Annotated in this window: 42 protein-coding genes, 1 tRNA gene and 1 riboswitch; of the genes, 14 read left to right on the plus strand and 29 right to left on the minus strand. The window is 56.3% G+C overall.

Annotated elements, in window-relative coordinates:
- Positions 1–16 precede the first annotated feature (16 nt).
- The gene (locus G437_RS0108290) at positions 17–520 is read left to right on the plus strand and encodes a DedA family protein (protein ID WP_024332097.1); all 504 of its coding nucleotides are present in this window, start codon (positions 17–19) and stop codon (positions 518–520) included.
- On the opposite strand, the gene G437_RS0108295 is transcribed toward G437_RS0108290, so the two are convergent.
- Positions 517–1,278, minus strand: a complete 762-nt coding sequence (locus G437_RS0108295; protein ID WP_051141927.1) for an isoprenyl transferase — start codon at positions 1,276–1,278, stop codon at positions 517–519. The genes G437_RS0108290 and G437_RS0108295 overlap by 4 nt on opposite strands.
- Positions 1,275–2,009, minus strand: a complete 735-nt coding sequence (gene recO, locus G437_RS0108300) for a DNA repair protein RecO (protein ID WP_024332099.1) — start codon at positions 2,007–2,009, stop codon at positions 1,275–1,277. The genes G437_RS0108295 and recO overlap by 4 nt, the downstream gene beginning before the upstream one ends.
- 161 nt (positions 2,010–2,170) lie before the next feature.
- Between recO and G437_RS0108305 the strand changes: the two genes are divergently transcribed.
- Positions 2,171–3,682, plus strand: a complete 1,512-nt coding sequence (locus G437_RS0108305) for a peptide MFS transporter (protein ID WP_024332100.1) — start codon at positions 2,171–2,173, stop codon at positions 3,680–3,682.
- A gap of 45 nt (positions 3,683–3,727) precedes the next feature.
- On the opposite strand, the gene leuA is transcribed toward G437_RS0108305, so the two are convergent.
- The 12 genes from leuA to ribD form a co-directional block, all read right to left on the minus strand.
- Positions 3,728–5,452: a 2-isopropylmalate synthase gene (gene leuA, locus G437_RS0108310; protein WP_101590668.1), complete on the minus strand. Its 1,725-nt coding sequence runs from the start codon at positions 5,450–5,452 to the stop codon at positions 3,728–3,730.
- Between the two features lie 204 nt (positions 5,453–5,656).
- On the minus strand, positions 5,657–6,607 hold the full coding sequence (gene era, locus G437_RS0108315; RefSeq protein WP_231782347.1) for a GTPase Era: 951 nt from the start codon (positions 6,605–6,607) through the stop codon (positions 5,657–5,659).
- Positions 6,608–6,633: 26 nt separating this feature from the next.
- Positions 6,634–7,902 (minus strand): hemolysin family protein, encoded by a 1,269-nt coding sequence (locus tag G437_RS0108320; protein WP_024332103.1) that lies wholly within the window; start codon positions 7,900–7,902, stop codon positions 6,634–6,636.
- A complete protein-coding gene (gene ybeY / locus G437_RS0108325; protein ID WP_024332104.1) occupies positions 7,899–8,354 on the minus strand; it encodes an rRNA maturation RNase YbeY in 456 nt (151 codons plus the stop codon). Before ybeY ends, G437_RS0108320 begins: the two co-directional genes overlap by 4 nt.
- Entirely contained in the window at positions 8,344–9,222 is an 879-nt protein-coding gene (locus G437_RS0108330) for a PhoH family protein (protein WP_024332105.1), read from the minus strand. The genes ybeY and G437_RS0108330 overlap by 11 nt, the downstream gene beginning before the upstream one ends.
- Before the next feature lie 112 nt (positions 9,223–9,334).
- Entirely contained in the window at positions 9,335–10,090 is a 756-nt protein-coding gene (locus tag G437_RS0108335) for a 16S rRNA (uracil(1498)-N(3))-methyltransferase (RefSeq protein ID WP_024332106.1), read from the minus strand.
- Positions 10,087–11,190, minus strand: coding sequence for a molecular chaperone DnaJ (gene dnaJ / locus G437_RS0108340; protein ID WP_024332107.1), 1,104 nt, complete (start codon positions 11,188–11,190; stop codon positions 10,087–10,089). Before dnaJ ends, G437_RS0108335 begins: the two co-directional genes overlap by 4 nt.
- Before the next feature lie 12 nt (positions 11,191–11,202).
- The gene (hrcA, locus tag G437_RS0108345; protein ID WP_024332108.1) at positions 11,203–12,210 is read right to left on the minus strand and encodes a heat-inducible transcriptional repressor HrcA; all 1,008 of its coding nucleotides are present in this window, start codon (positions 12,208–12,210) and stop codon (positions 11,203–11,205) included.
- 102 nt (positions 12,211–12,312) lie between these two features.
- Entirely contained in the window at positions 12,313–12,780 is a 468-nt protein-coding gene (ribH, locus tag G437_RS0108350) for a 6,7-dimethyl-8-ribityllumazine synthase (RefSeq protein ID WP_024332109.1), read from the minus strand.
- Position 12,781: 1 nt separating this feature from the next.
- Positions 12,782–14,041, minus strand: coding sequence for a bifunctional 3,4-dihydroxy-2-butanone-4-phosphate synthase/GTP cyclohydrolase II (locus G437_RS0108355; RefSeq protein WP_024332110.1), 1,260 nt, complete (start codon positions 14,039–14,041; stop codon positions 12,782–12,784).
- Complete coding sequence (locus tag G437_RS0108360; protein WP_024332111.1) at positions 14,034–14,624, minus strand: riboflavin synthase; 591 nt, start codon at positions 14,622–14,624, stop codon at positions 14,034–14,036. Before G437_RS0108360 ends, G437_RS0108355 begins: the two co-directional genes overlap by 8 nt.
- Before the next feature lie 2 nt (positions 14,625–14,626).
- The gene (ribD, locus tag G437_RS0108365) at positions 14,627–15,634 is read right to left on the minus strand and encodes a bifunctional diaminohydroxyphosphoribosylaminopyrimidine deaminase/5-amino-6-(5-phosphoribosylamino)uracil reductase RibD (RefSeq protein ID WP_024332112.1); all 1,008 of its coding nucleotides are present in this window, start codon (positions 15,632–15,634) and stop codon (positions 14,627–14,629) included.
- A 53-nt stretch (positions 15,635–15,687) separates the two neighbouring features.
- A riboswitch (FMN riboswitch) is annotated at positions 15,688–15,805 on the minus strand.
- Between the two features lie 75 nt (positions 15,806–15,880).
- Here ribD and G437_RS0108370 point away from each other — a divergent pair.
- The gene (locus tag G437_RS0108370; protein WP_081638942.1) at positions 15,881–16,756 is read left to right on the plus strand and encodes a DUF3097 domain-containing protein; all 876 of its coding nucleotides are present in this window, start codon (positions 15,881–15,883) and stop codon (positions 16,754–16,756) included.
- Here the strand turns inward: G437_RS0108370 and hemW are convergent.
- The 5 genes from hemW to G437_RS11355 all read right to left on the minus strand — a co-directional run bounded on the left by hemW (position 16,725) and on the right by G437_RS11355 (position 22,602).
- On the minus strand, positions 16,725–17,891 hold the full coding sequence (gene hemW, locus G437_RS0108375) for a radical SAM family heme chaperone HemW (RefSeq protein WP_024332114.1): 1,167 nt from the start codon (positions 17,889–17,891) through the stop codon (positions 16,725–16,727). The two genes, G437_RS0108370 and hemW, sit on opposite strands and share 32 nt — an antisense overlap.
- Positions 17,884–18,651: a tRNA (guanosine(46)-N7)-methyltransferase TrmB gene (gene trmB / locus G437_RS0108380; protein ID WP_024332115.1), complete on the minus strand. Its 768-nt coding sequence runs from the start codon at positions 18,649–18,651 to the stop codon at positions 17,884–17,886. Before trmB ends, hemW begins: the two co-directional genes overlap by 8 nt.
- Positions 18,648–20,498 carry a translation elongation factor 4 gene (lepA, locus tag G437_RS0108385; protein ID WP_024332116.1) on the minus strand — a complete coding sequence of 617 codons (1,851 nt, stop codon included), beginning with the start codon at positions 20,496–20,498 and terminating at the stop codon, positions 18,648–18,650. The genes trmB and lepA overlap by 4 nt, the downstream gene beginning before the upstream one ends.
- A 66-nt stretch (positions 20,499–20,564) precedes the next feature.
- Positions 20,565–22,394, minus strand: coding sequence for an acyltransferase family protein (locus G437_RS0108390; protein ID WP_024332117.1), 1,830 nt, complete (start codon positions 22,392–22,394; stop codon positions 20,565–20,567).
- Positions 22,378–22,602 (minus strand): hypothetical protein, encoded by a 225-nt coding sequence (locus tag G437_RS11355; RefSeq protein WP_141739497.1) that lies wholly within the window; start codon positions 22,600–22,602, stop codon positions 22,378–22,380. The genes G437_RS0108390 and G437_RS11355 overlap by 17 nt, the downstream gene beginning before the upstream one ends.
- A gap of 86 nt (positions 22,603–22,688) precedes the next feature.
- On the opposite strand from G437_RS11355, the gene rpsT reads away from it, so the two are divergent.
- From rpsT to G437_RS0108405, 3 genes are all read left to right on the plus strand, one after another.
- Positions 22,689–22,955, plus strand: coding sequence for a 30S ribosomal protein S20 (gene rpsT / locus G437_RS0108395; protein WP_024332118.1), 267 nt, complete (start codon positions 22,689–22,691; stop codon positions 22,953–22,955).
- A 102-nt stretch (positions 22,956–23,057) separates the two neighbouring features.
- A complete protein-coding gene (locus G437_RS0108400; RefSeq protein WP_024332119.1) occupies positions 23,058–23,756 on the plus strand; it encodes a DUF364 domain-containing protein in 699 nt (232 codons plus the stop codon).
- Positions 23,757–24,167, plus strand: coding sequence for a hypothetical protein (locus G437_RS0108405; protein ID WP_024332120.1), 411 nt, complete (start codon positions 23,757–23,759; stop codon positions 24,165–24,167).
- Here G437_RS0108405 and G437_RS0108410 read toward each other — a convergent pair.
- The 5 genes from G437_RS0108410 to G437_RS0108430 form a co-directional block, all read right to left on the minus strand.
- On the minus strand, positions 24,097–25,077 hold the full coding sequence (locus G437_RS0108410; protein ID WP_029769496.1) for a diaminopimelate dehydrogenase: 981 nt from the start codon (positions 25,075–25,077) through the stop codon (positions 24,097–24,099). The genes G437_RS0108405 and G437_RS0108410 overlap by 71 nt on opposite strands.
- Positions 25,078–25,156: 79 nt before the next feature.
- A complete protein-coding gene (holA, locus tag G437_RS0108415; protein WP_024332122.1) occupies positions 25,157–26,122 on the minus strand; it encodes a DNA polymerase III subunit delta in 966 nt (321 codons plus the stop codon).
- Between the two features lie 3 nt (positions 26,123–26,125).
- Positions 26,126–27,556, minus strand: coding sequence for a ComEC/Rec2 family competence protein (locus G437_RS10995; protein ID WP_024332123.1), 1,431 nt, complete (start codon positions 27,554–27,556; stop codon positions 26,126–26,128).
- On the minus strand, positions 27,553–28,221 hold the full coding sequence (locus G437_RS10635; protein ID WP_024332124.1) for a ComEA family DNA-binding protein: 669 nt from the start codon (positions 28,219–28,221) through the stop codon (positions 27,553–27,555). The genes G437_RS10995 and G437_RS10635 overlap by 4 nt, the downstream gene beginning before the upstream one ends.
- Before the next feature lie 68 nt (positions 28,222–28,289).
- On the minus strand, positions 28,290–29,240 hold the full coding sequence (locus G437_RS0108430) for an aldose 1-epimerase (protein WP_024332125.1): 951 nt from the start codon (positions 29,238–29,240) through the stop codon (positions 28,290–28,292).
- A gap of 122 nt (positions 29,241–29,362) precedes the next feature.
- Here G437_RS0108430 and G437_RS0108435 point away from each other — a divergent pair, with 122 nt between their 5' ends.
- From G437_RS0108435 to G437_RS0108455, 5 genes are read left to right on the plus strand one after another with little or no spacing between them, the layout of a single operon-like run.
- Complete coding sequence (locus tag G437_RS0108435; protein WP_024332126.1) at positions 29,363–30,457, plus strand: DUF7847 domain-containing protein; 1,095 nt, start codon at positions 29,363–29,365, stop codon at positions 30,455–30,457.
- Entirely contained in the window at positions 30,454–31,119 is a 666-nt protein-coding gene (locus G437_RS0108440; protein ID WP_024332127.1) for a DUF4129 domain-containing protein, read from the plus strand. Before G437_RS0108435 ends, G437_RS0108440 begins: the two co-directional genes overlap by 4 nt.
- Complete coding sequence (locus G437_RS0108445; RefSeq protein ID WP_024332128.1) at positions 31,116–32,294, plus strand: DUF4350 domain-containing protein; 1,179 nt, start codon at positions 31,116–31,118, stop codon at positions 32,292–32,294. Before G437_RS0108440 ends, G437_RS0108445 begins: the two co-directional genes overlap by 4 nt.
- Positions 32,295–32,307: 13 nt before the next feature.
- The gene (locus G437_RS0108450; protein WP_081638945.1) at positions 32,308–33,237 is read left to right on the plus strand and encodes an AAA family ATPase; all 930 of its coding nucleotides are present in this window, start codon (positions 32,308–32,310) and stop codon (positions 33,235–33,237) included.
- Positions 33,234–34,526, plus strand: coding sequence for a DUF58 domain-containing protein (locus G437_RS0108455; protein WP_024332130.1), 1,293 nt, complete (start codon positions 33,234–33,236; stop codon positions 34,524–34,526). Before G437_RS0108450 ends, G437_RS0108455 begins: the two co-directional genes overlap by 4 nt.
- Positions 34,527–34,532: 6 nt before the next feature.
- Here the strand turns inward: G437_RS0108455 and G437_RS0108460 are convergent, their stop codons facing one another.
- Positions 34,533–35,945 carry a L,D-transpeptidase gene (locus G437_RS0108460; protein WP_024332131.1) on the minus strand — a complete coding sequence of 471 codons (1,413 nt, stop codon included), beginning with the start codon at positions 35,943–35,945 and terminating at the stop codon, positions 34,533–34,535.
- Between the two features lie 4 nt (positions 35,946–35,949).
- Positions 35,950–36,945: a stage II sporulation protein M gene (locus G437_RS0108465; protein ID WP_024332132.1), complete on the minus strand. Its 996-nt coding sequence runs from the start codon at positions 36,943–36,945 to the stop codon at positions 35,950–35,952.
- A gap of 22 nt (positions 36,946–36,967) precedes the next feature.
- Between G437_RS0108465 and G437_RS0108470 the strand changes: the two genes are divergently transcribed.
- Positions 36,968–37,765: an RDD family protein gene (locus G437_RS0108470; protein ID WP_029769500.1), complete on the plus strand. Its 798-nt coding sequence runs from the start codon at positions 36,968–36,970 to the stop codon at positions 37,763–37,765.
- Positions 37,766–37,818: 53 nt separating this feature from the next.
- On the opposite strand, the gene G437_RS0108475 is transcribed toward G437_RS0108470, so the two are convergent.
- Entirely contained in the window at positions 37,819–40,707 is a 2,889-nt protein-coding gene (locus tag G437_RS0108475) for a leucine--tRNA ligase (protein WP_024332134.1), read from the minus strand.
- A 125-nt stretch (positions 40,708–40,832) separates the two neighbouring features.
- Between G437_RS0108475 and G437_RS0108480 the strand changes: the two genes are divergently transcribed.
- On the plus strand, positions 40,833–41,270 hold the full coding sequence (locus G437_RS0108480; protein ID WP_024332135.1) for an HIT family protein: 438 nt from the start codon (positions 40,833–40,835) through the stop codon (positions 41,268–41,270).
- Here the strand turns inward: G437_RS0108480 and G437_RS0108485 are convergent.
- On the minus strand, positions 41,267–41,929 hold the full coding sequence (locus G437_RS0108485) for a metal-dependent transcriptional regulator (protein ID WP_024332136.1): 663 nt from the start codon (positions 41,927–41,929) through the stop codon (positions 41,267–41,269). The genes G437_RS0108480 and G437_RS0108485 overlap by 4 nt on opposite strands.
- On the minus strand, positions 41,929–42,507 hold the full coding sequence (locus G437_RS0108490) for a vitamin K epoxide reductase family protein (protein ID WP_024332137.1): 579 nt from the start codon (positions 42,505–42,507) through the stop codon (positions 41,929–41,931). Before G437_RS0108490 ends, G437_RS0108485 begins: the two co-directional genes overlap by 1 nt.
- 149 nt (positions 42,508–42,656) lie before the next feature.
- On the opposite strand from G437_RS0108490, the gene G437_RS0108495 reads away from it, so the two are divergent.
- A tRNA-Lys gene (locus G437_RS0108495) sits at positions 42,657–42,729 on the plus strand.
- The last annotated feature ends 22 nt before the right edge of the window (positions 42,730–42,751 follow it).

Here is a 42,751-nt window from a genome sequence, read left to right on the forward strand (position 1 = left end):
ACTATAGTCTTGCAGCATGAATGGTGTTCCGAGCTTTCTGCAAGATTTCCCCTGGGTGGTCTTTTTCGCCTTCCTCGTTATGGTGGTCTGTCTGCGTTCGCAGGCCACCTATTGGGTGGGCCGCGGCTCCGCGGTAGCGATCCGAAAAGGAGCACAAAACTCTACTAGCAAGTTCGGATCAGCCCTCGCGAAGAAGATGGACTCGGATTCCTTCGCTAGGGCCGTGAGATTTGTCAACAAGTGGGGTCTGTTTGCAGTACCCCTGTCCTTTTTGACCATCGGCTTTCAAACTATGGTGCACCTGGCAGCTGGCTCCCTGTCGATGAACTGGACTCGTTACACTCTAGCTGCTATCCCCGGCTATTTAGCTTGGGCAGGCATCTATTCAACCGTGGGCATGGCGGCCTTCTACACGGCTGTGGCAGCACTGGCTGGCAACCCCTTGGCTGTTGCTGCCGGGCTGGGGATTTGCGGCCTCGTCGCTGCCGGGCTGTACTGGAAAAATCACCGCCCCGCCTAGGCTTTATCTACCGCCCCACCGAAGCGACGCTCGCGCCTTCCAAAGGCCAGACACTCATCCCACAGGTCTTCGCGCCTAAACTCGGGCCAGGGCTTTTTCGGGAAGGCCATCTCGGCATACGCGCATTGCCAAAGCAAAAAATTCGATACCCTGTGTTCGCCCGAGGTGCGGATGAGTAGGTCAACGTCAGGTACATCCGGCAAATAAAGGTGCTTGGAGACAGTAGACTCGTTTATTGCACGCGCCTTCAGCTCGCCTCTTTCTACCCGAGCCGCCACCCGCGCCATAGCGTCGGCAATCTCGGCTCTGCCCCCGTAATTGACACACATAATCAGATCCATCTTGGTGTTGCCTGCAGTGAGACGCTCTGCTTCTTGCAGTTCAGAAATAACGGACTTCCACAGCCTGGGCCTGCGCCCTGACCAGCGCACCCGCACTCCCCACTCGTTCAGTTGATCGCGCCGGCTACGCAGCACCTTGCGCGAGTACCCCATCAAAAACTTCACCTCAGCCGGAGAACGCCGCCAATTCTCAGTAGAGAAAGCGTACACGGACAGGTAGCGCACCTTTGCCTCAAGGGCTCCAGCAACGGTGTCTAGCAGGGCTATTTCGCCCTGTCTATGCCCTTCCGTGCGTGGGAGGTGGCGGGCGTTCGCCCACCTGCCATTGCCGTCCATAATGAGGGCTACGTGTTTGGGAGCGCGCAGACCTTCGGGAACACGGTGTGCGCCTTCGCCAGGGCCTGGAATTTCAATCATTGTCCTCGCTCCAATATCGCTAATGATTTCAGGCGCCGCTCTAAGTGCCACTGCGCGTAAGCGGCCACCAACCCGCCAATTTTATCCCGCTTTGCCCCACTCGACGCCTCTGCTGTTTTCCAGTTACCTGTAAGTAGCGCCGCAGCGAGCGTTATTTCGCCCTCGGACAGTGATACCGAAGCCGGGGGGCGACACTGCCCACATACAGCTCCCCCCGCGGTGATCGAGAATGCCTCGGCGGGTCCGGCCTTCCCACAAATCGCACAATCCCAGCACGAAGGCGCCCATCCCGACAGAGCTAGAGCCCTGAGAAGATATGAGTTCATGATGAGCTCACGCGGATGATGCCTGTAGGCGAGGGCGTGCAAGGCACCCCTCAGTAGCTGGTAGTGCCCCGGCGAGGGAGTTCCTTCAACCGTCATTTTTTCGGCCGCCTCTACCATTACTGTACCGGCAGTGTAGAGGTCGTAGTCTGCTGCGATTTGCCTACCGTATTCGGCTATGGGGACCACCTGAGTAAAGGTGTCCAGATTGCGCCCCTTATAAGCTTGGAAATCAATGATTGAAAAAGGTTCCAAGCGAGCCCCAAGTTTTGACTTAACTCTTCTAACGCCTTTACCTACTGCCCGCACCTGCCCACTCCCCTTCGTGAGCACTGTGATTATGCGATCGGCCTCCCCAAGCTTGTGTGTGCGCAGGACAACGGCATAATCGCGGTACAGTTTTACCAACAATCCCCCTGTGAATTAGATCACCCATAATGCAAAATCTGTGTCTCAGTTTGCATAAAAGACAGTATTAGGCGAACAATGCTATTTGTGTCATACCCATCATAAAGACACGTCGCGTCAACTGGCGACGCGACCCACCTAATCCTGGAAGGAAAGACCGCATGAGCGAGCACCTAGATGCCGTCAGCCGGTCCGAACAACCCAACAAGGTAAAAACGTTTTTTGGGCACCCGTTTGGGCTAACGACAATCTTCTTTACCGAGATGTGGGAGCGCTTTAGTTACTATTCCATGCGCGCGATCCTGCTCTACTTCTTGGTAGATACAGTTGCAAACAATGGCCTAGGGCTCGAGGAATCACTTGGTGAATCTCTAGTCCAGGTCTACTCGGCCTCTATCTTTTTGATTGCTGTACTTGGCGGCTGGGTTTCAGACCGCCTGTGGGGGCCGCGCCGCTCCACACTCTACGGCGCCATAATTATCGCACTCGGCCACGCCTGCCTGTCGTTGCCAATGCAAACCTCAGCCTACCTGGGCATTGTTTTGGTTGCGATCGGCTCGGGCGTACTCAAACCAAATACTGCGACCATGGTCGGCCAACTGTACGACAATACCGATCCAAAGCGCGATGCCGGATACTCCCTGTTCTACATGTCCGTGAATATCGGTTCTTTTGTGGCGCCTTTCGCGGTTTCGCTAGTGCGTTCCTTCGGCGGCTACCACGCAGGTTTCTCTCTGGCTGCGATCGGCATGGTTCTAGCTCTGGTCTGCTTCGTAGTAGGGCGACGCTATCTGCCCGCTGAAGCTGACACCGTCCCCACCCCTGTACGCGAGGAGGAGCGAAGCCGAATACTCGCCTACTGTGCCGCGGGCATCGTTGCAGTTGCAGCATTGTTCCTAGTTGTTCACCTGGTTACTGGCAAGTCGTTCCTCGTCAATGTCATCGACACATTGACCATAATTTCCTTGATAGCTCCCATCGTGTACTTCATAGTAATGTTCAGGTCTAAGCAAGTAAGTGCCGACGAACGTGCTCGGTTACGTGCATTCATTCCCCTGTTCATTGCGGCCATGATGTTCTTCATGATCTTCGAGCAGGCTTCTTCTTCGATGGCTTCGTTCCAGAAGAACAACACCGATCTAAACGCGGGCCTATTCAACATGTCGCCAGAATTGTTTGCCGCGGTAAACCCCATTTTCATTGTGTTGCTTACCCCATTCTTCGCCCATTTCTGGGCCACCCGAGGGCGAAAGATCTCTACGGCTGCCAAATTCACTGTCGGTCTGGCGCTGGCCGGGCTGTCCTTCATCTGGCTGGGTGCCTTTGCCTACCACTACCTAGGTGTCAAGGCTCCCTGGTGGGTAATCACAATTTGCTACATCATTCAGACTCTAGGCGAGCTCTGCCTGTCTCCGGTGGGGCTGGCGGCCACTACGCTACTAGCTCCTAAGGCCTTCCGCTCACAGGCTTTGTCGCTATGGTTTTTGGCATCTGCAGCAGGCCAGTCCATTGGCGCTCAAGTGTTGAAGGCGACCGGCGATCTGCCGGATCACCAAATGTTCCTGGTAGTGGGCGGCATCGCAGTAATCCTTGCGATTGTTCTAGCTACCTTGGCCCCGTGGATTTCGAAGCGGATTCACGCTGGCCAACAGGCCGCTCCGATCGAAGACTAAAAATAGAAAACTAAATGGGGTGGCCCATCGGGCCACCCCATTTAGTTAACGCAAAGACCGATTTACCGCCGAGATTATAGCCTTGTAGGAGGCCTTAGTAATAGACGGATCAATCCCCACTCCCCACAGCACCTGGCCGTCCACCTCGGCCTCGACAAACGCGGCTGCCACCGCATCGTGTCCGGCCGACATTGCGTGCTCAAAGTAGTCCAATACTCGCACCGCAATGCCCTCCCCACTAAAACCGCGACAGAAAGCGTCAATGGGCCCATTTCCGCGTGAAACGATCTTTCGCGCACTGCCGTGGTCGGTATATTCGCAAGTTACCTCTACTACCTCGTCTTCGCCCTCGGTAAAAGTCACCGAAGAAGCCGCTCTTAGACCGAAGCGGCCCCAGGGTGCGGTTTCTTCTCCGACCGCTGCACGAGAGGGAAGATATTCGTCCACGAAAATATTCCACATTGCGGTGGGATCAATTTCCCCACCGTAGGTATCAGTGTGCCGCTGGATGATACGCGAAAACTCGATCTGCAGGCGGCGTGGCATCTCGATGTTGAACTTACTCGACATGACGTAGGCGACCCCGCCCTTGCCAGACTGAGAATTCACTCGAACCACGGCCTCGTACGAGCGACCTACATCATGCGGGTCGATCGGCAGGTACGGGATCTGCCAAGGAACCTCGTCCTCGCTACCAACCTCGCTCACCAGTTTTTTGCGCCTGGCAAAGCCCTTCTTGATCGCATCCTGATGCGAACCTGAGAATGAGGTGTAGACCAGATCGCCCATGTACGGGGCCCGCTCGGGAACCCGCATTCGGGTACAGTGCTCGACGGTGCGCCGCAGGCCATCAATGTCAGACAGATCCAGCATTGGATCCACTCCCTGGCTAAACAAGTTCAGGGCGAGCGTCACCAGATCTACATTCCCAGTGCGTTCTCCCTGCCCGCCCAGGCACCCCTCGATGCGGTCCGCCCCAGCCATGAGCGCCAGCTCTGCAGCTGCCACAGCACACCCGCGATCGTTGTGAGTATGCACCGAAAGCGAGAGATATTGCCTATTGGTCAAGTTGGTAGACATGTATTCGACGCGGTCGGCGAAAATATTTGGCGTTGTCCGCTCGACCGTCGCAGGCAGATTCACCACCATTTCACGCCCTGGCCCAACCTGCCATACTTTTGCTACCGCATCACAGATCTCCACCGCAAAATCGATCTCGGCGTCTACGAAGATTTCCGGAGAATACTCGAATCCGAAGATTGTATCGTCGCTAAGGCATTTCTCGGCCTGAGAAATAACCTGCTGGGTTCCAGTCACCGCCAAATCGACCGTAGCCTTCTTGGAATTGCCAAACACAACGTCGCGGAAAAGCGGAGAAATAGCGTTGTACAGATGAACTGTGGCCCGAGGAAGGCCCTCTATGGCTGAAAAAGTGCGTTCAATCAAATCAGACCTAGACTGTGTCAGAACGGAGAGGCACACGTCCTCTGGCACTGCATCGTCGGCAACCAAAGAACGCACAAAATCGTAATCTGTTTGCGAAGCAGCCGGAAACCCAATCTCAATTTCCTTCACGCCGATGTCAATTAGAAGATCGAACATCCTCCGTTTTTGACTAGGCGACATTGGTTCAATAAGCGCCTGGTTGCCGTCGCGCAAATCTGTGGAGAGCCACCGCGGAGCGCGCGTAATAGTCTTATTCGGCCAAGTCCGTCCGGGAAGAGAAATAGGGTTAGTTACGGTTGCGGGCAGGTACTTTTCTACCGGCATGTTAGAGGGTTGTTGTTTTGGGCCAAATCCACTTGTTCGCACTGTTCTTCCTTGTCGCCTAGTCGGTAGCCGGTACGGCAAACGCCACGACGAGGAACCGGCATATCAGGACTCGCCGCGGCAACTAAGCAGTAGGAATATACCCATGAATTTAAAGCTAGCACCTAGCTATCTATAGAAAAAGTAAAGTCCGCTCTGCGAACACTACAGCCCCAAGCGGCCAAGCATCTTGGGGTCAGACTGCCAATCTTTCGCCGTGCGCACATGCAAATCTAGGTACACGCGCCTGCCCAGATACTCTTCGATATTGCGCCTAGCGTTGGATCCAATCCACTTCAGCCGCGACCCGCCCTTGCCAATGATGATCGCCTTCTGCGAATCGCGTTCCACGTACATGTTCACATGGATGTCGAGCAGCGGAGGCCGCTTCTGCCCCTTCACTTTTTCGCGCTCGATTATTTCCTCGACCTGAACCGCCAGAGAGTGGGGCAGTTCCTCGCGCATGCCCTCCAGAGCCGCTTCGCGGATAAACTCCGCGATCATGGTATTTTCTGACTCGTCAGACTTGGCATCTAGGGGATACAGCGGCATCGAGCGGGGCAAATACTTCATTGCAGCCGAGATCAAATCGTCAACCTGCCGATCTTTCGCTGCTGAAGTAGGCACAATTTCGGCCCACTCGCCCAACTCGGAGACCGCTTGAATCTGCGGCAGCAGGCGTTCGGGCCCGACTAGATCGGACTTGGTGATAACAGCAATGATCGGCACCCGAACCGATTTCAACTCGCGCGCAATAAAGCGGTCGCCAGGACCTATCTTTTGATCAGCGGGAATACAGAAGAAGACGAGGTCGACCTGCGTCAGCGCCTCACGCACCTGGTCGTTGAGCCGCTTGCCCAGCAAAGTCCGAGGGCGATGGTATCCCGGAGTGTCGAGGAGTACTAGTTGCCCCTCTTTACAAGTGTGCACTCCCCTAATCGTGTGCCTAGTAGTTTCTGGGCGCATAGAGGTGATAGCAATCTTCTTTCCCACAATTGCATTAGTGAGCGTCGACTTGCCAACATTGGGCCTGCCCACAATAGTGGCGAAACCCGCCACAAAATCCTGGGGAGTTTCAGGCAGCGCAAGGTCAGCCCCTGCATTAGGACCTGCCATTAGCTCCTCGTCACTTGGAAACTCGCTCACTTGTCCTCGTTTCTTTCGCGCGCAATCACGGTAGTAATGGTGCGGCGCCGCCCGGTAGCTTCGCCAGCAGTCAAGTCTAGCCCCTGGATGGAGGCACTGGCACCAGCCAAAGGAACTTTCCCTAGTGCCTTTGCCAACAAACCTGCCGCAGTGTCCACGTCCTCGTCTTCAATTTCGAGGTCGAAAAGGCCGCCCAAGTCGTCTAGTGGGAAATTGGCGGGCACTTCCCAAACCCCGGCGTCGACGCGGTGAGGTTCCGCCTTAGAGTGGTCATGCTCATCTGTTACGTCACCGACTACCTCTTCAATCAGATCTTCTAAGGTAACCAGCCCCGAAATGCCCCCATATTCATCCACCAGCATCGCCATGTGGTCGCCCGAAGCTTGCATCTGGCGCAGCAAATCGTCTAAGAGGACGGTCTCGGGAACAAAAAGAATCGGTCGCATCATCGTGTGGATCGGCGCTGACAGCGAGTCTGAATTTCTATGTACTCGCCCCAAAATATCTTTCAACACCAGTACCCCGCGCACATCGTCAGTGTCCTCGCCCGTAACGGGGAGCCTGGAAAATCCCGACTTCACAAACAGGGATATTGCCTTCGTGGCAGGAAGATCCTTGTCTACAGTGATCATTTCTGTGCGAGGAACCATTATCTCGCGAACCAAAGTAGTGCCGAGTTCAAAGACCGAACGCAACAGCTCACGATCTTCGTCTTCAATTTCTAGGTTTTCGTCCTCGCCCAAATCGTCGACCATTTCGCGCAAATCTTCTGCCATAAGCTGGCGGGCCTCGGCCTCGGTCTGCCCCGCCTCGGGGCGCACCCACAAATACGCTTTAGTCAACGGCGCAAGTAAATACGTGGTAGCCCACACCGGGCGAGCCGCCAGCAGCGCCACTGTCTCGGGGTTACGCGAACCAATCGAATCGCCAAACAAGCCTGAAATAAGCCAGGCAGCCCCAGCCGAGATAATCACCGACGTTAGTATGCGAACCCAGGTTGGCCACCAGTCAAAGTTCACCGCCAAAACGATAATCACGGTGGCGAGAGTAGAAAACACTATGCGCACTCCCCTGGTAGCGGTGAGTGCCAAAGTCTTGTGTTCGACAATCTTAGCCAGAAGCGGAGCGCGCTTCCGGCCTTCCTGGACCAAGTCCTCTACGCGGGCTTTAGACAGACGAGAAAAAGCGGTTTCGGCCGCAGAGAAGAACCCGGTGAAAAATAGGCAAACTAGCGCGAGAAGGCCGAGCCACAGTAAGTCTTTCAATCTTTCTCCGCTAGGAAAGTAAGTAGCAGTTTGCGCTGCAGCGCAAACATGACCTTCTTTTCCTCTTCTTCCGCATGGTCGTAGCCCAACAGATGCAAGATGCCGTGGACGGTAAGCAAGAGCATCTCTTCGGTGGACGAGTGCCCCGCTCGGCTAGCCTGCTCGGCAGCCACCTGCGGACAGAGCACAATATCGCCTAAAATACCCGCCTCGGTAGGATCTTCGGCGCTTCCAGGGCGCAATTCGTCCATCGGGAAACTCATCACGTCTGTTGGGCCGGGCAAATCTAACCAGCGCACGTGTAGTTCTTCCATAGGCTCTGGGTCTATAAACATGATCGACAGCTCCGCGCTGGCAGAGACGTGCATTTTCTTCAGCACAAATGCAGCCAAAGCCGCGAATTCGGCCTCGTCAACTTCGTAGCTAGTCTCGTTGGTAACCTCAGTACTCACGTTTTAGCCTCTCGTTAGCCCCGTCTCGGCGATCGTAGGCATCGATTATTGCCCCCACGATCGCATGCCGCACCACGTCGGCAGAGGAAAACTTGCAAAACTCTATTCCCTCGATCCCATCTAGTACATTCACGGCATCTACCAGTCCAGAAAGGTTGCCACGCGGCAGATCCACCTGGGTAGGATCACCGGTGATAACCATTGTCGAATTAAAGCCTAGGCGCGTTAGGAACATCTTCATTTGCATCTTGGTAGTGTTTTGCGCCTCGTCTAAAATAATGAACGCATCATTTAGAGTTCGCCCGCGCATATATGCAAGCGGAGCCACCTCGATAGTCCCACTTTCGCGTAGCTCAAGTAGGGTCTCGGGTTCCAACATGTCGCCCAAAGCATCGTAGACGGGGCGAAGATAGGGATCTACCTTCTCGGTTAGGGAGCCGGGCAAAAAGCCCAGGGATTCCCCAGCTTCCACAGCAGGACGGGTGACGATGATGCGCCGCACCACGCCCTCGAGCAACTGCTGCACAGCCTTTGCCATAGCAAGATATGTTTTGCCCGTGCCGGCCGGCCCCACTCCGAACACGACCGTGGCCTGGTCCATGGCACGCACGTAGTCGGCTTGGGCTTTGGTGCGAGGGCGGATGGCGTGTCCACGGGCGGAAAGAACCGCGTTAGACACTGGAGCATGGTTAGCGGGTGTAGCTGCCAGCAGAGAGACCGCCTCGGCCACTTCCTCGGGCCCAAGTGGGCTACCTGCCAAAGCCAGGGAAATAAGTTCTTCGAACAGTGCTGATACTGCCTCTACCTGTTCGCTGGGGCCTTCTATATGAATGGCCCTATCCGCCACACGGATGTCGACCTGGGGCATGCCATCTTCGATGGCCCGCAGGGAGGCATCGCCAGGTCCAAATAATGTTACTGGAGCCAGTGCTTCCGGAATAGTAATAGTGCTCAGGGTTCCTCCTCGCCTTAGAACTATCTTAACTGTTCCATGCCCCGCACGTGCCGGCAATATATGCCAATGCGGCAGGCCCCGCCGAGGAGGTACGCAAGATAGTTTTGCCGAGTCTTGCGGGTCTGGCTCCCGCCGCTAAGAGCAGGTCTACCTCATCCTGGCTAATTCCCCCCTCGGGGCCAACGAGCAGCCATACTTTTTCTGCCTCAGCAATGGGAATGTCCATAAGGGGAACGGTGGCTTCCTCGTGCAGCACGATAACCAGGGTTCCCCCCTGAACGGCATCTTCCACATGCTGAGCCAATTGTTTTGTGTTAACGAGGGCGGCCACCTCAGGAAGGTACGACCGCCTGGACTGTTTAGTGGCAGCAGCCACCTTAGCGGCCCACTTTTGCACGCCCTTTTCGGCTTTTTGGCCATTCCATCGCACAGTCGCACGATCCGAGGCCCAGGGCCTAATCGCGTACACATCGAGCTCGGTAGCTGCTTCGATGCTGGCCTCGTCGCGGCCCCCCTTCGCCAAAGCCTGAACCAGGGTAACTTTCTTCCCCGGGAAGGGCTCTGACTGCGCCCTCAATACCTCGAGTTGGAGATCGTCCTTCCCGGCGGCCAGTACTTTACAGGTGGCCCTTCGGCCGTTCCCGTCCACCAAATACACCTCTTCGCCGGCGCGAATGCGCATCACCGCACTGGCATGGTGCCCCTCGGAGCCGTCCAGGCTAACCTGGTTGCCCTCGCACAGCAGGTCGCCGTCCGGAAATAGGAAGGCAGGAAGACTCATCTGCCGAACCTATCGCGCAGCCGAGCGAACATTCCCGAGCCCTCGCCCTTAGCGATGATCTTTTCTTCACCACGCAACGAGGCAAGTTGCGAAAGTAGCTGACGCTGCTCCTCGTTTAGGTGCCTGGGTACCTCGACATTTATGTGTACGTGCAAGTTACCCCTGGAATTGCGGCGCAAATGTGTAACTCCCAGCCCTTTCATGACAATGTCCTCGCCGGGCTGGGTGCCAGGGTCCAAAGTTAGCTCCCTGTCTCCGTCCAGAGTGGAAAGAGCAAAGGTGGTACCAAGAGCGGCCGCAGTCATGGGTACCTTTACCTCGGTGTGTAAGTCGTCGCCCTGGCGTTTGAATACAGGATCGTCCTGTTCGTGGATTTCGAAATACAGATCTCCGGCTGGACCGCCACCGGGACCTACTTCGCCACGCCCGGACATGCGGATACGCGTGCCGTGCTCAACGCCGGCCGGAATATCCAACTTGACGGTTTTCTTCGTGCGAACTCGCCCCTCCCCGGCACATTCTGGGCAAGGATCGGGAATTATAGTGCCATGTCCCTGACAGGAGGCACACGGGGCAGAAGTTACCATCTGCCCCAAAAACGAGCGTACCGTACGTTGGACCGAGCCCCGCCCCCCGCAGGTCTCACACTTGCGCGGCGAAGTGCCCGGCTTGCAACAGGAGCCGTCACAATTGGGGCAGACCTCGGCAGTGTTTATCTGCACTTCCTTCGTTGCCCCAAACGTCACATCTGAAAGAGAAGCTTCCACCACGGTCAACAAATCCTGACCGCGCCGCCCTCGGGGGACAGGCCCAGTTTGAGCACCGCTCCCGGCGCCAGCACCGAAGAAGGTTTCGAAAATGTCCGAGAAGCCCCCGAAAGCGTCACCGAATCCGCCGGTGTCGCCGCCCATATCGTACTTGCGACGCCTATCCGGATCTGAGAGAGTCTCGTAAGCTACCGACACCTCTTTGAACTCTTCCTCGTGCCCAGGCCCTGCCACGTCCGGGTGAAGTTTGCGGGCAAGCTTGCGGTAAGCACGCTTGATCTGCTCGGGGGAGGCGTCGCGCGGCACACCCAGTACTTCGTAATAGTCCTTCAACCGTTATTCCTTTCAGTTGGATAGGAAATGTGTCAGGTACCGGGCTATGGCGCCAACAGAACGCATTGTCCCCGGATAGTCCATGCGGGTGGGGCCAACAACGCCCACGTGGGCGCTCAGTCCGTCGTTGTTTCCGTAAGTTCCACTAATTACAGAAGCTTCGGAGAGCCCGTCGTGGCGATTCTCGGCCCCAATCGAGACAGCCACACTACCCCCACCCATTTCGGCAAACAACCTGAGCAGGGCAACCTGTTCCTCGAGGGCGTCGAGCACCGGGCCAATCGAGTGAACAAAATCCGTGCCAGAGCGCGCCAGGTTCGCGGTACCGGCCATCACAATGCGATCTTCGGCTGTTGGCAATGCCACTGTTAGCGCATCCAACACCAGAGTTGCCAAACCGGCGACCCCAGGAGCGAGCGTGGCAAGCAGATCCTTGCCTTTTACCAGTTCTTTCGGGCCGCGGCCTGCAAAAGTCTGGTTTATCCATGTGGCAACCTCGTTGAGCCCGGCCGGATCAACTTCAGCAGGAACCTCCAGTGGATGTTGTTCGACCCGCCCAGATTCGGTGATGATAACCAGCAAAACATAGCGGCTGGCGAGTGGAACAATCTCGAGATGGCGGAGCTTATCCCCCTGCATAGACGGGTACTGCACCACCGCGACCTGGTGTGTCAGCTGCGCCAGCACGCGCACCGTGCGTTCCATGACGTCGTCAATGTCTACTGCCCCGGCGAGCATCTTTTCTATTGCCTGCCGCTCTGGAGCCGAAAGAGGTTTCAGACTAGCAATCTGATCCACAAATGCCCTGTAACCTTTGTCAGTAGGCACGCGCCCGGCTGAAGTGTGGGGTTGATAAATGTAGCCGGCCTCCTCGAGCGCTGCCATGTCGTTGCGGATAGTGGCAGAGGATACCCCCAGATTGTAGCGTTCGACGAGTGCCTTCGAACCGACGGGCTCCCGATTGTTCACGTACGCAGAAACGATGGCACCTAGGACTTGATCCCTACGAGATCGACCCATGTTTTCCATCTCCTTTAGCACCCGGTGGCCTCGACTGCTAATCCTACGCGGTCGAGGCCACCCGATACCAACTGAGAGTGGCTTTTTCACTGCGGGCGAGAGCTAAGCTTTCAGTTCTGCTAGGGTCCCGACCATGGCCAGCGCTGCCTGAGCGGCCTCAAAGCCTTTGTCCTCGCGGGATCCTTCCAGACCTGCCCGATCCAGCGCCTGCTCCTCGTTATCGCAGGTGAGCACCCCAAATCCAATCGGTTTGCCCGTCTGCAAACTAGCCTGAGTGATCCCTTGGGCAGCGCCTTCGCACACGTAGTCGAAGTGCGGAGTCCCCCCACGAATAACCACGCCGAGGGCAACTACCGCATCTGCCGTCTGGCAAGCCACTTTACACGCCAGGGGCAATTCAAAGGAGCCCGGCACTCGCACCGTTCGGAACGTTGCACCCGCTTTGGCACACGCCCTCTCGGCTCCTGCAATCAGCCCTCCCATAACCTTCTCGTGCCAGGAGGAGGCCACTATAGTAACGTGCACGCCCGCCCCCTCGACCTGCAATGTGGGAATCCCGCTACCAGCCATCTTATTTTTGTCCTTCCGTGAACTTATCCAAATTGAGTATGTGCCCCAGCTTTGCTTTTGTACGCAAGTAGTCAATATTTTCCGGCCCCACCCCAACTACCAGCGGCACCACCTCTTCAACTTGCACCTGCGCCGGATCAAGACGCACCTTTTTGGGGTTGTTAGTCAGGAGCCGCACCTTGTGCAGACCCAAATCTGCCAAAATTGCCGCGGCGGCTCCGTACTCACGCATGTCTATAGGCCAGCCCAACGAGAGATTCGCCTGCGCGGTGTCTTCGCCCTCGTCCTGTAAACGGTAGGCCCGCACTTTTTCAGACAGGCCAATTCCACGGCCCTCGTGCCCACGCAGGTACACTAATGCCCCGCCTTCTTTTCCTATGCGAACCATCGCCTCGTGCAACTGAGGGCCGCAGTCGCAGCGCTTTGACCCGAAACCGTCGCCGGTAAGGCACTCGGAATGAACTCGCACCAGTGGAATACCCTCTGCCTTCTTCACCGAGGTGAGGGCAACATGCTCGGCCCCAGTAGTCAGATCCCGGTAGGAGGTAATGGTGAAGAGCCCGTAGGCCGTGGGCAGTTTCGCAGCCGCAATTCGCTCCACGCGCGGGGCCGGTTTCAAAGGAGCCCTTCCAGCTGCTGCTCGCTTGTCACTCTTGCGCCGGAAAGCCACTAAATCAGCGATCGTAATGACCCTCAAGGAGTACTTCTGCGCTAGAATTCGCGCCTGCGGCAGACGCATCATAGTGCCGTCGTCGTTTACGAGTTCACAGATGCCAGCCACCGGCACCAGCCCCGCCAATCGAGTAAGGTCCACAGCAGCCTCCGTATGCCCAGTGCGCTCTAGCACTCCCCCGTCGCGCGCTCGTAGCGGCACAACGTGCCCAGGCCGAATCAAAGCTTTTGGGTCAGGTTCCTTTCGCGCTAATGCGCGCAGGGTTGTAGTCCGGTCTGCAGCAGAGATACCGGTGGTTACGCCAGAAGCAGCATCGCACGTGACCGTGTAAGTAGTGCGGAGCGAATCTTGGTTCTGTTCGACCATGACAGGCAGTTCGAGGGCATCAGCCCGCTCGTTGGTCATAGGGGCACACAGGTACCCCGAGGAATGGCGAATGACCCAAGCCGTGGTCGAGGGGGTAGCCGTTTGCGCAGCAAAAATAGCGTCAACTTCATTTTCTCGATCGGCATCGTCGGCTACCAGCAGGGGGCGCCCCTGACGCAACTCCTCTAGAGCCAATTCCAGTTGTGAGGCAGAATCAGTCATTGTATTCCTCCAGGCGGGCCACGTATTTCGCAATAACGTCGGTTTCCAGATTTACTACTTGTCCTTCTTGTAGCTCCGCCAAGTTCGTAAGGCGCAAGGTTGTGGGGATAAGGCAAACGGTGAAATTATTTCCTTCGACCCTAGCTACAGTCAGCGATACGCCGTTTATCCCAACTGAGCCCTTTGGTGCTATCAACCTGGCCAAGTGCGCGGGGGCGGTGAAAGTAAACTCATCCCACTTTTGCGTTCGCTCGCGTGAACTTAGCCTCCCCAAACCATCTACGTGCCCTTGCACTAGGTGTCCGCCGAGCCGGGACGACAAAGTGAGGGCGCGTTCCAAGTTGACCTGACTTCCCGGAACAATTTGCTCGAAGTTACTTGCGCGCAGTGTTTCCGGCATTACGTCGGCGCTAAATGAGTGAGTATCTATCTCCGTGGCCGTGAGACACACCCCGTCTACAGCTACCGAATCGCCCTCGGCAAGTTCGCCAGCAAACGAGGCAGATATAGAAAACCTTTTCCCCCCTTCAGCATCGGTGACCTCTAGAATTTTCCCTACTTCTTCTACTAATCCTGTAAACACTTCTAGTCCTTAGTTTTCAGGGGCATCTTTACCAGCCAGTTAGTTCCCAAGCGGGTCAGGGTGGCCTCCCCCTCGATGGCTTCACTCAAAGTTGTAATGTTCAAACCGCCGAACGCAGGCCGACCTTTGCCCAAGATCTTTGGCGCCACGTAGACATTCAGTTCATCTACCAAGTGGGCGTTGAGGGCGGCGCTTATAAGGGTGGGCCCTCCCTCTAGCAGAATTCTGGTGTACCCCCTGGTAAAAAACTCTTCGAAGAGACTTTTTAACGCGTGGGTTTTAGCATGCTCAAACCCATCCGGCAGTGTTAGCGAGGACGAGCCGATCACCACCCTATGCGGTTGGTGAGGATTTTCGATCCCCTTTGGGCGGGCCGTAAGCCTAGGCAGGTCGGCCTCGTAGGTTTTAGTGCCCACGCAAATCGCATCTACGCTAGCGCGCAGCAAATGCGCATGTTCGCGGGCCCCCTCGGAAGTAATCCACTGCGAAGATCCGTCCTGTGCCGCTACTTTTCCATCTAGCGTTTGTGCCACCTTGGCAATTACCCAGGGCCGGTGCCGCTCCTGCACTTTTCGCCACACCTTGGTTACGTCCTGAGCGGCTTTCACTAAACCTGGGTCAGCTCCGGCACTTAGCGCATCGATCGCCACGATTCCCGCGCCGCTCAGGTAGGCGGCTCCACCAGCTGCGACCGGATTCGGATCCTTCTGGGCGTAGATTACTTTCCCGATTTTGGCTGCTGCAAGGGCCTTTGAACAGGGCCCTGTTCTGCCGGTGTGATTACAAGGTTCCAGCGTCACAACAGCGCAGGCTTTTTCGACAGAATTGCCCTTGGCGTTCGCATCCGCGAGTGCTGCTATTTCAGCGTGGGGGGTTCCAGCCCCTTTGTGGTAGCCTTCCCCGAGGATTTTTTCGCCGCTATAAATTACGCAGCCAACACGCGGATTTGGCCCATAGTTGAGGCCCTTTAGTGCCAGTGCGGTTGCTCTTGCTAGCACATTGTCAAGCAATGTTCCCCCTTTCGTGCATAGGGGGCGCCTGCCGCTGCGCAGGCGCGGCGGCACGTTACATTCTCCCTTCCGGACTGTTACCGTCGGTGCTGGAATCTCACCAGCTCAACCGCTAATGCGGGTCGCGGACTATACCGCCGGTTCAGACTTTCACTGACCCCGAATGCTTCACTAGCATTGTGCCACATTAAGGCTCGTTAATGAAAAATTGAGGGGTGGCGATCCGCCTTCGCTAAAATTGCTTGCATGTTCGACAGGTACGGCAGTGACGTTTTAGCCCACGACCCTCATCGGCGTCCGTCCTCGAAGAGGGTGCCAGCTACCTTGGGCCTAGTTGTCGAGGACGTAGAATCTGGTTGGGTGGGGGCCATCGTGGCCACCGAAAAAGTTGGCGGCATGATGGTGGTCCAACTAGAAGACGCGAGGGGGCGAGTGCGCGCATTCCCGATGGGCGCTGGATACTGGATTGACGGCAATCCAGTCGAGTTAGTGCCTGTGTCTAAGCGGGTGCGGTCTGGGCCCCACTCGGCTGGAGGACGCAAACTTACCAATTCCGGTTCCTATGCTCTGGACCCGGAACCAGCAAAGGTCGCTAAGGCCTCCCGCATTTGGGTCGAGGGCAAGCACGACGCTGAGCTGGTGGAACACATTTGGGGCGACGATCTGCGCCATGAGGGCGTAGTAGTCGAGTTACTCGAGGGTATCGACAATCTAGAGGCCGTGCTTCGCAATTTTCGCCCCGGTCCTAAACGACGGGCAGGGGTGTTGGTGGATCACCTCGTAAAGGGGTCCAAAGAATCGCATATAGCGAGGCGCATAGATGCTCTTTACCCCAGTTCAGTACTAGTTTTGGGACACCCGTTTGTGGACATCTGGCAAGCCGTGAAACCCGCGCGAGTGGGATTGTCGCGCTGGCCCGACATTCCCAAGGGCACTGACATCAAAGTGGGCACGCTGGCAGCTCTGGGGTGGCCCCATGCCTCTAAGGCGGATGTTGGCCAAGGCTGGAAGCGGATCCTTCGACAAGTGCGCACCTACAAGGACTTAGAACCGGCCTTGCTGGGGCGCGTCGAAGAACTCATCGATTTCGTTACTGCTTCTTGCCCAACAATTCCAGAGTGAGCGAGTCCGCCATGAGTCGCCCCTGAAGGGTGGCAACTACTCGCCCTGCCCCGTAGGCGGCGGACTCTAGCCAGCCCCACTGGTAGGCTCGCTTTGCGCCGGAGGCATCCACCTCAGTTAGGGAAATGCCTTCTGCAAGGCGGATTCCCAGCATAATTTTTTCAAGGCGTTTGGTTTCCCCCACTACCGTCTCGTCTTCAGCAACTACGGGCTTTCCTGCACGCAGGGCGTTGGCGTAAGCCAAGGGGTGTTTTATGTTCCAAAAACGCTTCGGCCCTAGATGTGAGTGGGCGCCTGGGCCGAACCCCCACCAGTCCCAATCGCGCCAGTAGGCAAGATTGTGTTTGCAAGCATTTTGCAACAAGGTGGCCACCACGCCCTCCTCGCCCCTTCGCGGGCGAGCCCAATTAGAGATTTCATACCACCGGTAGCCTGCGCGGCTTAGCAGCTGATCGGCCAACTTGTACTTGTCCGCCTGCTCGTCCGGATCTACCGGGGATATTTTGCCGCGCCTTAGTTGCCCCGCCATTTTAGTGCCCCCCTCGATCACCAGCGAATAACAACTCAGGTGATCCGGTTGCATCTGCACGGCAGTGTGCAAAGACTCCTCCCAATCGGCGATAGTCTCGCCCGGGGTCCCGTATATGAGATCCAGGCTCACTTCGAGTCCGGCTTCCTTTGCCCACTGCACTACCTGGGGAACGATTTGGGGCCTGTGGGTGCGCTCGAGCGTAGCCAACACGTGCGGTAGCGCAGATTGCATGCCAAAACTAATGCGGGTAAAGCCGGCCTGCGCGAGCGCACTAATACTTTGCTCCGTTACAGTCTCGGGATTGGCCTCCGTGGTGATCTCGGCGCCAGGGGCGAATGGAAAACTCCGGCGCAACTTCTGCAGTATTCGCCCAAGGGTAGCCGCCGACAGCAGAGTAGGGGTACCACCGCCAAAAAATACTGTTTGTACTTCGCGAGCACCAACTTTGCTTCGCGCCCGCTCAATCTCGATCGCCACGGAAGAATCATAGGAAGCCGGATTGGCCCCCAAACCGAAATCCGCCACGTAGGTGTTGAAATCACAGTAACCGCACCGTGCCTTGCAAAAGGGCACATGAACGTATACCGAAAACGGTTTAGACACGGATCGCTACCAAATCGTGAATGCTGCGCCCGGCCTGGATACCTCGTTCCTCAAAGGTTGTCAGAGTCCGTCCTGCAAATCGGGGCGCGAATCCGCCACGCGCTCCTGCCGGATCCGCAGTATCGGGGTTCATGGCTAAAAATTCGTTCTTCAGCCCCGGAGTACTCTCGATGGTGTCACGCATACCCCAGGCATAGTCATCCCAGTCCGTAGCTAGACGCCACCGCCCACCCGGACGAAGCCACCTGACAACCTGCTTCGCGAAAGGAACCTGCACCAGCCGGCGCTTGTGATGTCGCGCCTTGCGCCACGGATCCGGAAAGAAAGTCCACACTTCGCCAACCGACGCCTCCGGTAGCAACTTGGGCCCTGCCTGAGCAACGTCAGCCTCGACAAAGCGAACATTAGTTAACCCGTCCAGCTTATTTAGAGCCTTCGCAATCCCGGGCACCCAAACCTCAAAGGCCAAAAAGTCCTTCTCGGGATGTTGCCTAGCAGCGTGCAAAATCTGGTCTCCCGTCCCAGAACCAATCTCGACAATTACTTCGCTCTTCCTAGAAAACAGTTGCTCAAAATCTAGCGGTTCATGGTCCTCAGCCACAGTCGTATAGCCTTCGCCGCGCCGGATCGGAACCACAAAATCCGCGTTCTTTTCCATTGCCTTAGCTAAGTTGCCCTGCAGAGCACGCCCGCGCCGGGTGAACGACTTAGTGCGTGCGATAAAGCGCGTTGGATTGGGAGAATTCTTAGCCGGACTCACTTCTCCTCCGCATCAGAAGTGAGGGCCGCAATGAAAGCTTCCTGAGGCACGTCCACACTGCCGATAGCCTTCATGCGTTTCTTGCCTTCCTTTTGTTTTTCAAGTAACTTCCGCTTGCGCGAAATGTCGCCGCCGTAGCACTTAGCCAACATGTCCTTACGCAAAGCCTTTATAGTTTGACGTGCAATAACCCTGGCCCCAACGGCAGCCTGCACTGGGATCTCGAACTGCTGCCTGGGAATGAGTTCCTTCAGCTTCTTAGTCATCTTCACGCCGTAGGCGTAAGCATTGTCGCGGTGAACGATCGCGCTGAAGGCGTCCACCTGCTCGCCATTCAGCAAAATGTCGACTTTCACCAAATCAGCCACTTGCTCGCCCTCGACATCGTAATCCAAAGAAGCGTAGCCCTTAGTGCGCGACTTCAGCTGATCAAAGAAATCTAGCACGATCTCGGCAAGAGGCAGCGTGTAATGGATCTCGACGCGCTCGGGAGAAAGGTAATCCATACCCTTCATAACTCCGCGCCTCCCCTGGCAAAGCTCCATTACAGGCCCCACAAATTCCGAAGGAGTCAAAATAGTAGCCTTCACAACCGGCTCGCGTACCTCTTTTAATTTCCCGTCAGGATACTCAGAGGGGTTAGTAACCTCGACATGTCTGCCGTCTTCAGTAACCACGTTGTAAACCACGGAAGGAGCAGTAGCAATAATCGAAATGCCGGCCTCGCGCTCGATGCGTTCGCGGATAATCTCGAGGTGCAAAAGCCCCAGAAACCCACATCTAAACCCAAATCCGAGGGCGGCAGAAGTTTCCGGTTCGTAGGAAAGGGCAGCATCATTCAGGCGGAGCTTATCCAAGCCCTCTCGCAAGGCGGGAAAATCGGAACCGTCGATGGGATAGATCCCAGAAAACACCATGGGTTTAGGATCCTGGTAGCCCGAGAGCGGCTGGCTCGCCCCTCTTACCGCATCGGTAACCGTATCCCCAACCCTAGACTGGCGCACATCCTTCACGCCGGTAATCAGGTAACCGACCTCGCCAACCCCCAGCCCTTCACTGGGAATGGGATCCGGACTGATCACCCCTATCTCTAAAAGCTCGTGCGTGGTGGACGAAGACATCATCTTTACTACCTGCCGCGGCCGCAAAGCACCATCTACCACACGCACGTAGGTGACGACCCCGCGGTAGATGTCGTACACGGAATCAAAAATAAGAGCTCTAGCCGGCCCTTCAGCATTGCCCCGGGGGGCGGGCACCTCGGCGACAATTTTGTCCAACAGCTCCGCTACGCCCTCGCCGGTCTTTGCGGAAACCTTGAGTACCTCCGCTGGATCACAACCGATTAGACCGGCAATCTCTTCCGCCTGCTTTGCAGGTTGGGCTGCCGGCAGATCGATCTTGTTCAACACCGGAATGATCTGCAGGTCGTGTTCCATGGCCAAATACAAGTTGGCCAATGTCTGAGCCTGAATCCCCTGGGCGGCATCGACGAGCAGAATAGCCCCCTCACAAGCCGCCAGAGACCTGGATACCTCGTAAGAGAAGTCAACGTGCCCGGGGGTGTCTATCATGTTGAGGGCGTAATCGGTGCCCTCCACGGTCCAAGGCATGCGAACAGCTTGAGATTTGATAGTGATACCGCGCTCGCGTTCGATATCCATGCGGTCAAGATATTGTGCCCGCATCTCGCGAGATTCAACCACTCCCGAAAGTTGCAGCATCCGATCTGCCAGTGTGGACTTACCGTGGTCAATGTGGGCGATAATGCAAAAGTTGCGGATTAGCGAAGGATCCGTCTTTGCCGGAGTAATAGTACTGGCCGACTTTCCCTGTTTAGCGCTCACGCTACCTCCCAAACCGTAACTTCATCTAGTTTCCCACGTTCGAATAGACAATCCTAACCGAGCAACCTATTTGCCGGAAGCCGCACCGACTTGCGTAACCCCGGGGAATGCCTTCAAAGCGCTGACCAAGGTATCAGACCAGAGCTTGGCTCCGTTTTCGTCCGGGTGAATGTAATCACCAGCCAGCCAGTCGGGATGAGCTGCGATGGCTTGGTCCCAGCGGGCAACAACGACCCTGCGCGGATGAGCCTTGGCGAAGGCCACAATATCTTTATTATTTTGCTCAATCCATTCCGAAGATTGGTATTCCGGCCCAAAGCCGGTTACCAAAACAAGGCGGCGTTCCGGTCCTATTTGTTCGAGGGCGTCACTTAGGTTTTGGGGAGTGACTACCCCGTTGGTAGCCAGCGAGAGGACCACCCATCGGCCCAGCGTGCCCTTGCTCTTATATTGTGCGAGTAAATCTTGGGCTTGATCCCAGTGTCTTGAAACTTCGGCATCCACAATGGCCCCGGGAAAGGCGTTCTGGAGCGGGCTCAACGATGCTAGGGTCACCGAGTCGCCAATAATAGTGACATTTTGCCCGACCGGCTGGTTCTCCCCTAGATCCACTGGCGCAGGCTTGGACTTGGGGGCAGTTTTGGCAGCCACTTTGCCTTTTTCTACAACCTGTTCGGCGGACGTTTTAGCAGGCTGGAGCGCTGCCACTACTATTAGTGCACCAACTACCACGGCTGCCAAGCTCCAGGCAAATATCCGCCAAGGCCTAGAACCACGGTGAAGCCACCTGCCGAGCACCACAAAAATCCCTTCCCTTCGCATGGGTACTTCTACATAGGTGTAGGAAATGGTAGCCACTAGCAAAGACAGCCCGGCAACCACAGTTGCTACAATCCACACCTGCGTAGAGGGAAAAGCATGGCGGATGATCACCAGCACTGGCCAGTGCCACAAATAGAGACTGTAGGAGCGTTCCCCCAGCCAGCGCAGAGGAGCAACCTCGAGAATGTCAGCCAGTATTTTGGAAGCCTTCGCCTGCGGAGCGCTCTCTTGCGCAAGTGCGGCAATAACTCCCGCGGAGCAAAGGCACACTACAACAGTAAGGTACGGGTAGGTCAGTGGCGTCGAATCCTCCACCACAAAGAACGAGGCCACCACGCCTGCAAGGCCTATCCAGCCTGCCGCCGAACGCAGCTTAGCTCCCCTTGGCGCGGAAGCCATCGCAGAGAGAGGAGCTGTCTGTGAAAGCGCGAGGGCGGCACCAATCATGAGCGAAAAGCCGTGCGAGTCGGAGCCCATGTAGGCCCTGGAGACATCGAAGCCAAAGTGTACGAGTAGAGCCATTTCGAGGGCGGAAACCGCTCCCAAAGCAGCGGGCAGGGCAAAACGCCAGCTCCGGCGCAGATAGACGAGGAGAGCAACTACCAGCGGCCACAGCAGATAAAACTGCTGTTCGACGGCCAGCGACCACAGATTGCGAAATAGCGGCGGGTTGCCCTGGGCGAAGTAGCTATTGCCGGCCCAAATCTCGACCCAGTTGTATGTAAAGGTTGCGGCTCCAAACAATTGCCGGCGAATTCCCGAAAGCAGGTCAGTGGACACGAGCGCCGCAATTAGCGTGGTCACCACAACCGTAGAAGCTACAGCGGGAAATAGTCTGCGAACCCGGCGCAGCCAGAAGCCCACAAAATCAATGCGGCCGTTTCGTTCTTTTTCTTTTACCAGCAGACCTGTAATCAAGAACCCCGAGAGCACAAAGAATACGTCCACCCCTAAGAAACCGCCAGGAGCGCTAGAACGAAAGAGGTGGTAAGCAAGTACAGCCACACAGGCAAGGGCGCGCAGGCCATCTAGGCCGCGCACGCGGAACCGGGAGTTCTTATTTGGCGACTGCATAGCTAACATCATAGGGGCCGCATCCCAACCCCACTACCGCGCAAACTTTCACATGCACAATTGTCGTCCGGTACACAATCGCAGGGCGCGTCGCGGAAGCACTATTCCAGGCCGCATCGTGAAAGTGGGCACACTGCTTTTTCTTGCCCCGCAACTCTGCTACAGTAAATAGCTGGATTGCCGCCTGGTCGGGTGGTGGTCCGGTCATTTGCCAACCACGGCCGCCCCACGGCCTCAGTCCGGTGATGACATACCCTCACCGACCGATGTAAGAACGTACAGAGAGCGAAATCCGTGGCAAATATCAAGTCTCAGATCAAGCGTAATCGCACCAACGAGCAGCGTCGCCTGCGCAACCGCGCCGTCAAGTCCGAACTCAAGACTTACGTGCGCCACACCCGCGAGGCCGTTGAAGCTGGCGAGCGTGAAGAAGCCGAAAAGTACCTGCAGATTGCCTGCCGCAAGCTGGATAAGGCAGTCTCCAAAGGCGTCATTCACAAGAACCAGGCAGCGAACCGCAAGTCGAAGCTGGCTCGTCGCGTGAACAAGATGTCAGCCTAAGCTGATTGTTCTTCAAGTGGGCGCAACCGGGTGGTTGCGCCCACTTTTTACGTCTTGCGACACCGCTTTTGTTTTTTGGGCGATTACCAAGACAATAGCGTTATGAATCCGTTCGCCCTCTACGATGACCTGATCAGCCAAATCCCCTTAGAAGCGGTGGTACACGAGGCTATTTGCAACAATACCGCCTACGTAGCCGCCGACACCGGCGTCGGAATCGCGGCAGCACTTGGCGCCTTTCAGCCCCCTACACTTGCGGGAATCCCCCTGCGCGAGGTAGCTCACTTGGCAAAAAGTTGGGACCTCGCGAAAGCCAGCCTTGGAGTGGCCGCACTCAACGCCTACTTCAACCAAATTCCTGCAAAATCCACTGCTTCCGTATTTGACACCGCAGCCTCGTCACTGGAGGGAAAGAAAGTTGTAATGGTGGGACACTTTCCGAACGCGGTAGAAAAGCTGCGCCAGATCTGCGCCCTCACGGTGTTGGAGCGCTCCCCGCGTCCGGGGGATTTGCCGGATTCAGCCTGCGAGTACGTAATGCCACAAGCCGAAGTAGCCCTCATCACGGCTATGACGCTGGCGAACAAGACTATGCCCCGCCTATTGCAACTTTCGAACCAGGCCCGCACCTACTTGATTGGACCTTCCCTCCCCTGCGCCCCGAAAGTATTTGCAGGTAAGGCAAACGTGCTGGCAGGATCAGCTGTAGTAGATGCAAAATGGATCCGGGAGCAGGTAAAACAAGGCAAACCGGTATCGAAGCTAAAACCTGCCCTTGCGGCTTTCGAAATGGAGCTCTAAATGTCTATCCCCGTATCCTTTGACCAACTTGCCGATCTCTTCACCCACTACCCTTGTGCCACCCTAATTACTCTGCGCGAGGGCACGTTCGTAAAGATCATGACCGTGGACCCGGTGCTGAGGGCGAATCGAATAGTGGTTCCCGACGCACGGAAGTCTGTGCTGCTGAACGCAGCTGCTGACCCCCACGTCACGCTTATTTTGCAGCCCGCTCAGCCTCACGGGTGGACACTGATCGTAGACGGGCTCGGCAAGGTGGTCTTGGACAACCTGGAAATCGAAATGGTAAGCGGGATGCTGCATCGACCCCGCTCCCACTCCGACGGCCCTAATCCGCCTCTTACAACAGCTGCGAGCGCAACTGCTGGCCCGTCTTGGCCGACAGATAGGCCGGAGGAACGTCGAAAATAGTAATAGCCCCGGTCTGCCCTTTCGCTGCCAGAGTGTGTACCGCCCGCGCTGAGGCTACCAGCACCGAGCCTGTAAATTCGGGGTTCGAGTCGAGTTTGAGTCCAAAAGTGTATACCTGATCGATTCCTTCCGAGGTGTTACCACTGCGGATCACCTGCCCTCCGTGAGGCATGCCAGAGTGCTTGCGCTCTAGCTCCTCGCGGCTGATGAAATTCACAGTTGTGTCGTAGTCGGCAAAGTAGTTGGGCATGTTCACGATGTCGTGTTCAATCTTCTTCAGGTCGGCGCCCTCTTCGGCCACAACATAGCAGACGCGCCGGTGCATCTGGCGTGCAGACAGGTCTTCGCGCGAACCATTCTGTGCGGCCTCTACTGCCTCAGATACGGGGATCGTATACTGCACGCCCGCAGCTACGCCCTCGACACGACGGATTGCATCACCGTGCCCCTGGGAAATGCCCGGGCCCCAAAAAGTCCAGGTTTTCCCCTGAGGCAAAATAGCTTCTGCCAAAAGCCGATTTAGCGAAAACAAGCCCGGATCCCATCCCGACGAGATCATGGCCAGGTGCCCACTTTTCTTTGCTGCCGCATCCACTGCCGCAAAATACTGGGGAATCTTCGCATGAGTGTCAAAAGAATCTACAGTCGAGAAGAATTGGACAGCCCGGGGCCCAACCTGTTCCATGTCAGTGGCAGAGCCGCCGCAGTTAACACAAATGTCGACCTTCTCGCTCCACTTTTCCATATCAGCTACGGAAGCCACTGGCGTACCCGCAGTTCGTACCGTCGCCGGATCGCGGCGGGTAAAGACTACTACCGGATCCAGATCTTCTGCCTTAGAGGCTGCAAGTTCAACGGCCTTACCCAAATTTCCATACCCATTAATTGCAATTCTAATTTTTTCTGCCACCTTGGCCTCCTAATTTTTTATTTGTAAAAGCTAGACCATGTGGTTGCAATACGCCAGTTAGAACCGAATGATGGACCATTTACCGCTTCCCGCGCGCCGCTGCCACGCGCAATAAGGTTCTTTCAAAGGCAAATTCGGCATCGCGGGAGGCCCCCTTAATTTCCTCTTCCCCCGCAGCCACCGCCTGAATTGCCTCCGCCAAACCTACTTGCGACCAGCCTCTGCCCTCTCGGCGCGCCCGGTCGGCCTGCCAAGGAGCCATTCCTAACTCGCGGGGATTGCGCGCCCCCGAGGAAACTTTCGCAATATTGCGCAGCTTCAATGCCAACGCCGCGATTAGGGCTACCGGCACGGCCCCAGTAGAAAAGCCGTGTCTGGCCAATCCTATCGCCTCACCCGCATTGCCGGCGATCGCCGCATCGGCAATCGCAAACCCCGAAGCCTCCACCCTGTTGCCATAAAATACCTGTACGTCCCGAAGAGTTATGTTCCCTTCTTTATCCGAAAACAGCTGCGCTAGGGTCGCACACATTTCCTGTACGTCACTGCCCAAGGCATCGACGAGTCCCTCAATAGCGGCCGCCTCTACTGACCTTCGTGCCCGCCGCGCATCGGCACGCAGCAGCTCGGCCTTGTCGCGGGCAGTTTTAATTTGGTCGCAAACAACTACCGGGTAGCCGGCCTTGCCAATTGCCTCAAGTAGCTTTTTTCCCTTTTGTCCCTTGGCGTGGCGGGCCATAATCCATACGTCGGGCTCAGGCGATTTTAGATAGGCTAGTAAGTCTTTCGCGAGCGCATCCGACAGCGCTTCTAGGGAGTGGATACGTATGAGTCGCCCTTCGCCAAACAGCGAGGGTGCAGCATGTATACCGAGTTGGCCAGCCTCGTAGGTAGCAGCCTCCACATCTATAACTCCCGCGTTCGGATCTGCCCTGTTCACCAGTTCCCTAATACGTGCCTCTGCCCTATTTGCGAGCAAATCTTCAGGGCCGCGTATGAGCATGACAGGGCTAAGCTGAACTTTGTCCCAGGTTGTTTTTGCCATGGCTTAACCATGCCACGAAGTTCCTCCTTCTTCGTACGCGAAATATCTTGTGAGTGCGAAAAGCAGGCAAATCGAACTGACTAGTAGCGCTACTGCTCCGGCTACCCCGGGCTGCCAGGGCAGAACGGCTCCTGGCAGGGCTGCCACAAAATCCCCCACGGCATCAATCCATGCCCCGGCACCGGAGGCAACCCAGAGGAAAGGACGACACCACCCCCTCGGCAGTAGCGCCCCCACCAAACCGAACAAAGTAACGAATGGGACTGCGGGCGCCGCACATAAATTAGCTATTGGTGCAAGCAAAGTGACGCCTGGCCGCAGCAGTAACAACAACGGGCCAGAAAGGCATCCTGCAGCAAGCGAGGTAGAGAAAGGCCCAGCGAGGGCGCGGGGAAGTAAGTGGGTCAGGGCAGCCTCGAGGGGAGGAGCTAAGGTAAGCACCGCAAATGTTGCGGCCACCGAGAGTGCAAAGCCAATGTCAGCTGCATAAGTTGGAGAAATTGTGAGCATTGCTAGAGAAACCACCGCAAGGGCATTCACTGCTGCCCCAGGCCTTGAAAGTGCTAATCCGACGAGCGCTATTAGCCCCATCGCCCCCGCCCTCAGCACTGATGGCGAGGCCCCAACTAAGATCACAAAACCACCTAGTGCCAATACTGATACGACTATTTTGGCGCGCTTTCGCAGAGCGTGAGCTCCAACCCCAACTGTGCCTACCACTACGGCAACGTGAGTACCTGAAACGGCGGTAAGGTGCGCCAACCCCGAATCTTTTAGGGCCTGGGCCTGCCCCTGCGAAAGGAAACGGCAGTCCCCGAGGGCCATTGCGCTTACTATGGCTGCCGCCCTGGAGTGACCCAGGCGCTCATGCAAATACCTACGTCGAGCATTGGCCCAGCGCGCGAGCAGTGTCTGCTTTCCAAATGCCCGGGGAGGGCCGCAGTGCAGCAAAATTCTGGTTGCCGGCTCCGCCCTCTTCCAGCTGCACCGCGCACGAAGTTTTTGCCCCGGGTGCCCGACAAGTTTTGGACCTAATACTACGGCCCGCTCCGAAACCTTTTTGCCGGACACCTGTGTTACATCTGCCTTTACATATCGCGCGTAGGTACCTGAGCGTACCTCAGAGACCAGTTTCACAGTAACTACCCCGCGCTCGGCCGCTGAAAAGGCCGACTGCTCGCGCTCGGCCTGCTGCAAATAGGCGCCAGCCGAAACAAAGATAGAGGCCGCAGCAACTATAATGATCGCACCGTTTGTGCGCCCGGCATTGTGCTTTTGATGTTTTCCCGCCGGTGCATAGGCAGCCCCAACGATTGTTATAAGGGCCCCCATGCAAAAGGTAATCTGCGCACCGAGCCCAATTCGCGGCGCCAGTAGCGCCAGAGCCCAGGCTGCTCCGAGCGCTGGCAGCAGCCGCAAATCAAGAGTGTTCACACGCAGACCTCGGAACCAATCTTCTTGACCAAGGAAGGACCAATTCCAGAAACATCCTGTAATTCGTCCACAGACTTGAATGGCCCCTCCTTTTCGCGATGGGCAGCTATGCGTCCCGCGAGCGCTGGCCCTATACCATTTAGCTCCTGCAGATCTTTTTCAGTAGCCGAATTCAAATCCACGCAGTCGCTTTTGGCGCCCGCGGCAGATTCAGCTGGTTTTTGCCCTACCTGAGGCACCACAATTTGTTCGCCGTCAGTTAGCGGTTTAGCCAGGTTTATAGCGGCAAGATTGGCGCTCGGCTTCGCGCCTCCCACCTGTTTGATCGCATCGTCGACGCGGGCACCTGCATGCAGGTGCACTAGGCCCGGTTTGCTTACCTCGCCCACCACGTGCACTACCACTTCAGGCTTGCTAGCTGCCGAGGGCGGAGGGGTAGCCGGGTTACCGGTAGCTGGCTGGACCGGCGCTTTCGCCTCACCCGGATTGTCAATGGCTGAGCCGATTCCGCACACTATAGCGATAGTGGCAATTACCAACCCCAAGACGAGCGCAGAGGTAGGACCGGGCAGTAGCCGCAGCCGAGTTCGCATAGGCGTCTCGGGCTGCGGCCTAACTGTATTGAACGCCGCACTGGCCAAAGTTTGCACCGGGATCTTCTTCATAGTGCCCAATGTAAGTTTTCCCGCGACAGCATTGGGCGTAAATTGATCCCGGCTGTGGATACCGCCTTTTAATCTTGCTGTGGATAACTAGGGCAGTGCACCAGTGCGGCCCTGAGGACCCTCGTCTGCCCCGGCTGGAGCAGCGGCTCGTCTGCAACCTCTGCCCTGTTGAACGCATTGGTCATAAAATGGCACGGCTCCATAGCGAATGACTTACCGGGACGATAGCGCAGAGTATCGCCGGTGAATATGTGCACGATGCCGCACCCCAGCCTGCCACCTTCTAGTAGCCCCTCCAGGGTGGTAACAGAGCCGTCGGGATGCGTTAGCCTTGTGCGCACCACCCCGTCAGGATCCGGGACGAGGTTGGTGTAGGCAAGATCTATCCCAGCCAGCCCTTCGAAGGCGATCTGCCGGTTCCCATTCCGGTCCACAAATGCTTCTTTGCCTGGAACGGGAATTAGCGCCTCATCGACCTTCACCTGAGTGCGAGCAGGAATATCGACTTTGGCTTCGCCCTCGCCCTGGTAAGCCAGGTAGGGATGCCAGCCCAAACCCACTTTAATGGCCTGTTCGGCACAGTTGGTGCAGCGCAATTCCAGCTCGAGCCGACCTCCCTCGCGAAGAGTGTAGGTAGCCTGCAACTTGGTCGGCCAAGGGTAGCCGGGAACACCCTGGTTATGGGCTTCTATCGTAATAGAATCTGCGCGCCGGCCCACTAACTCAAAATTGGCGGAGGCGTACAGCCCGTGTAGCGCCTCGCGCAACCCAGAGGGATCCGCCCCAAGGTCGTATTCTTTGCCGCCAAAGCTGTAGCGGGCATCTTCAATTCTGTTAGACCAGGGGGCCATCAGTGCCGCGCGGTAGCCGTCCAGAGACTGCAGCTCCTGTTCGTTCCGGTAGCCGTCTAACAGCTCCCGGCTCCGACCCTCGGATTCTATAACCCAGCTTGTAACAACACCCCTAAATGCGGAAATGCTAGCGCGCGCATCGGCGCATGTGATAACCCAATCGTTCATGGCACCAGAGTAATGCCCCGGGTCGAAAAAGTTAGAAAATACTAAGAATTAGTGTTCAGCAGGCCTCGAGCGGCACTTTTCAGTAGAGTGGTCGGTGAGTACGCGACAAACAGGAGACAAACGTGTCGGATTTTGTTCCCCCCGGGCAACACAAGGCCTCTCAGCCCTTGCCCCAAAGCAGTGCTAATACACACTCGCCCTCCGGGCAGCCTCCTGCCAACTACGGCAACTATGCTAGGCAGCAAGCCCCCTCGGGGCCTTTGAACTACCGCCAGTTGAGGCCGGGCATTGTTCCGTTGCGCCCGCTCACTGTAGGCGACATCCTGAGCGGGATTTTCGAGCTCATCCGCAAAAATCCCAAGACAGTTTTTGGGCTTGCCTTCACCGTTTCCATAGTGCTACTGGCAATTTCTATTCCCGTCACCTTAGTTGCTAACCACCTCTTGCCCGCAGATTTTATGAAGGGCTCGGAGTCCTCACTCACCTTTGGGTATTTCGATTCGCTAAGTAGCTGGATCCCCTCCACCATTGGCTCCTATCTACTTATCCCACTAATGGTCTTCGTTGTCATAAAAGCGATTGAGGGCAAAAAGGTGTCCATGTCGGAGACATGGAATGCTGTAAAAGGGTCAATCTGGCGGTATATTGGCGCCTCCCTCCTGCAGGGATTGGTAGTGATTGCAGTATTTGGACTATTGGTTGGAGTAGTGTTGCTCATTGGTTACGCATCAGGCGGTTTTAACTCATCTTCCGCTGCGGTGCTTATAGGGGCAGCAATCATTCCTTTCCTACTGCTGGTGGTTGTGGTATATCTGCTGGTGTTCCGCTTCAGCTTCTACGGACAGGCAATCGTAGTCGAGGGCGCAGGCGTAATTGGATCTTTCAAACGCAGCTGGAACCTTCTGAAAGGCCAATATTGGAGGGCGCTGGGCATCTCGCTGCTCGGCCAGCTAGTGATTTCAGTGATCACCACCGCAATCCTCAGCCCGGTAGCACTGATTGCCGGCATTATTGGTGCGGCCACCGGCAGTACTGGTGACTTTGGCGCTATGCAGACAGCAATGTTTGTAACGCAGATCGTAGCCACACTTATTGCGGGTGTCATCACCTTGCCTCTAAGCACTGCGCTCTCCTCGATCTTGTACACCGACGTGCGCTTCCGCAAAGAAGGCTTGGACGTGGCACTTATTCAACAGGCTGCAAAGTCCGCTCGATGATCTTTACGTATCTGCCGCTAGTTGAGCCCTCCCCCGACGAGGCGCGGGACGCACTTGCCCGCGAACTGGAAAAACCAGTTTATTTCGACCTGCGCGCCACGCTGCAAAAGCTGCTGAACCAGATTTTAGGCAAACTACAAATTGACTCGCTAGGCGACTTTTCGCTGGGTAGCGTGCTTACGATCTTGGTCATTGTTGTTCTCGCACTCATAGGGTTTTTTCTACTGCGTCGGATACTCCGCAATCGCAAACAAACCGCGACCGAATCTACCGCCCTTGTAGATCCCACCATTCCCGCTGCAAGCTATGCGGAGCGTGCCGAACAGGCTCTGCAAACTGATCCCGCCTCCTCAGTGCAGGAAGCTTTCCGCGCTATTGCGCAAAAATGCGTAGAACGTAAGCTCATCGAGGTCGAGGCAGGGCAAACTGCGGGCGAAGTATCAAGGGCTCTAGCGGCCATCTTTCCCTCCCTAGCGCAGCGCATCCAGAAGGTAACCAACTCCTTCGACATTGCCACCTACGGGCAGGCCAATCTTATTACCGCCACCCACGCAGTCGAGGCCTTAGACCTCTACCGCAACCTTGCGAGCGCCCAAGCTGAAGGTAACGCTAGCGCCGGTAGCTCTATGCCGGTGCCGGCTTCCATCAGGGGGGTTAAATGAGCGTGGCAACTCCGGTAGGGCACAGCCCCAAAACTATTTGGCGTTCTGCCACCGCCTGGGTAGCCGCCTCCTTAGTTTTACTTGCGCTCGGCGTTGTGGCACTGTGGCCGAGTTCACCTTCTATTGCTCTAGATCCGCAAACGCCCAATGCCTCAGGGGCCCAGGCACTCGCCCAAGTACTGAAGCAAAAGGGGGTAACGCTTACAGTTGCTCGCTCTGATTCGGACATGAAGAAGCAACTGAAAACCGACGCTGCCGCCACGGTTGTGGTAACGGATACTGGAGCCGGAATAGGCCGAGCAGTGCCCAAGTTACTGCAGCGTGCAAACGTAAAAAGAGTCGTTTTGTTAGCCCCTGCGGAGAAAGTACTAAAACAGCTCAACACTGGGCTAGTTCCGGCCGGAGATACAGTTGCCCTCGCTGATCCTCCCGCCCACTGCCGTGGCATTTTCGGAAAAGCCAAGCAACTTTCTATCTTTGGGGAAGGCTATAAACCCGAAAAGGAAACTGAACAGGGTACCTTCCGGTGTCTAAGCTCACCAGATGCAGCTCAGGTATTTTTACTCCCAAAAACTTCAAAGCACCCCCAGCTTCTGGTACTTGGAAACGCGAAGTCCTTTTCCAATTCCGCGATCCTCGAAGAGGACAACGCTGCGGCTGCCCTAGCAGCTACCTCCCCCACTAACAGGGTCGTCTGGTATTCGCCCACCCAAAACGGCGACGCTCCCATCTCCGGTGCCGACCAGCTCAAGCCGGTAAATTTGCTACCGAAATGGTTTGCGCCCGCCCTCGCGCTGCTGGCATGGGCGTTCCTGCTATTTGCTTTTTATAAGGGACGCCGTTTTGGCAGGCTTGCTACAGAGGAGTTACCGGTCATCGTGAAGGCCTGCGAAACCACCCAGGCCTTGGGCCGCATGTATGCCTCGAGCAAAGACTACAGGCAGATGATTGCCACGCTCCAAACGGAGCTGCGTCCTCGTCTTTCTACCGCACTCTTCTTGCCTTCCTTGGCTTCGAAAGAAGAACTGCTCACAGCGCTCACTCGAAAGACCAGACGGCAAAAATCTGACCTGGCCTATCTGCTCTATGGCTCCCCTAACTCTGAATCCGAAATGGTATCAATGGCGCGTGGCCTCACCGCCCTCGAACAGGAGGTAATCCGTGAACGAAACTAACGCCCGCGAGGCAATGATCCGCGTGCGCTCCGAGGTCGGCAAAGCCGTTGTCGGTCAAGAAGGAGCCATCACAGGCCTGCTTATTGGCCTACTTACCCGGGGACACGTCCTCTTAGAAGGGGTGCCGGGAACGGGCAAGACCCTACTCATTCGCTCTCTTGCCAAAGCGCTGTCAGTAGACTTCTCTAGAATCCAGTTCACTCCGGACATGATGCCTGGGGACGTTACCGGGTCACTTATTTATGATCAGGAAAAGAAGGATTTTACGTTCCGCCCTGGCCCCGTGTTCACCAACCTGCTCCTAGCCGACGAAATTAACCGCACCCCGGCAAAAACCCAGTCGGCGCTGCTAGAAGCAATGGCAGAACGACAAGTTTCCGTTGGCGGGCAGCCGCGCAAACTCGAAACTCCTTTTATGGTTGCGGCCACGCAGAACCCGATCGAATACGAAGGAACCTATCCGCTACCAGAGGCACAGTTGGACCGTTTTCTACTCAAAGTCCAGATGCCTGCCCCAGAGCGAGAACAAGAAATTGAAATAGTGCGTCGGCATGCCGAGGGTTTCAATCCCGCTGATCTAGACGGCGCCGGCCTGCAACAGGTGGCTTCTGCAGCCGACATCGAAGAGGGCGCAAGGCAGGTAGCACAGGTGCAAGTCAGCCCCGAAGTAACCGCCTACATTGTGGATATTGCCCGCGCAACCAGGCAGGCGCCGTCACTGTCGCTAGGCATGTCACCTCGCGCCGCCACTGCCCTGCTTGCTTCTTCAAAAGCCTGGGCCTGGCTTTCTGGACGCGATTTTGTTACTCCTGACGACGTGAAGGCGCTGGTGCAACCAACCATCGCCCACCGCTTGGCATTGCGCGCTGAGGCCGAACTGGAAGGGGTATCGGTAGACGCAGTCCTTGCCAGCGCACTCGATTCGGTGCCGGTTCCACGATGAGTATTTCCTGGCGCGGCCCACTGCTACTTGTCCTAGGCCTCTTGCCCCTATTTTTCTTCCCCTCCTACTGGCTCGTTTACGCACTGCTTGCCATTGTGGTGGTAGCGATTGGGGCAGACTTACTCGTCGCTGCCTCACCTCGAAAATTGCAGTTTGAGCGCGTAGAGTCGGATCCGCTCCGGGTGGGAGAAACTGGCGAGGTAGGTCTCAAACTAACGCTCCCCGCCGGGCGGAAGATGCGAGGGCAAGTGCGCGACGCGTGGCCCCCCAGCGTTGGAGCTGAAGACAATCGGCATTCCTTCGTGCTGACTGCTGGCAGGCAGGTCAAGGTGCAAACGTCCGTTACTCCCAAAAAGCGGGGGCTAACCCACCCAGATCTGGTGACGGTTCGCTCTTGGGGCCCTGCCCACCTAGCGTGTAGGCAGGTGTCGTTTAGGCTGGAAGGCTCCCTACAAGTTTTACCCGAATTTCCCTCGCGCAAACATTTGCCCGCGAAATTAGCCCAGTTGCAAGCCGTAGAAGGGCGCGCCAAGTCCAGGCAGCGCGGTCAAGGCACGGAGTTCGACTCACTGCGCGAATGGGTAGATGGTGACGACGTCCGCTCTATCGACTGGAGGGCGAGCGCCCGCTCTTCTGACATTGTTGTGCGGACTTGGCGTCCAGAACGCGACAGGCGCATATTGGTGGTCATCGATACTTCGAGGCTCGCTGCGGGACGAGTAGACGACATTCCCCGCCTTGATTCTCAGCTAGACGCTGCACTATTGCTGGGGGCGGTAGCTGGAAGGGCCGGCGACCACATTGGGTTTTTAGCTGGGGCTCAGGCCGTTGAAGCCTCGGTCACACAGACCACCCGAACGAATGTGTTGGCTGATTTCTCCAAGGCCATGATGAACCTAGAGGCCGACCTAGTAGAAGCGGATTGGTCTAAGCTTGCCGCCGCTACTATTGCGAACTCCCCACAGCTCTCACTTTTGGTCTTGCTCACGCCGCTCGAGCCAGTAGCTGCAGCTGAAACGCTGCTTCCCACACTTGCACATTTGGCTAAACGTTACCGGATAGTGATCGGCTCCGTGTCCGACCCCGAGGTCGAGCGCATGCGCCTGGCCAACTCCGATGCGCCGCAGGTATACGCTGCTGCTGCAGCCGCTAAGAGCAAGCTCAGGCGCCAAAAACTGAAGCGAGCTATAGCTCAATTTGGAGTGCAGGTTATTGACGCTCCCCCCGAGGACGTACCTACCCAGCTAGTGGACCACTATCTGGCTCTCAAATCCAAAGGATTGCTGTAGAGCGAGTTATTTATGTACGTGTACTACCGTGCCGACCTCGCCAAAGTCGAACAGCTCTTTGGCTTGGCTCGGAGGTAGCTGCACACACCCGTGGGAGCCTCCGAAACCAACTCCGGGCCCGAACTGCTTCTGCCAGTAGGCGCCATGTATTGCGTAGGAGTAGTGCCAGTACATTATCCATGGCACATTCGGGGCCCGGTAAGCTAGGGATCCGTCGTCGTTGTAGCCGACCATGGTTTGTATTGGACGTTTGAGGTACACCTTGTAGGTGCCTTCGGGCGTGGGATATTTGGGGCTGCCAGGGACCATCAGGTAGGGGCCAGCCATCTTGTTAGCTCCTGAATACGCCGAGATAGTGTAGTCGGTCAGGTTGATGTCGAACCATTTTTCTTCTTTCGCTGCCTGGTAAGGCAGCTTTTCGGCGCCTGGGGCAATAACCTTTTCTTCCCACTTTGCTGGCAGCGTTGCCATTTCGAGGGAATCAGAAAAATCTGTCCCCTGCGGGAGCGCTTTTGCTATCGCTTTTGCTAGCGCATCTAGATTCTGTACTTTGGTCCCGTCTACTTTCTGTTGCCTAACCTGAGTTACCTGACCAGCTTCGGTAACGTTCCGGATGCCATTTTGGGGAGCTTTAGCCACTTCTTTTTCTTTTTCGGCGAGCCACTTGGATATTTTTTTGGGGTCAGCACTAGCCTTTTTTGGGGCTTTCTCCGTTGGCGAGGCTACCCAAGAAAGCTTGTCGGCAGCAGTGGGTTCGATAGTTTTTCCCTGGGTGGTTAGAGTGATTTTTACCGGGGCAAATTTGTTTGCCGAAGCCACGTACTCTTGCAGGCTGGCTGCAGAATTCAGCGGTTGAATCTGGCCTGGCTGGGTGTTTACGCGCAAACTGCTACCAGCATTCAGAGCATTTTTCAGACCTTTTTCGAGGGCGCTCGGGGCTACTCCCCGGCCAGGTTTTCCGCCCGTTGCCCGAAGTTTTTGCCCCTCAACAACAAGCTTTGGTTCCACGGGGGCCACATAATCTTTGGTGAGGCTCGCAGCAGCAGAATCTAACGCAGCTTTGTCAAAAGTAACTGCTACGGGTATTACTTTCCCTGTAAACGGCACGGTTATGAAATCGCTCCAGGACCGTCCAGCAATCATTTTACTAGCTGTTTCAACCGCATCTACTTTCGCACCCAATTCCTTCTGGGTGAAGTGCTTTTGGCTCACCGCCTGCCCGTGGGCAGTTATTCCAATGTCTTTTGTGGCGTTTCGAACCAGCGGCCGGATTTGTTTGGTATTTTTCCCTGCCACTGGCTGCCCAGCTATTGTTTGCCCCGGCAGTCCCTTGTCGTGAAAGTAGAAGACATACCCTGCGCCGGCTACAGCTACCAGCAAAAGAAATACTGGCAGCAAAATTTTTACTCGTCTACCCATGTAACTACCTAACCCGGATTTCGCGATCTTCTTGCCAGGCCCTAGCTATGTCTCCGTCCTGACCGTGGTTGTAGGCATATCGGCCTATCCCAAAGACGTAGACGAAAAAAAGTACTTCTGCAACAATCCCGATGCCGACCCTTACTGAAGTCGGCAGGGCCGAGGGAGTGACGAAACCCTCCAAGGCCCCACAGATGGAAAGTACTACAACAAGTCCCATGGCTATGCCCACCACGGTTCGCCCCGCCTGCGCCAATGCCTCTGATCTAGTGCGAGGGCCGGGGCTTATCCACGACCAGCACAGGTACAGCCCGACTCCCCCTGCCACGAAGATACAGGTAAGTTCCAAAGTGCCGTGGGGCAGCAAGAGCCCAAAAAACTTTGCACCTGCCCCATGGTTAATCATGATGGCCCCGCTGACAGCCACATTTGCGACGTTTTGAAAGAGCATGTACAAAACCGGCGCCCCTAGCACTCCCATGGCTATGCAGAGGGCCGCAACCCACGAATTATTTACCCACACCTGGAACGAAAAGTGCGATGCAGCATACGTGCGATAGTAGTTTTCAAAATCCTGTTCTACCAGCTGTTTGACCATTTCTGGAGTGCCTACTGCGGCCTCGAGCTTTGGATCGGCCACTATTCGTGCGCCGATGAACACTGCCAATACGAGCGAAGCGGCCATGGTAGATAGCCACCAGTAGCGCAGCCTGTAAAGAGCAGCCGGCAGGGTCTGAGTAAAAAAATGTCCCACAAGTTTTAACGATGGGGTTCTGCTGGCACCCATCTTCCTGCGCGTCTTCGCGAGCAACATAGACAAAGAAGCCACCAGGGTAGGATCTGGCTCATTCGAACGCAACTGCGATAAGTGCGTACTCACGCGTTGGTAGAGCTCCACTGCTCTGTCTGCTTCGTCGGCATCTAGGTGGGACTTCTTTAAAAGCCCCTCCAATTCCCGCCAGCTGCGTTGGTGCACGTTCGCGTAAGCATCAATGTCCATGCCCCTACCCTATCTAACCTGTATGCTCGAAGGCGTGGCGAATAACCAAACTGACGAACTTGTTGTAGGCGAGGGCGTGGCTCTGCTGATTCCGCCGGCATCCGCGCTCGTACGAATCATGTGCGGAATAGTGGACGTAATCGTCTATGTTCTTGCCTCCGTTGCAATATTTTTACTATTTCCTACCTTTGGCAGCTCCTTCGACGCGGCACAGGTAAAGTCCATCCTAATTCTGTTAGTAGCCTGCACCACCGTCATCTTTCCAGCTACCGTAGAATCGCTAACTCACGGCAAATCACTCGGCAAGCTCATTGGCGGCATGCGCGTGGTTCGCATAGACTCCGGCCCCATAGTGTGGCGGCAATCTCTGACCCGAGCACTGATCGGCGTGGTGGAAATCTGGGGCTTTGGCGTACTCTCAGTTGTATTCGTCCTGTTTAACAAGCGATCGCGACGCCTTGGCGACATAGCTGCTGGAACCTACGTGATCAATGAACGGCGACCGCTCCGCATTCCCTCGCCCCCGGCGATGCCTGCACACCTCGAAGCTTGGGCGCGCAGCACCGACCTGGGGGGAATCAGCCCCGCCTTAGCAATATCGATGCGCCAGTTCCTCGCCCGCAAAAACCTACTTACTTCCGAGGGCGGATCCGCACTAGCTGGCCAGCTTATGCGACAAGTTCACCAGGCGGTACTACCCCGGCCCCCACAGGCCCCGCCCGAGCAAATTATCTCGGCTCTGCTCGCAGAACGCACTCGCCGTGAAACCGAAAGGCTCAACGCCGAAGAGACAATGCGTGAGCGCGTGCTAGCGGACTAATAAAACAATTGGGTGGGAGCCGGAAAGCTCCCACCCAACAAATTTTGCTTCGCCTACTTTGGCAACACCACATTCACCAACTTAGGGGCTTTTACAATTACCCGCCTAGGCTCAGCACCCGCCAAAGCCTCCTTTACGGCGTCGGTAGCAAGAGCAGCTTCCTGCAGATCTTCAGCCGAAATAGACGGCGATACCGACAGGCGCTCGCGGACCTTGCCCTGGATCTGCACGATGCAGGTCACCTCGTCCTCTTCAAGCAGAGACTCGTCGGTGACAACTGGGAACGGCACGCGAGCAATGGAGCCCTCGTGCCCCAGCATCTGCCACAGTTCTTCGGCAATGTGGGGCGCCACAGGTGAAAGCATAAGCACCAAAGGTTCGATGGCCTTGCGCGATACGCGTTTCTGCCCTGTCAGGTGGTTATTTAACACGATCATCTTGGCGATGGCAGTGTTGATGCGCATGTTGTCGTATTCAACAGTCACGTCAGCGATAGTGCGCGCCAGCAACTTGGCGGTAGGCCGATCCAGCTCCTCGTCGGTAACGGTGAGCTCACCAGTCTCTTCATCTAGCACATTGCGCCACAGCCTCTGCAAGAACCGCTGAGAACCAACCACCGCTCGAGTTTCCCAAGGGCGAGACATATCCAAAGGCCCCATAGACATTTCGTAGAGCCGGAAAGTGTCTGCACCGTATTCGGAGCACATGTCGTCTGGAGTGACAATATTTTTTAAGGACTTGCCCATCTTGCCGTACTCCTGGCTCACCGGCTCCCCCTTGTAGGTGAAACCGGATTGCTCGTCGCCTTCAACCTCGTCGGCCGGCACATACTGGCCCCGCGAGTCAGTGTAAGCGTATGCCTGCACATACCCTTGGTTGAAGAGCTTATGGAACGGCTCAGAAGAGGACAAATACCCGAGGTCGAAGAGCACCTTGTGCCAGAAGCGGGCATACAACAAGTGCAGTACAGCGTGCTCTACACCGCCCACGTACAGATCGGTACCGCCGGAGGCTCCCTCAGAACGCGGCCCCATCCAATAGGCTTCATTTTCTGGGGCCACAAACTCTTCGGCATTGTTCGGATCCGTGTAGCGTATCTCGTACCAGCACGAACCAGCCCAGTTGGGCATTGTATTCGAATCGCGGTGGTATACCTGTTCGCCCTCGCCTAGGTCCAAACGCACCGACAACCAGTCTTTAGCCCGTCCGAGAGGAGGCTCTGGCTCGGAGCGGGAATCGTTGGGATCAAACACGCGAGGGTTAAAGTCTTCCAGCTCGGGCAAGGTTACCGGCAGCATCTGCTCCGGCAGAGCGTGCACGCGCCCGTCCTCGGAATAAACCACGGGGAATGGCTCACCCCAATAGCGCTGGCGGCTAAACAACCAGTCGCGCAGGCGGTAAGTTGTGGCAGCGTGCCCGTGCCCACTCTGCTCTAGCCAAGCCACCATGGCTTTTATAGCTTCCTGCTTATTTTTTCCGTTCAAATCGAGCGCTTCGTTCGCCGAATTCATCAGTACCCCGTCGCCAGTCCACGCCGCCTCAGAGGCATCAAACCCCTCGGCGGGCGAAATAGTAGTGACGATGTCCAAATCGAACTTCTTGGCAAAGGCAAAGTCGCGCTCGTCGTGAGCGGGCACTGCCATGATCGCCCCGGTACCATAGCCCCATAGCACGTAGTCGGCCACAAAGACCGGGATATCGTTGCCTGTGACCGGGTTTTTGGCATAGATACCCGTAAAGACACCCGTCTTCTCGGTTGCGTCCCCACGTTCTTCTGTAGTTTTAGCGGCCGCCTGGAGACGATAGGCCTTTACGGCCTCAAGTGGCGTTGCCGCCCCGCCGGTCCAAGCCTGGCGCGTTCCCTCGGGCCAACTAGCAGGCACGTGCAAATCTTCATTTTGCGGATCAGCATCCCCCAGCAGTGGGTGCTCGGGAGCAATCACCATAAACGTGGCCCCGAACAGGGTGTCGGGGCGGGTAGTGTAGACCTCTAGTGAAGACACCTCCGAACCGGCTGCATTAGACAGTTCAAACGTCACGTTCGCCCCGTGCGATTGCCCAATCCAGTTCTCTTGCATGGCCCGCACTTTGTCGGGCCAATCGATGGTGGCCAGATCCTTAGTTAGCCGGTCCCCATAGGCGGTAATGCGCATCATCCACTGGCGCAGCTTGGAAGCGAAAACCGGGTAGTTGCCGCGTTCAGAGCGCCCCTCTGAAGTGACTTCCTCGTTAGCAAGAACGGTCCCCAACCCGGGACACCAATTGACCGGGGCGTAAGAAACGTAGGCCAACCTGTAACTGTCGATTATGTCGGCCTGTTCCTTCTTGGTGAGCTCCCCCCAAGCACGCCCATCCGGTGTAGGACGCGAGCCGTCCTCGAACTGGCTAATCAAAGTTTCAATTGGGCGTGCCCGCCCCTTGGTCCCCTCGCGGTTGTCGGCATCCGGGTCATACCAGGACCCAAAAATCTTCAAGAAAATCCACTGGGTCCACTTCACGTAGTCACTGTCGGTGGTGGCGAAGCTGCGACGCTTGTCGTGGGACAAGCCAATCCGGCGCAGCTGGCGGTTCATGTTGGCAATATTTTGCTCTGTCGTGATGCGCGGGTGCTGGCCAGTAGTTATTGCATACTGTTCCGCGGGCAGGCCAAAAGCGTCGTACCCCATGGTGTAGAGGACATTTTTCCCCTGCATTCGCTGGTAGCGAGCTACCACATCGGTTGCAATGTAGCCCAGCGGGTGGCCCACGTGCAGCCCCTTACCGGATGGATAGGGGAACATGTCCAGGAGGAAATAAGGGTCCTTTTTTGCGAGTGGGCCGGCCAAATCCCCTACCGGGTTGTCGGCGGCGAAAGTATTCTCTGCCTCCCACTTGTCTTGCCATTTGCTCTCAATTTGGCCAGCAAGCTCGGCGGTGTACCGGTGCGCAGTAACGTCTGCCATGAATCTTGTCTCCTCCTTGCGGAACTACCGCATCAATCCTAGGACATTTGGGGCCAGCGGCTGAAACTAGCCCACACTATGGGGCAGGTTTTCATATGATTGGTAGGAAGATCCAAGGAGGCAAATTGTCCGTTTTTACCGAAATTATCGACGGGAATATTCCAGGCACTTTCGTCTACGCCGACGATGTGGCAGTAGCATTTATGACCATTGAGCCAGTAAACGCCGGACACACTTTAGTAGTTCCGCGCGCCGAGGTCGAAAGCTTTTGGCAGGCAGACGAGAAAACTTTCGCGCACCTGGCCGTAGTTGCAAAACGCATCGCAGCAGCCCAGCTACAAGCTTTTGATTGCAAACGGGCGGGCTTGGTGATTGCCGGATTCGACGTGCCCCACTTGCATTTGCACGTAATCCCCGTCCACGGCGAGGGCGAACTCAACCTTGCCAAGGCGAATAAAGCTACTCAGACCGAACTAGACGCGGCCGCAACCAAGTTGCGTTCGGCACTAGCGGAAATTGGTTTTTCCAAACTGGTACCTAAGGATATGCACAAGCTTAGCTAACTGACTGGAGCGCAAAAAACGGCGGCGGCCACCGGGTCGCCGACCGTTTTTTCTGTGCCTTCCACCCGGATCGTTACAGTGCCCGCATAAGGTTTGCGTTCCACTACTTGCACCTGTAGCCCGGGGGTCAATCCTTGCGAAAGAACTTCTTTCAGCAGCTGCGTGTCGTCGTCGCTGACGCGTTCGACTAGCACCCTCTGCCCCGCGCTAAACTCGGTGAGCCTTTTCCACCCAGTATCCTCAACTGTCCCGTCGGCGCCCGGGATGGGATCGCCGTGAGGGTCGCGGCTGGGGTGGCCCAAAGCTTTGTCTATGCGCTCGAGCAACCTTTGCGTTACCGCATGCTCTAGAATCTCGGCCTCCTCGTCGACCTCGTCCCACCTGTAGCCCAGGGTTTCCACTAGAAACGTCTCGAGCAAGCGGTGTTTTCTAACGAGTTGAACGGCTAAAGAGTACCCCTTTTCTGTAAGCCCTATGCCGCGGTAGCGCTCGTGTTCGACCAATCCCGAATCAACTAGACGACGCACATTTTCCGAGGCCGTCGATGGAGCCACATTCATAGCTGCAGCTAGAGCATTTGTGCCCACACGGGCTTCTTCAAATTCGGTCGCAGAATAAATGTATTTCAAATAATCTTCGGCCATCGGGGAAAGTTCCATTACAACACCAACGCAATCTGATCGGCCATTGCAAACACTACTATCACGGCGATAAGCAAGTAGGAAATTATTGCGGGCGCCCACGGGTAGGCCGCCAAAAAACGCGCCACAGGCGCCTGCGGCCACACCCGCACAGCCCCTCGCCCAATCAGCATCATTGCCAAGCCAATCGAGACCACCCACACCGCCAAACAGTAGGGGCACAAGGTTGCAAACACGGCTATGGACACGTACAGGAAATAACAGACGACAGCTAGTGCCCCGATGCCCGTCAAGGCCCCAATTATCCAAAATAGGCGCGGCAGCTCAGCCTTTGCCAGCAGCGCCAAGCCAACCCCAATAGCGGCCGCGAAGAGGGCGGTCCCCACAAGCGCGTTGGGAATTCCAAGCAGGTGGGCCTCGGCAGAGCCGAGAGACTTGCCGCAACCCACTAGCGGGTTGAGGTCACACGCTAAAGTGGCCTGTGGGTTGGCAAGGTGGCTCAATTCAGCCTGTACCAAGGCCATGGAGGCCGCCAAACCGACTCCTGACAAAATCAGGAACGACACAGCCCAGACCGTACTGGTTCGCTTCTTCACGTCATCTCCAAAAAGTATTTTTCCTTGGCCCATTTTAGCCGGCCCGGACAAATACTACCCGACGCGATGGATGTCACAGGGATGTAGTTTGCGCTAATTCCAACTGGAGCGCTAAAGTAGTTTCCGGACGTTTTGAGAAACAAACGCCTGCGCCATTAGCTCAATTGGCAGAGCAGCTGACTCTTAATCAGCGGGTTGGGGGTTCGATTCCCTCATGGCGCACTGGGCCTTGGGTTCTCACGAC

It is taken from the genome of Winkia neuii subsp. neuii DSM 8576 (assembly GCF_000420405.1).
GTDB classification, from domain to species: domain Bacteria; phylum Actinomycetota; class Actinomycetes; order Actinomycetales; family Actinomycetaceae; genus Winkia; species Winkia neuii.

What these genes read in the sequence shown, in the direction of transcription:
- hrcA (WP_024332108.1), bottom strand. Translation starts at nt 12,210, where the DNA reads ATGGGTCGATCTCGTAGGGATCAAGTCCTAGGTGCCATCGTTTCTGCG.
- G437_RS0108485 (WP_024332136.1), bottom strand. Translation starts at nt 41,929, where the DNA reads ATGGAACTTTCCCCGATGGCCGAAGATTATTTGAAATACATTTATTCT.
- G437_RS0108370 (WP_081638942.1), top strand. Translation starts at nt 15,881, where the DNA reads ATGTTCGACAGGTACGGCAGTGACGTTTTAGCCCACGACCCTCATCGG.
- G437_RS0108335 (WP_024332106.1), bottom strand. Translation starts at nt 10,090, where the DNA reads ATGAGTCTTCCTGCCTTCCTATTTCCGGACGGCGACCTGCTGTGCGAG.
- G437_RS0108390 (WP_024332117.1), bottom strand. Translation starts at nt 22,394, where the DNA reads ATGCAGTCGCCAAATAAGAACTCCCGGTTCCGCGTGCGCGGCCTAGAT.
- G437_RS0108465 (WP_024332132.1), bottom strand. Translation starts at nt 36,945, where the DNA reads ATGGACATTGATGCTTACGCGAACGTGCACCAACGCAGCTGGCGGGAA.
- G437_RS0108440 (WP_024332127.1), top strand. Translation starts at nt 30,454, where the DNA reads ATGATCTTTACGTATCTGCCGCTAGTTGAGCCCTCCCCCGACGAGGCG.
- G437_RS0108455 (WP_024332130.1), top strand. Translation starts at nt 33,234, where the DNA reads ATGAGTATTTCCTGGCGCGGCCCACTGCTACTTGTCCTAGGCCTCTTG.
- G437_RS11355 (WP_141739497.1), bottom strand. Translation starts at nt 22,602, where the DNA reads ATGACCGGACCACCACCCGACCAGGCGGCAATCCAGCTATTTACTGTA.
- era (WP_231782347.1), bottom strand. Translation starts at nt 6,607, where the DNA reads ATGGCAGGTCCTAATGCAGGGGCTGACCTTGCGCTGCCTGAAACTCCC.
- G437_RS0108355 (WP_024332110.1), bottom strand. Translation starts at nt 14,041, where the DNA reads ATGACTGATTCTGCCTCACAACTGGAATTGGCTCTAGAGGAGTTGCGT.
- G437_RS0108445 (WP_024332128.1), top strand. Translation starts at nt 31,116, where the DNA reads ATGAGCGTGGCAACTCCGGTAGGGCACAGCCCCAAAACTATTTGGCGT.
- G437_RS0108305 (WP_024332100.1), top strand. Translation starts at nt 2,171, where the DNA reads ATGAGCGAGCACCTAGATGCCGTCAGCCGGTCCGAACAACCCAACAAG.
- leuA (WP_101590668.1), bottom strand. Translation starts at nt 5,452, where the DNA reads ATGCCGGTAGAAAAGTACCTGCCCGCAACCGTAACTAACCCTATTTCT.
- ribH (WP_024332109.1), bottom strand. Translation starts at nt 12,780, where the DNA reads ATGGCTGGTAGCGGGATTCCCACATTGCAGGTCGAGGGGGCGGGCGTG.
- G437_RS0108475 (WP_024332134.1), bottom strand. Translation starts at nt 40,707, where the DNA reads ATGGCAGACGTTACTGCGCACCGGTACACCGCCGAGCTTGCTGGCCAA.
- G437_RS0108330 (WP_024332105.1), bottom strand. Translation starts at nt 9,222, where the DNA reads ATGCCCCAGGTCGACATCCGTGTGGCGGATAGGGCCATTCATATAGAA.
- G437_RS0108430 (WP_024332125.1), bottom strand. Translation starts at nt 29,240, where the DNA reads ATGAACGATTGGGTTATCACATGCGCCGATGCGCGCGCTAGCATTTCC.
- G437_RS0108400 (WP_024332119.1), top strand. Translation starts at nt 23,058, where the DNA reads ATGAATCCGTTCGCCCTCTACGATGACCTGATCAGCCAAATCCCCTTA.
- G437_RS0108460 (WP_024332131.1), bottom strand. Translation starts at nt 35,945, where the DNA reads ATGGGTAGACGAGTAAAAATTTTGCTGCCAGTATTTCTTTTGCTGGTA.
- G437_RS0108405 (WP_024332120.1), top strand. Translation starts at nt 23,757, where the DNA reads ATGTCTATCCCCGTATCCTTTGACCAACTTGCCGATCTCTTCACCCAC.
- G437_RS0108470 (WP_029769500.1), top strand. Translation starts at nt 36,968, where the DNA reads ATGCTCGAAGGCGTGGCGAATAACCAAACTGACGAACTTGTTGTAGGC.
- G437_RS0108450 (WP_081638945.1), top strand. Translation starts at nt 32,308, where the DNA reads ATGATCCGCGTGCGCTCCGAGGTCGGCAAAGCCGTTGTCGGTCAAGAA.
- G437_RS0108295 (WP_051141927.1), bottom strand. Translation starts at nt 1,278, where the DNA reads ATGATTGAAATTCCAGGCCCTGGCGAAGGCGCACACCGTGTTCCCGAA.
- G437_RS10635 (WP_024332124.1), bottom strand. Translation starts at nt 28,221, where the DNA reads ATGAAGAAGATCCCGGTGCAAACTTTGGCCAGTGCGGCGTTCAATACA.
- holA (WP_024332122.1), bottom strand. Translation starts at nt 26,122, where the DNA reads ATGGCAAAAACAACCTGGGACAAAGTTCAGCTTAGCCCTGTCATGCTC.
- G437_RS0108290 (WP_024332097.1), top strand. Translation starts at nt 17, where the DNA reads ATGAATGGTGTTCCGAGCTTTCTGCAAGATTTCCCCTGGGTGGTCTTT.